The following is a 57533-nucleotide window of genomic DNA, read 5'->3' on the forward strand; positions in this document are numbered from 1 at the left end:
CAATCTTACACCGCTACAAGCGCTAAAGCAGGCAAGCGGCTGCAAGATTTTATATTCGATGAAAGCGTTGCCGTTGGCGGCATTGCTGGCGCTGATAAAAGATCAAGTCGACGGCTTTTCGGTCAGTTCCTTGTTCGAGGCGCGGTTGGCGAGAGAGGTGTTGGCAGAAGCGGGCGGTAGCATCCATTTGACCACGCCGGGCTTGCGCCCCGACGAGTTCGCAGAGTTGGGCCGGCTTTGCAGCCATATCAGTTTCAATTCCTTGCCGCAGTGTCAGCGGCTAAAGGCGTTGGCTGACGGTTATTCGCCAGGTTTGCGAGTTAATCCCAAGCTGTCTTTTGCCGATGATCAACGCTATGACCCGTGCCGGCCGCATTCGAAATTGGGGGTCGATATCGAACTGCTGCGGGATGGTTTGCCGGCTGATGTGGAAGGACTACATTTTCACACGGTGTTTGCCTGCCGGGATTTTACGCCCTTGCAACACACGCTGGAAAAGCTGCGGCCTCTTCTAAAACGCAATCGGCTTAAATGGCTGAATTTGGGCGGCGGCTATTTGTATCACACCATCACCGAACAACAGGATGTTGCCGAGTTGATTAGGAATGTGCGAGCCGAATTTGGCGTCGATGTGTATGTGGAGCCGGGTAAGGGGCTGGTCGGAAATGCCGGTTATTTACTGACCACCGTGCTGGATCGGTTTGTCAGTGACGGCAAGCAGGTGTTGATTTTGGACACCTCGGTGAATCATCATCCGGAAGTGTTCGAATATCAGATGAAACCGCGCTTGCTGGAAGAAGAGGGTGCCGGTGAACAATCGGCAATTTTGGCGGGCTCGACCTGCCTGGCCGGTGATGTGTTCGGCGAATATCGGTTTGGGCGGATTCCCGAGGTTGGCGAGCGTTTAGTGTTTGCCGACGTGGGGGCGTATTCGCTGATCAAGGCTAACCGGTTTAACGGTTATCAATTGCCGGATGTTTACAGCGTCAATCCGGCCCGCTGGGTGCTGCAAAAACGTGATAATTATGCCGATTATCGCCGGCAATGGGCGAATAGCGGCGATTAGCGTTTCGCCGCCGGTTTTACGTTTAAGGGTGGGCGTGCGGCGGCGCTTGCTCTTGGTCCAGGCCGCTCATTAGCGCTTCCATCTTCTGAATACTGGCATCGCAGCCTTCGATGCTGGCTTGTACCTTGGCTTTAAAGCGCAGGCCCATGTGTTCGCCATCGCTTTCCCGTTCCGCATATTCGTTCAACAGATGACAGGCATCGTGCATGGATTGTTCGGCATTTTCGAAGGCCTCATTATCCGGCAATTGCTCGGCTTCACTGAGCATCATCAGTCGGCTTAATAGCGCACTCTGGTGGCGGAATACCGATTCGGCGTAGTCGGCAAAGCTGTCATGCTGGCTATTGGCCGGCACGCTGGCGCAACCCATTGCACCGCATACTACCAATGTAAATAGAGTCAGAAACTTCAAACGCGGTAAAACCATCGGCATGGTGTTTAAGCCTTTTGCGCAGTAAAAATGCAATATTCGGTGAGTTTTTCGGTAAACAACTGATGTTGGGCCAGACCGACCAAATAATTGGCTGTTTGTGCCTTGGAACGCAGCCCCAGCCATTGGCTGATGGTTTGTACCGGTTTCAGGCGTTTGGCGACTTTGTACATGTGCTCGACTGATGCCCGGGTTTGGGCGGTAATGTCGTGGCAAACAATCGTTTGAAAACCTTGCTGTTCCAACAAGCCGGTAAATTCGTCGCGCGCGCACAGATTCGGTACGGCCCAGCCGTTCAAACAGGTCACGACCGCCTGCCATTGCTGTTCGTTAAATTGCCGCTGCAACACAAAGCCGTCGCAAACCACAATCCGGCCGCCAGGCTTTAATACCCGCCAGGCTTCGCGCAAAAAGTCGCCTTTTTTTAACGCATGACAAGAGCTTTCCAAAGCCCAGACGACATCAAAAGAGGCGTCGGGGAAGGGCGTGGCGCAAAAATCCGCGACTTCGAAATCGACTAATTCTGCAACGCCGTGGCGCTTGGCGTGCTGACGAGCATAGTCGGCTTGCTTGGCGCTGATGGTGATGCCGGTTACCCGATTGCCGTGTTGTTTAGCCATCCAGATCGTGCTGCCGCCGATGCCGCAACCGGCGTCCAGAACCTTATCGCTGGCTTGAATCCCGGCATTTTCATAAAGCACCTGATTTTTGTTCAGCAAGGCTTGATGTTGATCGTAAGGCTTGGCCTCTTCCCAATAGCCGTAATGCAGGGCCAGATTGTCGCGGTTACACCAAGCCACCAGATAATCGTTGTAGCAGTCATCGTAGTGTTTGGCCGCGTCGGCCTGTAGTTCGCTGCTGGATAATTCGACGTTATCGCGCAGGCTTTGGTCGCGGTAGTCTTGATCGGGTTCTAGGGTGTACATCGTAGCGGGAATTGAGGAACGGGACGACTGAGCGTAAGGCAAGGTAAACGGCCAAATTAGTTGGATTGCCGGCCATTATAATTCAGATCGGCGATTCGCTTCATGCTGGCCGACAGATTGTTGAATTGCGCGTGATTGATTTCCAGCAGCACAAATATTTGTTTTATTGCTAAGTCTTTGATTTGCTCTGGTTCCATGCCAAAGCGGATCTTGAACAAGCGCCGCTGTTTACCGGTCGGTAGTGCTGCCAGAATTTCGCTTAAACGCTGATCGATCAATTGTCTAGCCAAGGCCATTTCCGGACTCATGTTTTCGTCTTTCGCTTGAAAACTGGGTTGAGCAGGCGCGGGAGCCGGCTGATTTGCCGTGGCCGCGCGCTGCCGCATCTCCTGCAAACGCGAACTTTTGCCTGGATTGACCAGTAAGGAATCCGTTGGACGGCTGGGTAATTTATCCATGATGTTTATTGTGGTGCGAATGTACGGGATCGTGAATCAAGTTGCGGATGACTACCGAAGCGCAGACGCCGCCGAACGCCGCCGGCAAATAGGAAATCGTGCCGTAAGCGGACTTTTTATAATTGCTGCCATCGGTAAACATCAACGAATCTTTATTCACCACTTCCGGCGAAAACACCACCTTCACGCCGCGGCTGATGCCGTGTTTGCGCAAACGTGTGCGAATGAATTGCGCAAACGGGCAGTTGTAGGTTTTGGAGATGTCCACCACTTTCAAATGGGTCGGGTCCATCTTGCCACCGGCGCCCATCGAGCTGACGATTTTCATTTTGTTAGTTTTCGCGGCGCGGATTAGATGAATCTTCGGCGTCAGGCTGTCGATGGCGTCCACGATGTAATCGTAGTGCGTAGTTAACAGCTCGGCGGCTGTATCCGGGGTAATGAATTCGTGGCGGATGTGCAATTTCAAATCCGGATTGATCGCCAGCAGACGCTCACCCATGATGTCGGCTTTGGATTGGCCGTGGGTGGTCGCCAGCGCCGGCAGTTGTCGATTGCGATTGCTCGGGTCCACCACATCGCCATCGACGATGGTCATTTCGCCGACGCCGGCCCGACAGATAAATTCGGCGGCAAACGAGCCCACGCCGCCCATGCCCACCACCAATACATGGGATTGTTGCAGCTTGTCTAGTTTGGGTTTGCCGATTAATAGTTCGGTACGGGACAGCCAGCTTAAATCAGTCATGCAGAAATACTCGTTTGAAATTGCTCAGGATTTGTTGGCGCAAGGTTGCGATGTCCAAATCAAGCATTTTAGCCGCTGCGGCATATATCGCGTCAATGGATACGTTTGCGGTGTCGGTTTCCAGGAATAAGCGATCAGTTGGCGTGCATCTTAGTGCTTCGCCGGCATGGCTGCGAGGATTTAGCAAGGCGGCGCCAAAGGATAGATAAACCCCGTGTCTCAGTAATTGTTCAGCCAAGGCAGGGTTGCCGTTAAAGCCGTGAATGACCCACGGCGTCTGGATGTTTGGAGTGGATTTTTTAATCTGGATCAGCTCGTTGAAGGCGCGCACGCAATGAATGATCAACGGTTTGCCAAGTTGGTTGGCGAGCTTGATCTGGCCTATGAATGCGGGGATTTGCATAGCCAACGGCGTGGCAATAGCTTTATCCAGTCCGCATTCACCGATTGCCAATAGCTGTGGATCCTGGCTTGCCGCGCTGATTTTTATTAAAGCTGTTTCGGCGTTTTCTTTATCGAGATGCCAGGGATGTAAACCCAAGCTGTAAAAACCGTGGTGTGTTGCCGTGATGTCGAAATCTTGGGTGGCGATGCTGATCATTCCAACGGCCTGATGGCTGCCGGTTTGGTGACAATGGATGTCAATGTAGGCATCGGCCAAGCTCAGCGCCTCGTTAGCTGTTTCAATTTTCACTGAATTACCACCTGATACTCGATAAAAATTAACACCCTTAAAAAACCGTTATCGCACGGTATAATGCTATTTTATTTCTTCAGCAGAAAAACAATGGCGCAATATATTTTCTCGATGAACCGGGTCGGCAAGATCGTACCGCCCAAAAAGTACATCCTTAAAGACATTTCTTTATCGTTTTTTCCTGGCGCCAAAATCGGTGTGCTCGGTTTAAACGGCTCCGGTAAATCCACGCTGTTGCGCATCATGGCTGGCATCGACAAGGAAATCGAAGGCGAAGCGATTCCGCTGAAAGGCACCAAGATCGGCTATCTGCCGCAAGAACCGCAGCTGGATCCGAATAAAACCGTGCGCGGCAATATCGAGGAAGCGGTTGCGGAAATCAAAGATGTGCTGGCTCGATTGGACGCCGTCTATGCCGCTTACGCGGAGCCGGATGCCGATTTCGACGCGCTGGCTGCCGAACAAGCCAAGCTGGAAGACATAATTAATGCGTGTGACGGGCATAATCTGGATCGCACGCTCGAAGTGGCGGCCGATGCGTTGCGCCTGCCGGACTGGGATGCCGATGTCACCAAGTTGTCCGGCGGTGAGAAGCGCCGGGTAGCGTTGTGCCGTTTATTGCTGTCCAAACCTGATATGTTGTTGCTGGACGAGCCTACCAACCATTTGGATGCCGAATCGGTGGCCTGGCTGGAGCGCTTTCTGCACGATTATCCAGGTACCGTGGTAGCGGTAACCCATGACAGGTATTTCCTCGACAATGTTGCCGGCTGGATCTTGGAGCTGGACCGCGGAATGGGGATTCCGTGGGAAGGAAATTATTCATCCTGGTTGGAACAAAAGGAAAAACGTCTGGAGCTGGAGGAGAAACAAGAGTCTTCTCGGCAAAAAGCCATGAAAGCCGAGCTGGAGTGGGTGCGCTCAAATCCAAAAGGCCGGCACGCGAAGAGCAAGGCGCGTCTGGCGCGCTTTGAGGAGTTGTCATCGGTCGAGACGCAGAAACGTAACGAGACCCAGGAAATTTATATTCCACCCGGTCCACGGCTGGGCGATGTGGTGATCGACGTTGAGAACATCAGCAAGGGTTTTGGCGACAGGTTGTTGATCAACAATCTCAGTTTCAAATTGCCGCCGGGCGGTATCGTCGGCATCATCGGCCCGAACGGTGCCGGTAAAACCACGCTGTTCCGGATGATGGCGGGATTTGAAAAACCGGATACCGGCGAAATCAAATTTGGTCAAACCGTGCAGATGGCTTACGTCGATCAGTTGCGCGACGACATGGACAACAACAAGACGGTTTGGGAAGAAATTTCCGACGGTCTGGACATGATTACCGTCGGCAAATACGAAACGCCGTCGCGGGCGTATATCGGCCGGTTCAACTTCAAGGGTGGCGATCAGCAAAAACGCATAGGCGAATTGTCCGGCGGCGAGCGTAATCGCGTGCATTTGGCCAAGCTGCTGAAAAGCGGCGGCAACGTGTTGCTACTCGACGAGCCGACCAACGATTTGGATGTGGAAACCTTGCGGGCACTGGAAGAGGCTCTGCTGGCTTTCCCTGGTTGCGCGGTGGTGATCTCGCATGATCGTTGGTTCTTGGATCGGATCGCCACACATATGTTGGCGTTCGAAGGCGATAGCGAAGTTGTGTGGTTTGAGGGTAATTATGCGGACTACGAAGCTGACCGTCATAGACGCCTGGGCACAGACGCCGACAATCCGCGTCGTATCAAATATAAAAAAATCGGCTAAGCTGAACTTAAGCAGCCGTTGTTATTTTCGCAACGGCTTTGCTAATAAAGATTCGATTGAACTTGAAATAGCGGCGAGCAGTCCCAAAGTCACTAACAGTTTTTTATTGATCCGCAGCCCGCGTGTTGAAATTGGTGGGTCTAGCGGGTAATGTATTAATAGCGCACCGAACAATAATAAGGAGAAATAGGATGTCGAAAGCACAAAACTTGCAGGACAACTTTTTGAATGCCCTCAGAAAAGAACACACCCCCGTGTCGATTTTTTTGGTTAACGGTATCAAACTGCAAGGCCGCGTCGATTCTTTCGACCAATACGTGGTGATGCTGAAAAACACTGTGAATCAGATGGTTTACAAGCATGCCATATCCACTATCGTTCCCGGCAAAAATGTCACGATGCACCGTGATCCCGACGTTAGCGACGAAAGCTAAGAGGTTATTTTTTGTTTGAACGTCCCGATGCGGGTGAACGAGCTATTCTCGTTCACCTCAATTTGCAAGTTGGTCAAGAAGACCTCGACGAGCTGAAAGAACTAACCAAATCCGCAGGCGCCCAACCCACTCATGTAGTCACCGGTAGCCGGTATCGGCCTGATCCGAAATATTTTGTCGGCACGGGCAAGGTTGAAGAAATCAGGTCGGCGATCATCGAGCACGAAGCCAATATCGTTATCGTCAATCATCCACTCACACCCAGCCAAGAGCGTAATTTGGAGAAAGCCCTGGAAGTCAGGGTGGTGGATCGCAACGGCCTGATCCTGGATATTTTTGCGCAGCGGGCGCAAACCTTCGAAGGTAAATTACAGGTCGAACTGGCGCAACTTAAACATTTGTCGACTCGATTGATTCGCGGCTGGACGCACTTGGAACGGCAAAAGGGCGGTATCGGTTTGCGTGGTCCTGGCGAAACCCAGTTGGAAACCGATAGGCGATTATTGGCGGTGCGTATCAAGCAGATTCAGCAGCGCCTGGGTAAGGTTGAAAAGCAGCGTCATCAAGGCCGAAGTAAGCGTAAAAAGGCCGAAACTCCTACCGTATCTTTAGTTGGCTATACCAACGCCGGTAAGTCCACCTTGTTTAACACCTTAACCGGTGCCGACATTTATGCGGCCGATCAATTGTTTGCCACATTGGATCCTACCTTACGGCAATTGTCGCTCAGTAATGGCGGCGAAATCATTTTGGCGGATACCGTCGGCTTTATCCGACACTTGCCGCATGAATTGGTGGCAGCATTTCGTTCCACTTTGCAGGAGGCCAGCGAGGCGGATTTGTTGTTGCATGTGATCGATGCGGCCGCCGAAGATCGTGAAGACACGATCTATCAGGTAAACCAAGTCTTGAGCGACATCGACGCCGCTAAAATCCCCCAGTTGAAGGTATTCAACAAAATCGATTTGCTGGAGGATGTGGCGCCGCATATCGATTACGATGCTGACGGTAAGCCTGTCAGCGTCTGGATTTCCGCGCAAAACGGGGTAGGCTGTGATTTGTTGCAGCAGGCTCTGTCCGAATTATTCGCGAGCAGTAAGGTGATTCGAAAGTGCTTTTTGCCAGCCAGCCAAGCCGGATTAAAAGCAAAGTTATTCACTTTTGTGAAAATAATCGACGAGGTCAATAACGATAGCGGCGATTGCGAATTGACGATAGAAATCGACAAAAAGCATTTGGGCTTGTTGAAGGGTATTGACGTTCATGAGCAGGCTTAGCCGGGGGATTGACGTAAGAATCCCCCAGTTATTTGCTCGGAAATGGTTAAGTTACGATAGAATGGCGACTTTTCGGATAGACCAGCCAGTGCTTCGAATCATCGAACAGGCGGTCATTACGAAATAGCTTTAGAGTTTTCAAATCCAATCTTTGGAGTGTTTGGTATGTCTTGGAATGAACCCGGCGGTGGTAAAAAAGACCCCTGGAGTGGTCGTAATGATAAGAATGATCCACCCGATTTGGACGAGGTAATTCGTTCGCTACAGGACAAGCTGGGCGGTATTTTTGGTGGCGGTTCTAAAGGTGGTATCGGCAACGGCCCGTCGATGAAAGGTGTCGGTTTGCTGGCTGCCGGTGCAATCGTTCTATGGGGTTTGAGCGGGTTCTATACCGTCGACGAAGGTACGCGCGGTGTGGTGACTCGCTTTGGTGCCTACGTCAACACGACACAGCCGGGTCTGAACTGGCATATCCCGTCGCCTATAGAGCAAGTGGCCGTTATCAATGTCGAGCAACAACGCTTTATTGAAGTGGGTTACCGTTCCGGTGGCGGGCAGGGTATGGGTTCAGTGCCTAAGGAAGCGATGATGCTGACTAAAGACGAAAATATCGTCGACGTCCGTTTGGCTGTTCAATACCAAGTGAAAGATGCCAAGGACTATGCGTTCAACGTACTCGACCCTGCCTCAACGCTGAAACAAGTCACCGAAAGCGTGCAGCGTGGCGTGATCGGTCGCAGTGATATGGACTTTGTGCTGACCGAAGGCCGTAGCGATATTGTTTTGGCGGTTAAGTCAGAAATTCAAGCGGTCATGGATGCCTACAAAACCGGTATTTTGATCACCAGCGTCAACTTGCAGGACGCGCAGCCACCTGAACAAGTACAAGGTTCCTTTGAAGATGCCATCAAGGCGCGGGAAGACAAGCAGCGCTTGATCAACGAAGCTGAAGCCTATTCTAACGACGTAGTGCCCAAAGCCCGTGGTGCCGCTTCACGTATCGTGCAGGAATCTGAAGCCTACAAAGAAAAAGTGATTGCCCGAGCTAACGGTGATGTCAGCCGCTTCTCGCAATTGCTGGCCGAATACAAAAAAGCACCGGCGGTAACCAAGCAGCGGATGTATATCGAAGCAATGGAATTGGTCCTGGGCCGTTCCAACAACGTGCTGGTGGATGTGAAAGGTGGTAATAACATTATGTATCTGCCGTTGGAAAAGTTGGCGAATAAGGCTGCTGAAGATGCCGCCCCGGCCCCAGTAGTCAGCCACGAGCCGGTTTCTTTAAGCCCCCAACCTGTGAAAGAAATTAAAACCGATGTGCGCACGTCAAGCCGTGAACGCGATGTGAGAGGACGCTAAGATGGGAAATAAGATTTTAGTCGCCGTTGGCGCAGTAGTCATCTTGCTCTCGATGTCGGTATTTACCGTGGCAGAAACCGAGCGGGTAATTAAGTTTCAATTAGGCGAGATTGTCGGTGCCGATTTCCAACCGGGCATGCACTTTAAACTACCGTTTATCAATAATGTTAAAAAGTTCGAAGCGCGCATTCTGACCATGGATTCCACGCCGGAGCGCTTTTTAACGGCGGAAAAGAAAAATGTTATCGTTGATTCGTTTGTCAAATGGCGGATAGGTGATGTTAAGACCTTTTACACTACCGTTGCCGGTGATGTAAATCAGGCTAATATTCGTCTCGATCAAATCATCAAAGATTCCGCGCGCAGCGAATTCAGTAAACGCGAGATCAAACAACTGGTATCCACGGATCGCAGTGCCATTCGCGATGCTTTGATTACCAATGTCTCGCCGCATGCAGCAAAATTAGGCATCACGATCGTTGACGTTCAAGTAAAACGCATCGATTTGCCTGCGGAAGTCAGTACCTCGGTTTATCAAAGGATGGAAGCCGAACGGGCGCGGGTGGCTCGGGAGTTCCGTTCACAAGGTTCGGAAGCCGCCGAGCGGATTCGCGCCGATGCTGATAAGCAGCGGGAGATCATTTTGGCCAACGCTTACCGCGATTCTGAAGTGATGCGAGGTGAAGGTGACGCTAAAGCTGCGGATATTTTCGCTAAAGCATACAGTGAAGACAGCGATTTCTTTGCGTTTTATCGCAGCCTGATAGCGTACAAAGAAAGCCTGGGCAAATCCGGCAACATCATGGTGCTGGAGCCGAATTCCGACTTCTTCAAATATTTCAAGAATCAGAAATAACCTCCATTTGAATGACTAGTAGTCAAACGCCCCGCTATGCGGGGCGTTTGCTGTGTTTGAGACAGACAAAATGCAAAAAAAAGACACCTGGCTATTGCCGGAAGGAATTAGCGAAGTATTGCCGGAACAGGCCGCGCATCTCGAGAAGTTGCGTAGAAAGCTTTTGGATACTTTTGCCTGCTGGGGTTACCAGTTGGTCATTCCGCCGTTTGTGGACTTTCTCCACTCCTTGCTGATCGGTTCAGGACATGACCTGGATTTACAGACGTTTAAGCTGACCGATCAATTGAGTGGCGAAATGTTGGGGGTGCGCGCGGATATGACGCCGCAAGTGGCGAGAATCGATGCTCATCACTTCCAGCACGACGGTCCAACTCGCTTATGCTATGCCGGTACCGTGCTGCACACTTTGGGCGATCCTCTGGAAAAAAGCCGTAGCCCGATGCAAATTGGTGCTGAACTTTACGGGCATGCCGGCCTGGAAAGCGATTACGAAGTCATCCAGTTGATGCTGGAAATGTTGGCGATTAGCGGTTTGCAAAACGTACACCTGGATTTAGGACATGTAGCTATCTATCGAGCTTTGGCTGAACATGCCGGTCTTGATCCGCAACAGGAAGCTGAATTGTTCGATGTTCTGCAACGTAAGGCCAGAACCGAACTGGCGGAATTGCTTGCCGAGTTTAGTATAGATACTCGCTATAAAGACGTCTTCAATGCTTTGCCTAAACTGAATGGCGGCCGGGATGTAATTGATAAAGCTAAAGCCTTATTGACCGGTTTTGCCGGTGCCGATGAGATTGCCGGCGCCTTGGCGGATTTGCAGGGTATAGCCGATAAATTACGCCGAGATTTTCCGGCGTTGACGGTGAGTTTCGATTTGGCCGAGTTACGGGGTTATCACTATCATACCGGCATGGTATTCGCCGCTTTTGTGCCTGCTTTGGGCAAGGAAATTGCCCGCGGCGGCCGCTACGATAATATCGGTGAAGTATTCGGCCGAGCGCGAGCCGCTACCGGTTTTAGTGCAGATTTAAAAGTATTGGCGGGCATGTATAAAGTCGATGACGAAGCAGCGCAGTTAGTGTTTGCCCCTTTTGCGGAAGATGCTGATTTGCGGGAAGCTATTAGAGATTTACGTGCGCAAGGCGTGGCAGTGATTCAACATCTGCCGGAACAACAGGGCGGCGCTGAACAGCAGGGCTGCAATGCTATTTTAGAAAAACACAATCAACGCTGGGTTGTTAAATCAATAAGCTGTCGTTAGATCAATAAGCTGTCGTTAAACCACTAGTTTAAGGTTAGAAATATGGGAAAGAATGTTGTTGTTATCGGCACGCAATGGGGCGATGAAGGTAAAGGTAAGCTGGTCGATCTTTTAACCGAACAAGCTGCTGCGGTGGTGCGCTTTCAAGGCGGCCACAATGCCGGTCACACCTTGGTGATTAACGGCGAAAAAACCGTATTGCATCTGATTCCGTCCGGTGTATTGCGGGAAGGCGTGCAATGCATGATAGGCAATGGCGTCGTGCTGTGCCCGGAAGCGTTATTGAAGGAAATCGAGATTTTGGAAAAATCCGGCGTACCGGTCCGGCATAGGTTGCAGATCAGCGAAGCCTGCGCCTTGATTTTACCGATACATGTTGCTATCGATCAGGCTCGTGAGAAGGCTAGAGGCAGCAAGGCCATCGGCACGACTGGCCGCGGTATCGGTCCGGCTTACGAAGACAAGGTGGCTAGACGCGGCTTGCGAGCGGGCGATTTGCGTAATAGCGAGGAATTTGCATCGCGCTTAAAAGAGCTGATCGACTACCACAACTTCATGCTGATTAATTATTATCATGCCGAACCGGTCAATTACGACGAGGTATTAGCCAATACCTTGCGTTTGGGCGAGATCATCAAGCCAATGTTGACCGATGTAGGCGAGGCTATCTACAGCTATCAAAACCAAGGCGAAAACGTGCTGTTCGAAGGCGCGCAAGGCGCACTTCTTGATATAGACCACGGTACTTATCCCTACGTCACTTCATCCAATACCACGGCGGGCGGTGCGGCTACCGGTACTGGAGTAGGGCCTTTGGCGCTTGATTATGTGTTGGGTATTACTAAAGCCTATTCCACTCGCGTCGGTAACGGCCCGTTCCCCACCGAATTGCTGGATCATTACGGCGAGCATCTGGGCGTTAAAGGCCATGAGTTTGGCGCTACTACGGGCCGTAAACGCCGTTGCGGGTGGTTCGACGCGGTGTCGATGCGTAAATCGGCGCAATTAAATAGCTTGAGCGGTATCTGCTTAACCAAGCTCGACGTGCTGGATGGTCTGGATAAAATTGGTATCTGCACCGCTTACAAGATTAACGGTGAAATGACTGAGACCGCCCCGCTAGGTGCTGATCAATATGCGGCGTGTGAAGCCGTTATCGAGGAAATGCCGGGTTGGACAGGTACGACTGCTGGCGTTACTGATTTTGCACAATTGCCGGAAAATGCCAAAGCCTATATTGCTAGGCTGGAACAACTGGTCGGTGTAAAAGTCACGATCTTGTCTACGGGCCCGGACAGGAACGAAACCATAGTCTTGGAAAATCCGTTCCAGGCTTAACGCTTAAGCAATAAACCTGCCTTTAAGACGCTGAATATATTCAGCGTCTTTACAGTTTTAGTCGTTCAGAAAATACAGCACAGCTGTTTATGTTTATGCTGGGGTCAATCTCTAGCGACAGCTCTATTCCGGTTAGTAATCCAGTCGCTCCATGAGCCGGCGTAAAGTTTTGAACCAGTCAGTCCTGCAATTTCCATCGCTAACAGGTTATGGCAGGCGGTCACACCCGATCCGCACATATGTACTACTTGCTCGGTTGGATAAGGAGCTACTAGTGCGCTAAATTGCTGGCGTAGCTGATCGGCGGGTAAAAATAATCCCGATTTGTCCAGATTGGTGTGCAAGGGTCTGTTTCGCGCTTTGGGTACATGACCGGCTACTGGATCTATAGGCTCTTGTCGACCATGGAAGCGTTCAGGTGTTCTGGCATCTATCAAGGTGAATTTTCGTGTCGCCAAACCGTTTGCCACTTGATCGGCATCCAGCCATTGTTTGTTGTCCAGATAGACGCGGAATTGGCTGGCGGTAATGTTTGGAAGCACGGTAGTGACCGGAAAATCTTGCTTTTGCCAGCGTGTAAATCCGCCATCCAGCACCGCGACTTGAGTATGGCCCATCGTGCGTAGCAGCCACCACATCCGCCCGGCAAATGCGCCACCGGCATCGTCGTACACCACGATTTGACTGCGGTTGTTGACGCCCCAATCGCCCAACTTTGTACCTAATACGTTAAAGTCAGGCAATGGATGGCGGCCGGTATACGATTGCACCGGTGAAGACAAATCCTGGTTTAAATCAGCATAGCGCGCACCGGGAATATGGCCTTTTCGGTAGGATTTATGACCGGCTGTCACATCGGCAAGCGAGAAACGGCAGTCGAATATTCGCCAATCCGGATTGTCCAAGTTAGCAGCTAGAATGTCTGTGGAAACCAGTGTGGTGTAGGGCATGCTTATACCTCCAAAATTATTTTACCGATATGTTGGCCGCTTTCCATTCTTTCGTGGGCTTCAGCAGCGTTGGCCAGTGGAAAAACCGAATCGATGATGGGTTTGATTTGGCCGGATTCCAGTAGCGGCCAAACTTTTGCAAAAAGTTGTTGGGTTATTTTAGCCTTGAATTCGTCGTCGCGGGGGCGCAAGGTGGTGCCGGCGATGGTCAAGCGCTTCATCAGCACGGATGCCAGATTGATTTCGCTTTTACCGCCGTGTTGGATGGCAATCTGTTGGAGTCGGCCATCGATAGTCAGACATTTCAAGTTACGCGGCAAGTAGTCCCCGCCGATTATGTCTAAAACGACATTAACGCCTTTGCCATCTGTCTGATGCATAAGGGCTTCGACAAAGTCCTGCTGCCGATAATTGATCGCAAGGTCTGCGCCCAGTTTTTCGCAATACTGGCATTTATCCTCATTACCTGCGGTGACAATCACTTGCGCGCCAAATGCTTTGCCAAGCTGAAGGGCGGTGGTGCCGATGCCGCTGGTGCCTCCATGCACCAGTAACGTTTCGCCGACTTGCAGTTTCGCGTAGTCGAAGACGTTGCTCCAGACCGTAAAAAAGGTTTCCGGTAACGCGGAGGCCTGAATAAAACTCAGGCCTTGCGGTATTGGCAGGCAGCAACAGGCGCTTGCCAGGCAATACTCCGCATAACCGCCGCCGGTCAGTAGGGCGCAAACCGGTTCGCCAATCTTGAGGTGTTTTACTTGGCTGCCGAGTTTGGTGATAGTACCCGCTACTTCCAGGCCTAGAACTGGGGATGCTCCGGGTGGCGGGGGATACAGGCCTTTGCGCTGCATCAGGTCTGGACGGTTTACCCCGGCTGCAACCACTTTTATCAATACTTGATGTGGGGCGGGTGAGGGTAGAGCTTGATCGGCGACGATTAAATCGGTCAACTCAGCGGAGCGATAAATCTCGATGGCGCGCATGGTGTTAAGCTTTGCGGAGAGAGTGGCGTATTATATGCGCCGCAATAGATTAACAGTATTTTTTCAACGAGAGCATTCATGATACGTGCAGGCATTGTCGGCGGTACCGGGTATACCGGCGTCGAATTATTAAGAATTTTGGTATTGCATCCCCAGGTCGAAGTGAGTGTGGTGACTTCGCGCGCGGATGCCGGAATGCGAGTGGATCAGTTGTATCCGAGTCTACGGGGCTGCTGTGATGTGACATTTAGCCTGCCGGAACTCGATAATTTAAAAGACTGCGATGTGGTGTTTTTCGCAACGCCAAACGGTACCGCCATGTTGATGGCAAAGGCGCTGGTGGAACTGGGTGTCAAAGTTATCGATTTGTCTGCCGATTTTCGGATTAAAGACCGGCACGAATGGGAAAAGTGGTATGGCATGCAGCACGCCAGCCCGAATCTCATCGCCGAGGCGGTTTATGGTTTGCCGGAAGTCAATCGGGAGCAGATCAAGCAGGCGCGATTGATTGCATGCCCAGGATGTTATCCGACTGCCGTGCAATTGGGGTTTTTGCCGTTATTGGAGGTCGGAGCGATTGATCAGCAGTATTTGATCGCCGACGTGAAATCCGGCGTCAGCGGTGCGGGGCGCAAGGCGGAAATCTCGTCGTTGATGAGTGAGGCAGGTGAGAGTTTTAAGGCTTATGCAGTCGCCGGGCACAGACATTTGCCGGAAATCAGGCAGGGTTTGCAAAATGTCGCCAAACAGGCAGTTGGTTTAACTTTCGTGCCGCATCTGACGCCGATGATACGCGGTATTCACGCCACGCTGTATGGGCGTTTAAATAGGAAGTTGGATTTGCAAAGTTTGTTTGAAGAGAAGTATCGCGATGAAAGATTTGTCGATGTGTTGCCAAGCGGCAGTCATGCCGACACTCGCAACGTGCGCGGCAGTAATCGCTGTCAAATTGCCGTGCATCAACCGCAAGGCGGTGATACGGTAGTGATTTTGTCTGTGATTGATAACTTGGTGAAAGGCGCGTCGGGGCAGGCGGTGCAAAATATGAATCTGATGTTCGGGCTGCCCGAGTATCTGTCTTTAGAGACGGTTGCTTTATATCCTTAATATGTGTGGTGCATAAAAAAACCGTCTTCCAGTTAGGTCTGGAAGACGGTTTTTTATTTAGAGCTTCTGTGCGCTTATGCGGCCAAGGCTTGGCTTTTGCGATTCATTCTCCAGCCCAGCATGCCGCCAGCCAGTAACAACAGGCTGGTTGGTTCCGGCACGCTGCCTGCACCGCCGCCACCGCCTGGCGTTCCTGCTGTGCCTTCAAGCTTGGTGAGCTTGAAGTAGTCGTTGCTGTTGTCGACGTTAGAGTCTCCCAAGCCGGAACCCCATCTGCTGCTGTACGCGCTAATCAGCCAAAGACTTGAAGACAGGCTGTTTGGGTTGATGTCTTCAGCCACGTCGCCAACGGTATTGTAACTACCTACGAATTCCCAGCTGTTGCTAAGAAGACCGGAAATACTTTTTCCGGAAATATCTGCTGCGCCAGTGAGCGCACCGGTAGCCGGTACTGCGCCGGTGTACCTGAGAACCGATATATCTGAGTCGTAGGCTGTGGTATCCGGCCAACCGACAGTTAGTTTGTCTAAAATCGTGCTGCCATCAAACCGAAATAGCACCGCTTCGATTCTGCCGTTGTTATCAACCGCATGGTCTGGGTAGCTATTTGTCGTCTCCGAGCCGCTTAATACACCCAGGCCGTTAGCACTACCGTACCAAGCCAGTGTGGCTGCTGAAAAAGTTGAAGTGCTTGTAGTCCCAACTGAGTATGCAGCCATACTTTGAATGCCCGTCGGTGTCACTGAACTAGTACCGTTTATAGTCCATATGGTGGCGTTAACCGACCACGGGGCCAGCAGCAGAGTTGCTATAGCCAAGAGTTTTGGGGTCATAATGTCCTCGCAATTTTTGAAATTTTACCTTCCGGTATTGTCTTCGTCGGCCTGGAAATAACCATTGTACTATTGGTCATGAACAAAGTTTTACGGTCTGTTTATATCTGAGCACTTATTGGGCCATAGTAAAAATTATTATTCTAATACAATGCGTTAATTGTTTTTTTGTGAATAAAATAAGTCGGCGATTACGCATGGTGTAAAAAATTACGACATGTTTTGAAAAATCGACTATCTGCTCAGCTTTTCAAGCAGTGCTTTTGCTTGTTCGCGGCCATTGAAAATAGCTTCGCCTTTTAGCGCTTCTTGTAATTCTTGCTTAGCCTCTTCCTGGCGTTGCAACTGATTGAGGGCAACTGCGATATGGTAGCGTATCTCAGAATCTTGCGAGAGTAGTGAGTGTGCATTTCGTAAGTAATGAAGCCCCTGTTCTATTTGCCCCGTGTTGACGAGGATCCAGCCTAAGGTATCGTTTGTCGCCGGTTGGTCAGGGGCCAATTTATGGGCCTGTTCGGCAATCGACAAGGCTTTGCTGTTGCCGTTATTGAGATATACATAAGCAAGGTTGTTCAGGAACTGCGGTTCGTTGGGGAATTGTTTCAATAGCTCGACGTAGTACTTTTCCGCCTCTTTAAACTTTCCGCTTTTCAGTAATTCGTTTGCAAAGGCTGCCATCGGTAGCTGGTCTTGAGGATGCTTTTTGACCCACTGATCCAGTAAATTGTAAGCTTTGTCCGGCTGATCGATTTTTTTCAAATTTTCATAAAGCAGCATCAATGAAGCTGTATCCGGCTCCAGCTCGAAAGCTGCTTGGTAATGGCTGTTGGCCAAACTAAGGTTTTTGTCATGATCGGCGATGTTTCCCAATAGTCGGTGGGGAAAGGCGCGTTTGGGATATTGTTTTAACAGGCTTTCTGCGCGGCTCAATGCAAATACCGGTTTCCCATGGAGCAGTTCCATTTCCACCAAGGCAATTTGCGAAGGTATATGATTTTCGTCGACCAAAACGGCTTTTTTCAAGGTCTTTATGGCTTCAAAATAATCGCCTGCATCTATTTGATAACGAGCCGCTTTGTAAAGTTGTTTGACATTAAACCGGGCTTGGTCAGCCATGCGGATAAATACACCTAAGGCTTTGTCCTTATTGTTATTAGCCAAGTAACTTCGAGCCAGGGCGTCCATAACCTGGGGGCTGTTCTTGTCGATTACTTCCGCTGCTTGTGCGGCGGCATTAGCCTCAGCAGCTTTGCCCATCTTCAGATTCAACTCAACCAAAGCCAAAAGTGTCGGTAATGATTTTTGATCAATCATCTTCGCTTTTGCCAGCCAGTCATTGGCTAGCTCATAGCGTCCGGCACTTTGCTCGACTTTGGCCAACTCGATAAGAATATCGATGTCGCTCGGATGATTCTGCTGCAAGGTTTGCAGGCGCTGTCTGGCTTGATCAAGTTTGTTCTCGCCGACGTCCAGTTTACTTAGGTTAATTTGCGCGTCGAGAAAATTGGGGTTCAGTTCAATCGCCTTCTCGAAACTTTGCCGGGCCAGCTTGTATTGCCCGGTATTGACTTGAGCGGTCCCCAGTAAATTTAGTAGTGTAAAGTTTTTCGACGCTTTTTCATGCAGGGCTTGTGCGGTTTTCAACGCTTTTTCCGGTTCGCCACGGCTCATGTAAAGTGCCACGAGAGGAATACCGGCCTTGACCGCATCCGGATTTTTTTTGAATGCCACTTCAAGGTCTTGAACTGCTGCCTGCTCCTGGCCCATTGCTAATCGGTTAAGGCCTATTTCGGCTTGTAGGCTGCCACTGTCATTCCCTAAAGCAGCGGCTTTTCCAAACATATTATTGGCCATATCGTGTTTGCCGGCCTTCATGAAAGCACTTCCCAATAAAAATGCCAGGCGCTGATCCTGGGGATTGCGGATTTGCACCGGGCGGAGCAGATCAATAGCTTGCTCGGGTTCGTTTTTTTCTAAAAGTATGGTGGCCAACAATTTATACGTGCCTGATTGTTCCGGGTATTGCTTAACGTACAGACGCAAATACTCCGCTGCCAAGTCGTATCGTTGCAGGCTGTAGTTAACCAAGCCGGAGAGCATTAAAGTCGGACCATGTGCTGATAAATATTCCGGTTTGATGCCGGTGATGATGTCGGCCGCCACTTCCAATTCTTTAGTCGCCGCTTCTTTCTGGCTATTGCGTTCGAGTAAAACCGCATGTAGATAGGCTGCTTTCGGTTCAAATGGATAAGCTCTGCGCACATATTCCAAATCTTGCCGTGCCCGATCATCTTGCTTTAAGTCCATTAACAGGCCTGCTCTGGCAAGCCGTGTGTCTACGTGATCGGGGTTGAGCTCAATTGCTTTGTCGTAAAATTTTAAAGCTTCATCCAGTTCCATGTTGGCATGCTTGATCGAGCCTTTTGTATACCAAACGCCGGCATCGCTGGCTTGGATTTGTATGGCTTTCTCGGCAGCTTGATCGGCGCCTTTAATGTCGCCACGCTTTAACAGGGCATTCGCGCGCCCGATTGTGGCGTTCACCTGATTGGGAGCAATTTGCAAGGCAATGTCGAATTCATTCAGGGCTTCGCTGATTAGATTGAGTTGCAGGTATGCGTTACCGCGGTAAACATGCAAAACTGGACGCAAACCGCTATTGAACTGCGCCGGATCGATTTCCTTCAGCAGGTCGTTGTAACGGATTTGGTAGGTATAGAGCTTGGCCAGGTTTTCCGCTATTAAAGATGGGTCCGCGCCTAATTGTTTGGCTAGGCCAAGTTGGACTTCTGCTTCCGTCAACGATTTCTGTTGCAAGTAAATTTCGCCAAGCAGCATGTGAGCCGAAACATATCTTTCATTTTGCTGTAACGCATTCTTTAACTGGATGATCGCTTCGGCATTGTTCTGATTTCTGTAGGACTGTAACGCCTCTTCGTAAAACTTGCCGGCCTGGATGTCGTCGGCAAAGCTTATCTGTACGGGGTTGAGCGCCAGAATCAGCAGTAGTTTATTTAACGGGAAATTGGATTTCATCGGATGTTTGCGCATAGCGAAATTGGGAGTTGCTCAAGTGTGCACATAGCATAGTCGTAAAGCCAACTCGCCACCAGTCCGGAACTAACAGCCGGCTTCTTGTCGTCAAAAACTTGACTGGTCGCATTTAAGAATATGATTTTAAATGTAAATTTAAATGGTCTAAATTTTGCTTTTAGCGTCTGGACAATCAATTAGGCGACTAAATATGGGTACTTTAGAGCTGCATCAACAACAAAAAACCGAGCGCTTGACCGATGCATTCCGGATATTTAACGAACTTTCAGAAAATCTGGCGCATTCTTACCAAGGTTTGGAAGAGCAAGTGGCCAAGCTCAATCGGGAGTTACAGGCTGCCCGTAGCGAGCGTTTAAATACGCTGATTGAGAAGGAAAAGCTCGCCAGCCGCTTGCAACAAATTCTGGCAGCCTTGCCGGCGGCGGTAGTGGTGCTTAATTCGCACGGTTTAATCATCGATTGCAATGTTCATTCGGTGGACTTTTTGGGTGAACCTTTGTTGGGCCAATTGTGGTCGAGTGTGGCTGCGCGCAGTTTGCAACCGGTGTTCGAATCGCCGCATGAACGACAGCTCCGAGACGGACGTAAAGTCAATATCACTCATAGTTCATTGGGTAACGATAACGAGCAAATTATTTTGTTATCGGATGTCAGCGAATTGCGTTCCTTACAAGACACGCTGGCTCAGCATAAGCAGCTCAGCGCGATGGGCGAAATGGTGGCCGGTCTGGCGCATCAGGTGCGCACACCGCTGGCAACCGCGATTCTGTATGCCTCGCAAATGAGCAAACCCGCTATAAGCGACGAAAAACGCCAACAGTTCTCCGAGAAAATTTTAGAACGCCTGCATCACCTGGAGCGCCAAGTGAACGACATGCTGATTTTTGCTAAACAGGGCCGAATGGCCATGCAAAGCTTTTCATTGCGGCGGCTACTGGCGCATCTTGCCGAAGCGGCTGATAGTTTTGCCTGCGAATTTAGCATTGAAAATCGCATCAGCACCGATCAGTTACTTGGCAATGAGGATGCGCTGCGAGGAGCGCTACTGAATTTAATCAATAACGCGGCCGAGGCGGGTGCGCGCAACATTGCATTAACGGTCCGGCGTAGCGATTTAGGCTGCATCGACATCAAGGTGACGGATGATGGGCCCGGTATAGCCCAAGCCCAGCAAACTAAATTATTCGAACCGTTCTACACCACCAAATCCAATGGCACCGGCTTGGGGTTGGCGGTGGTGGACAGTGTGGCACGCGCCCATGGCGGCAGTGTCATATGCCGTTCGACGCCGGGGCTGGGGACGAGTTTTAGTTTGAGTCTGCCCTGTGTCAGTCAATACACCCTCGGCTTATCCGTCGGTCATGCCAAAATGGAGCAAAATGATGAAACAGTATGATGTACTTATCGTCGAAGACGACATGGCTTTATGCGAGGCCCTATGCGATACCTTGGAAATTGAAGGCTATCGGGTCATCTCCGCTAAACACGGTATCGAGGCTTTGAGCCAATTAGCCAAGCATCCGGTCCGGCTGGTGGTCAGCGATGTGCAAATGCCGGTGATGGACGGTTTTCAGCTGTTACAGAATATTCAGCAAAAGTTCGAACAGTTACCGGTGTTGCTGATGACGGCTTACGGCACCATTCCCAAAGCGGTGGAAGCTATGCAGTCCGGTGCGGCCGACTATCTGATCAAACCGTTCGAAGCCGGGATGTTGGTCGATAAGGTGGCGTCGTTGATTACGCGGCAAGCTCCAGTGGTTAACGAGCGGGTGGTGGCTGACGAGAGCATGAAAAAGCTTTATGCCTTGGCCAGTAAAGTTGCCAAAACCGACGTGACCATGTTGCTGGAAGGCGAGAGCGGTACCGGTAAGGAAGTGCTGGCCCGTTACGTTCATCGCAACTCGCATTATCATGCCGGCCCGTTCGAGGCTATTAATTGCGCGGCGATTCCGGAAAACATGCTGGAAGCGATGTTGTTCGGTTATGAAAAAGGCGCATTTACCGGTGCGATTCAATCGGCGCCCGGCAAGTTCGAGCTGGCGCAGGGCGGCACCTTATTACTGGACGAGATTTCCGAGATGGATATTTCGCTGCAAGCCAAATTGCTGCGGGTGTTGCAGGAAAAAGAGGTTGAACGCCTGGGTAGCCATCGCAAAATCGCGCTGAACGTCAGAATTTTGGCGACTACCAATCGCAAATTAAAAGAGTATGTGCAGGACGGCCGGTTTCGCGAAGATCTATATTTCCGCTTGAGCGTATTTCCACTCAAAATTCCGCCACTCCGGGAACGGACGGGCGATATTTTGCCGCTGGCGCTGGAGTTGTTGCACAAGCATAGTCCGGCTGGGAAAGCGGTCGGCGGCTTTGACGAGGCGGCCATGATCAAGTTGTCTGAATACAGTTGGCCGGGTAATGTCAGAGAGTTGGAAAACGTGGTGCAGCGGGCCTTGATCCTGCAAAGCCGGCATCAAATTGGCGCCGACGACCTGATTTTTGAGGAAGATATGTTGGTTTTGCCGAGTTTGCCCGCTGCTGTGCAAAGTCTTGCCGTAGAATCGCGGCAAACCGATGGCGAGAGCAGCCCTTTCGAGCTCGGCAGCTTGGGCGACGGCGTGCGTTCGGCTGAGGAAAAAATCATTTTGCAAATGTTACGCGACGTCAGCGGCAGCCGGAAAACCACAGCCGCCAAGCTGGGTATCAGTCCGCGCACTCTGCGTTATAAAATTGCGCGGATGAAAGAGGCGGGAGTGATGGTACCAGGTTAAATCTTGGCTTGAAAAATGCTTATGCTAAGCAAGGCAACCTAAAAGAGTCATTATCATGTCAGATATGAATGTTAACCAAGTGCTCGCCCAGATGCGGGCCATGTCCATAGAGGCCGGTGCCAAGCCACAGCCTAGCGACACCTCCGGCGATTTTGCCGCCATGTTGAAACAATCCATCGACGCAGTGAATAACACTCAGCAAACCGCCAGCGGTTTGGCTAAATCCTTTGAGATGGGTCAGAGTGACGTCAGTTTGGCGGAAGTGATGATTGCCTCGCAAAAAGCCAGCGTTTCTTTTCAGGCCATGCTCCAGGTGCGTAACAAACTGGTGGATGCTTATAAGGACGTGATGGGCATGTCAATGTAGGCAGCGGAAGATAAGCCATGAGCGAACTAGACAGAAATCTACCGATGGAGGCCCATACCCAATCAAGTATGGCAAACGCCGACAAAATGCACCCTGCATTGAAAAGCCTGAGCAAAATGCCGATGGCACGTCAGGTCGGCTTGATGTTGGGTTTGGCTCTTAGTGTGGCTATAGGCGTAGCGGTGGTGTTGTGGTCGCAGGCCCCGTCTTACGATTTACTGTTTTCCGGTGTGGCGGAAAAAGATTCTGCGGAAATTCTCGATGCGCTGAGCAAGTTAAATGTCGATTACAAGGTCGAAACCGGCTCCGGCGCGATCATGGTGCCGGCCGATAGTGTGCGGGAACTGAAATTAAAATTGGCCGCACAAGGCTTGCCGCGCAGTGCCAGCTTGGGCTATGAATTGCTGGAAAAAGACAATGGCTTCGGCGCCAGCAAAAATGTTGAACAAATGCGCTTTCAGCGCGCGTTGGAAGGCGAAATCGCCCTGACGATTCAAACCATTCAAAACGTCAAATCCGCAAAAGTGCTGCTGGCTATTCCGGTGCAATCGGTATTTGTCCGGGAACGCAAAAAGCCCAGCGCCTCGGTGGTCGTCGAGCTCTATCAAGGCCGCACCCTGGAAAAAGAGCAAATCGAATCTATTGTGCATTTGGTCGCTTCCAGCGTGCCATTGATGGAAGCCAGTCAGGTGACGGTCGTGGATCAGAAAGGCCGCTTGTTGAACAGCAAGGAAGGCGGCGAAGATATGTCCTTGTCCAGCAAGCAGTTCGAATACAAGAAAAATATAGAAGAGCATCTACGTGGCCGAATCGAAAACATCCTGACGCCACTGGTAGGCGGCGACGGCATGCGGGCGCAAATTTCCGCGGACGTCGATTTCACCGTCACCGAAAAAACCCAGGAAATGTTTAACCCGGATTTGCCTGCTCTGCGTAGCGAGCAAACTCAGGAAGAAAATAACTCCTTATCCAAAGTGCAAGGTGTGCCCGGCGCTTTATCCAATCAACCCCCACCCACGGGTACCGCGCCTGAAGTCGCTAGTGGCCAGGAAAAACAAGCTGCCGCAGAATCCGGTTCCGGCTCGTCCAACAAAACCGCGACCCGTAATTACGAACTGGATAAAACCATTACTCATACTAGACTGGCCACAGGTGCCTTAAGACGCCTGTCGGTGGCGGTAGTGGTGGACGATAAAAAAGTTGTGCAAGCCGACGGTAAAGCGACCTTAGTGGCTTACTCGCAAGAAGATCTGAATCAACTTCGCGACTTGGTCAAACAGGCAGTGGGTTATGATAACAGCCGCGGCGATCAGGTAACGGTCACCAATGTCGCGTTTAGATTGCCCGATGCGCTGGAAGAAGTCCCTTCCGAACCCATCTGGCAACAACCCTGGTTTGCCAGCGCGCTGAAACAATTGGCCGCCGTTGCAGTGGTGGTGTTGCTGATCATGGGGGTATTGCGTCCCGGCCTGCGCACTTTGGTGGCGAAGGAAGAACAGTTAGAAGCCCTTGAGCAAGCCAAAGCAATCGCGGAAGCGACGGGTGGTGTGGTGCGTTTCGACGAGACCGGCAAGCCGGTGGCTGTGGCGGTGTCGGTGGATGAAGAAACCGGCGAAGTGCGCACCATCACCACTGGCGTGGAGGATTTATTGTTACTCGAAGCGCCGCAAAGCTATGAAAAACGTTTGGAATATGTGCAAAAACTCATAGACGAAGATCCTAAATTGGTCGCGCAAGTGATCAAAACCTGGTTGAAAGACGATGGCTGAGCAAGAGAAATTAACGCATGCGCAACGGGCTTCGCTGCTGTTATTGGCGGTGGGGCAGGATAGAGCAGCCTCGGTATTGCGGCATATGGGACCGAAAGAAGTGCAATTGATCGGTTCGAACATGGCGCAGCTTGGACCGATTAGCTCGGGCATGGTTGATGAAGTGCTGGAAGAATTCATCATCGAAATCAAAAACGAAACGGGTCTGGGGCTGGACTCCGACGAATACATTCGTAATATGCTGACCAACGCGCTGGGTGCGGATAAAGCCGGCAGCATCATCGACCGGATTTTGTTGGGCGCCAACAGCAAGGGTATCGAACAGCTGAAATGGATGGATACTCGGTCCATCGCCGATTTGATTCGTCTGGAACATCCGCAAATCATTTCCATAATTTTGTCGTTGCTGGATGCCGATCAGGCCGCCGACGTACTGACCTTATTGCCGCAAAACATGCGTTCGGATATTTTGATGCGCATCGCTACTTTAGAAGGTGTGCAGCCCGCCGCTTTGCGCGAGTTGGACGACATCATGGAGAAACAGTTGACCGGCAGCGACGGCGTCAAATCCTCGCAAATCGGCGGTATCGACGCGGCGGCCAATATCCTTAACTTTATCGAAAGCGGTATCAGCGATCCGATGATGCAAGACATCAACGAAGCCAACGCCGATTTGGGCCAACGCATCCAGGATAAAATGTTTGTGTTCGGCGATTTGATCAATGTCGATGATCGCGGTATTCAAACCCTGTTGCGCGAAGTGTCCACCGATCAGCTGCTGTTGGCTCTGCGCGGCGTGGAAACCGGTTTACGCGACAAAGTGTTTGCCAATATGTCCAGACGCGCGGCGGAAATGTTGCGTGACGACTTGGAAGCTGCACCGCCTGCACGCTTAAGCGAAGTGGAGGCCGCGCAAAAAGATATTCTGGCGATAGCCAAACGCTTGTCCGATGCGGGTGAAATAGCTTTGGGTGGCGGTGGCGGTGGCGATGAGTTCGTCTAAGGGCAATAAGTTTTCCGAGTCTGAATTACAGGCTCTGGATCGCTGGACCAATCTGCAGGATTTCAGCAACCCGCGTTCCGAAGCCGTCGAATTGGAGGAAGTAACCCAGGTTTTGACCGCGGAACAGATTGAAGAAATTCAAAAGCAGGCCTACGCAGAAGCCTTCGAACAAGGTAAGCAGCAAGGTTATGCGGACGGGCAAAAGGAAGGTTTTGAAGCAGGGCGCAAACAAGGCTATGAAGAAAGCGTGCATTTGCTGCAAAAGCAGGCGGCCGAGTTCGCCAATTTACTGGAGGCGCTCAGCGAGCCCTTCAAACAACTCGACGAGTCGGTCGAGCAGGAGTTGGTGAAATTAACCATCGCGATTGCCAGTCAATTGATTCGCCGGGAGTTGAAGTTAGAACCCGGCGAGATCGTCGGCGTAGTCAGGGAGGCGATCAATGCTTTGCCGCTGGCATCTCAGAAGGTCACCGTCAACTTGCACCCCGAAGATGCGGCCTTGGTGCGTACTGCGTTAAAACTCGATGAAAATATGCCGCCTTGGCGCTTACAGGAAAATCCCTTGTTGAGCCGTGGCGGCTGCACCGTTGAAACCGAAATGTCCAGAATCGATGCCAGCGTCGAAAGCCGGGTAGCCGCCGTGATCGCCACCGTATTGGGCGGCGAGCGGCGTGAGGATTTTGGGCGATGATTCCCAGTGCCGACCGTTCCGACTTGTGGCTGGCGCGCTTGCAGCCGTATCGGGAAAGATTGGCTGCGGACCCGCTGGAATTGGTGGTCGAAGGCAAATTGTCGCGGATGGTGGGCTTAACCCTGGAAGCGGAAGGTTGCCGGGCGGCAATCGGTTCATTGTGTCAAGTAATTACCAAATCCGGCAAGATCATCACGGCTGAGGTCGTCGGTTTTGGCGGATCCCGCTTATTTTTGATGCCGACCGGCGATACGCACGGCCTGGAACCGGGCTGCCGTGTCATTCCCATGGGCAAGAACAGTCTGGCCAGCGTCGGTTTTGGTTTATTGGGCCGGGTGCTAGACGGTGCCGGCAAGCCCTTGGATAGTAAGGGGCCGCTGGATACCGATGCCAAGGTCTCTTTATCCGGCGTTACCATCAATCCACTCAGCCGCAAACCGATCCGCGAGGCGTTGGATGTTGGTGTGCGGGCGATCAACGCCATTCTCAGCGTCGGCCGTGGACAGCGCATGGGCTTGTTTGCCGGCACCGGCGTGGGTAAAAGCGTGTTGTTGGGGATGATGACCAAGTTTACCAATGCCGATGTGGTCGTGGTGGGATTGGTCGGCGAGCGGGGCAGGGAGGTCAACGAATTTGTGTTGAAAATTCTTGGCGAAGAAGGTTTGCGCAGAGCCGTGGTGGTCGCCTCGCCGGCTGACGACTCGCCGCTGATGCGGGTGCACGGCGCCTTGCTGGCGACCAGTATTGCCGAGTATTTTCGTGACCAGGGCCTGGACGTGTTGTTGCTGATGGACTCTTTGACTCGTTACGCCCAGGCTTATCGGGAAATCGCTTTGGCGATAGACGAGCCGCCGGCGACCAAGGGCTATCCACCCTCGGTGTTTGCGAAATTACCGCAGTTGGTGGAGCGTGCCGGAAACGGCGACGAAGGCGGCGGTTCGATTACCGCGTTTTATACGGTATTGGCGGAAGGCGACGATACCAACGATCCGATTGCCGATGCGGCGCGGGGGGTGCTGGACGGCCATGTGGTGCTGTCGCGCTCGTTGGCGGAGTCGGGGCACTATCCGGCAATCGATATTGAAGCCTCGATCAGCCGGGTGATGCCGGACATCATAGAACCGGAACATCTGCAAATGGCGCGCGATTTGCGGCGTTTGTATTCCATCTATCAACAGAACAAGGATTTGATTAGCGTCGGTGCTTATCGGCCGGGAGCCGATCCGCGCATCGATAAAGCGATAGAAAAAAATCCGGCGATCATGGATTTTCTACAACAAAGCATGGACGAATCGGTGGACTTGAGCCGGAGTCTGAGCGAGTTGGCGCAATTGTTGGCTAGCTGATGAAAAAGTCGCAACGACTGAAAGTCATTATCGACTTGCATGCGCGTCAGGAACATGACGCTTTGCAGGCTTTGGGTATCTGTCAGCAAAAACTGCAAGAGCAGCAGGCCCAGCTGGAAAATTTACAAAGTTACCGTTTGGATTATTCAGGTAAGTTCGCCGTCAGACAGCAGGCGGGGATCAACATCAGTCAGTTGATGGAATTCAGGGCTTTTGCCGATAAGCTCGATCAGGCTATTGAAAGCCAGCAGCAGACGGTAAGCAACCATGAGCGCGAGGTGCAGCGGGCCCGTAAGCGCTGGGAAGAGGCGCATCAACGTACCAAAAGTTTGCAAAAAGTCAGTGAGCTGGCTTTGATTGAAGAAATGAAAGTCGAACAAAAGCGCGAGCAGGCCGAGCAAGACGACCGGGCGGCGCGATCAGGACGCAAGGATGGCACGGGAAGTGCTTGATTAAATAAAAATGTCAGGAGAAATGCCATGAATATCCAAGGTTTAAATCCGCTGTCTCTATTAGCCTCTGCCGATAGCGCCGGTGCTGCGACGACAGCTCTATTGGGCGAAGGTGGTGGTGCTGGCGTGTTTTCGGCGACGCTGCTTGAGCAGCTGGCACAATTGCAAAACAGTTTATTGAGTAAAGGGGCGGCCGGTGACGCCGGCTTGGCGAATTTACAGCAGCTGGGCGGATTGGGGACGGATGCTCTGAACAGTCAAAGCTTGCAGGATTTTACCGCTCTATTCGGCAAGAGTTTGCCGACGGCAACCAAACTTGATCAGGATATTAATCTCGACGATACCATGCAAGCCTTAGCGGATGTTTTGCAATACTTGCAAGGCTTGGAGGCCACCGGTGCCGCGCCGCAAGCTCCGGTTTTACCGGTTGCATCGGCCGATCAAGAGAATCTTGCCGATATAGTGACGGAAAATATCGAGGCTGCACATGATGAGCAGGCGGTGAATGCTGCGATCTACGTAAGCACGCAAGCTCAGCCCTTGCCGGTGGCGGATAGCGTGAGTGTTGTTAACGACGCGCTGAAATCAGCGGTAGTAACCAGCGAGGCGATGTCTGCCATCAAAAACAATCCGGAGCTGTTGGGTATGGATGCCAAAAAAGAGGCGTTGACGGCATTGAGTGGCGCTGATGAAGGGCGGAAGACGATGGTAGCGGAGAGCGGTTTTGCCAAAACCCTGGCCGCCGAAGACGGCGCGTCCCCGCAATTTGCGCAAGACAGCGCGGCTGATACTTTTCAAACCGAGCAGCGCGATGTGCCGAAACAGCAAATTGGCGGTAGCGAGGCTGATATGGGGTTATCGAGAATGACGGCCGACATCAACCAGCTGAATAAATCGGTAAATAGCGTCGGGCAAACGTCAGCGCCGACGATAGAAAAACATTTGACTCATCCGGAATGGAACACCGAGCTGGGCGAAAAATTGTTGTGGATGCATAAACAAGCGGTGCCTTCCGCTGAAATTCGCCTGAATCCTGAGCATCTCGGCCCTATTTCCATCAAGATCGATGTCAATCAAGATCAAGCCAATGTGGTCTTCACCGCCCAGCACGCGGCGGTCAGGGACGCCATTGAAGCGGCAATCCCCAAGTTGCGGGAAATGTTGGGTGGGCAAAACTTGAATTTGGCGGATGTTAATGTTTCCCAGCAACAATCAGAACAACGGTCTGGACGCGAGTCCTTCCAAATGGCCGGCGAGCAAAATCGCGGTGGCAATAGTCAAAGCCAAGGCCATTCCGATAGTGCGGCAACCGAGCCCTCCAACACTATGCTCGAAGAAATTGAAGCAGGCCGTGCCATCGCCAGTAATGGCTTATTGAGTCTGTTTGCCTAGTCAACTTTAGGCGCTGTTGAAAAATTGCTTTGCAAAAACAGCGCCTATTTCTATAATGCCCAGCTTTTTGGGGAATTTATCCCCACCCCTTGCCTCACTGTTCAAGCGGATGGGAGGCTTTTAAACCCGTAAGGAGAAATCATGCGACATTATGAAATTGTCTTCTTAGTCCACCCTGACCAAAGTGCTCAGGTGCCGGCTATGATAGAGCGTTATAAATCCACCGTTGAAGAAGCCGCAGGCAAAATTCACCGTTTGGAAGATTGGGGCCGTAGACATTTGGCTTACCCTATCAAAAAAATTCATAAAGCACACTACGTGTTGATGAACATCGAATGCGATCAAGCCACTCTTGAAGAACTGGAAAGCGGTTTTCGTTTCAACGACGCCATTCTGCGTAGCCAAACTCTGGCGCAAAAAGCGGCCGTAACCGAGCCTTCCGCGATTGCTGTCAGCGGTAACGACGGTCAAAAAGCCGGTAGCCGAGTTAAGGAAGAAGTCGAAGAAGAAACCGAAGAAGCTGAAGTAGAAGTCGTTGAGACTGAAGTCGCAGCGGATTCCGAATAATCAACATTGAACCAAGAGAATTGTGATGGCACGTAACAACATTAGACGCAAAAAAGGTTGCCGTTTTAGCGGCGAAGACGCGATCAAAATCGATTATAAAGATCTGGATTTATTGAGCGAGTACGTTACCGAAACCGGCAAAATCATTCCTAGCCGCATTACCGGTACCAGTGCGAAATATCAAAGACAGCTGACTTCCGCTATTAAACAAGCGCGTTTCCTGGCTTTGTTGCCGTTCTGCGACGCACACAAGTGATTTAGCACGGGGGGCGTAGCGCGTGCAATTTCTGGCCACTTTCATTATGAAAGGACGGATGCAGGCCATGACGGTCGCATCCAGTCTGGCCTTGCTATCGCTGCTGTTTCCTCCTGTCAGTATCGTAAGTTCAGCCGCTGTCTCATTGGTAACATTGAGGCGTGGGGCTAGCGAAGGCTTGTATGTGCTCATGTGCTCATGTCTGGCTGCCGCCGTATTAAGCACCTTATTGATCGGTAATTACCAGTACGCATTGCTTTACGGTCTGGCCTTTTGGCTACCGGTTTGGCTGATTTCGATAGTACTGCGCGAAGGCCGTTATCTGACACTGGCAATTGAAATTGCCGTGTTGCTGGGTGTGGCGGTGGTACTGGGTATTTACATGATTCAGGACCAACCGGTACAGCTTTGGCGCGAAGTGTTGAGCTTTATGCTGCAGCCCATGCTTGAAGGCAAAACCGATGTGCCGCTTGAGCAAATTAGGCAGTCTGCAGAATTGTTGGCGCATTTCATGTCCGGAGTTGCCGCGGCAGGCAGCGTTTACGGCTTGCTGTTCGGTTTGTTTTTGGCCAGATGGTGGCAAGCAGCGCTATACAACCCGGGCGGTTTCAGAGCCGAGTTTTTGGCGTTGAAAGGGCATGTGCATCTGACATTAGGCACCTTGTTGGTGGCCGGAGTAGCCATGCTGACTTCCGGTAAAACCGCGGAACTTTGTTGGAACGTGCTACTGGTGCTGCTGGTGACCTACACAATGATAGGCACCGCAGTGTTGCACGCGGCGTTCTCGGTGATGAAGGGTAGTCGTTTCATGGTGCCTTTTTTATATGTCACATTGATGTTGATCCCGCATGTGATGGTGGTGATCGTGTTATGCGGACTGACTGACACCTGGCTGGACTTACGAAATAAACTAAAACCAAATGGAGCGTAAGCTCCCGATTTTTCGACAATCAAGTCGATCTAAGAGGTAGAAAACGATGGAAGTCATTCTTCTGGAAAAAACCGCCAATCTGGGTAACCTGGGCGATAAAGTAACCATCAAAGCGGGTTACGGCAGAAACTATTTGATCCCGCAAGGCAAAGCAGTGCCTGCTACGCCCAAGAAAATCAGAGAGTTTGAAGAGCGTCGCGCCGAGCTGGAAAAACAAGCGGCTGAAAAATTGGCTGCTGCAACTGCTCGCGGCGAAGCAATCAGCAAATTGAACGTATCCATTGCCCACAAAACCGGCGACGAAGGCCGTTTGTTCGGTTCTGTTGGTACACAAAACGTTGCTGATGCCATTACCGCTGCCGGCGTAAAAGTTGAGAAGCACGAAATCCGTATGCCAAACGGCGTCATCCGTAACATCGGCGAATACGACATTGCTATCAATCTGCATACCGACGTCGTTATTACGCTGCCGGTAAAAGTGGTAGCCGAGTAAAACCGTGATCATCGTAACCGGTGGCGCTGGCTTCATCGGCAGCAATCTGGTATTGGGCCTGAATGCCCGCGGTTATGATGATATTTTGGTCGTCGACCATTTGACCAACGGTATCAAATACCGGAATTTGGTCGAGTGCAAGATAGCGGATTATCTGGACAGAAGCACCTTTTTGGAACGACTGCAACAAGGTGCTTTCCATGCCGAAGCGATAGAAGCCATATTTCATCAGGGCGCCTGTTCCAGCACGACAGAGTGGGACGGCCGTTACATGATGGACAATAATTATGAATACAGCAAAACGCTGTTTCATTATTGCCAAAGCCATAAAATCCCGTTTATTTACGCCTCCAGCGCCGCTACTTACGGTGCCGATTTAACCTTCAAGGAAGAACTGGCTTATGAAGGTCCGCTGAATGTCTACGGTTATTCCAAGTTTCAGTTCGACCAATATTTGCGCAGACAGCAAAAATTGACCGCGCAAGTGGTGGGTTTACGCTACTTCAATGTCTACGGTCCGCGCGAAGCCCACAAAGGCAGTATGGCCAGCGTAGCCTTTCATTTGAATAACCAGATCAAAGATTCCGACGAATTACGCTTATTCGAAGGTTGCGACGGTTACGGCAACGGCGAGCAGCGCCGAGATTTTGTTTATGTCGGCGATGTGGTAGATATTAATCTTTGGTTTCTGGATAACCCGCAAGTGTCCGGCATCTACAACTGTGGCACGGGTCGTAGCCAGACCTTTAATGACGTAGCCAATGCGGTGATCAAATTTCACCAGCGCGGCCATATCAAATATATTCCCTTCCCCGAGCACCTGAAAGGCTGCTACCAAAGCTTCACCGAAGCCAATCTGGATAAATTACGCGCCGCTGGTTGCAAACATTCGTTCCAAACCGTCGAGCAAGGCGTACAACTTTATATGGAATGGTTGAACGGCTAGTCAGGTTAATTTCTGTCATCGATCCAGATGATTTTTATAAGCAAATAACGACAAATCTCGATTTTTCTACAGCATGGTCTGGAGCCCGGTTGTAGAATATTTCCCTAATTCGTCAACAGTAACTGCCGAGAACGCAGATGAGTCCCCGCAAGGCAATTCGCATTGCCCATTCCTGTTTAGCTGACCCCCAGCGGGCGGTCGAAGAGCTTGCTTTAGGTTTGCAGCACGCCGACACCACCTTGGTCATTTTCTTTTGTTCGAATAGTTATGACCGAACTGTGCTGGCTTCCGAAATAAGGCGTCGATTTCAAGGTATCCAAGTGCTTGGCTGTACGACTTCCGGCGAAATTGGCGGTGCAGGATTACGTCAACAAAGCCTGGTAGGTGTCGGCTTTTCCGCACCGGATTTTATGGCGACCAGTGGCCTAATCCCTAATTTGCAACAGTTTCGCATCGCCGAAGGGCACGCGCTTGCCAACGTGCTTTTGTATGGCTTGCAAGATAGAGTGACGCATCTTAATGCCGAAAATTGCTTCGGTTTTTTGTTGATCGACGGCTTATCGGTCCGTGAAGAGCAGGTCACCCATGCGATACAAGACGCATTAGGCAATATCGCCATGATTGGCGGCTCGGCGGCCGACGACTTGCAGTTCCATAAAACATACGTTTATTGCGAGGGCGACTTTCATACCGACAGTGCCGTGTTGTTGCTGGTGCATACCTCGTTACCGTTCAAAATATTCAAAGCCCAGCATTTTGAGCCGACCGCGGAAAGATTGGTGGTCACTCTCGCCGATGCCAGACGCCGCGTCGTATATGAAATCAACGGCCTACCAGCCGCGCCGGAATACGCCAGACTCATTGGGGTTTCGACAGACGCTTTAAGCCCTGCGCACTTTGCCGCGGCGCCGGTCGTGGTATCTATCGACGGAAACTATTATGTGCGGGCGATTCGTAGCGCCAACCAAGATCAAAGCCTGACTTTTTACTGCGCGATTGAGGAAGGCTTGGTATTGAGAGTGGCGCTGGGCGTCGATCCTATCGAAAGTCTGCAACAGGTGTTTGCCGAAGTTCGGGCCGAGATAGGCCAACCTCAGGTTGTTGTCGCTTGCGATTGCATCCTTAGAAAGCTTGAGCTGGTACAGCGCGGGTTGACGGCGCAGGCAGAACAAATCCTGAGTGATAACAAGGTGATAGGTTTCAATACTTATGGCGAACAGTTTCGCGGCGTGCATGTGAATCAGACCTTCGCCGCGGTTGCCATCGGGGCAGTAGATAGGTGTGACGAGGATGATTGATATAGATGCACTCGATATAGAGAGCGAATTAAGGGCGGAAATCGTTCGCCTGAATAAGGTGGTGGAAGCCTTAATGAATCGAGTAGAGCATAGCGCCACTCAACACTACTCGGATTTTGATCAGTTTCAAACCACCATTATGCTGGAAAATTTGGTGCGGGCGCGGACAAAGGAACTGGATGCGGCATTGCGGGAAAACGAGAAGATCAATCGGGCCCTGCAGGAAGCCGAGGAGAAATTTCACCGGGTGCTGGATCAATCCTTGGTCGGTATCACCATGATTATCGAAGACCGCTTTCATTATGTGAATCCCAAGTTCGCGGCAATCTTCGATTACCCAGTCGATGAACTCATGACGATGGACATCATGGAACTCGTCAGCGATGCCGATGAACCTACCGTGCGCGCAGCGATGCAGAAAGCGCTGAACCAAGAGCTTGCCAAAATTAATTTTGTCGCCAACGCCGTGCGTAGGAATGGCCAAATGATCACGGTGGAGGTATCGGTGAGTCCGGCCATAGATATTGGTGGCAAGCCTGCATTGATAGCGGTCTTGGCGGATATTAGCGAACGATTGCGCTCCGAGCGGCAAGTCCAAGCGCTACACGAGCAACTCCAATATCAGGCGATTCATGATCCGTTGACCGGACTGTATAACCGCCTGTTCCTTAACGAGAATTTGGAACGTGAATTGCTGTTGGCAGAGCGACAAGGCTACGAGGTGAGCGTGGTGATGAGCGATCTGGATCATTTTAAAATGATCAATGATTGTTATGGACACCAGGCCGGTGATGCAGTTTTGAAAGCATTTGCCGACATCCTGAAGCGTCATGCCCGCGCCAGCGATTTGGATTGCCGTTATGGCGGCGAAGAGTTTTTTCTGGTGTTGCCGGATACTTCGCTGCAAACCGCTAGTGAACGCGCCGAATCGATACGTTTGGCCCTGATTGCGCAGCCCATTGTCGTTGCCGAAATCAGTATCCATGTCACCGCATCATTTGGTGTAGCCACCTACCCGGCAAACGGTCTATCCCCGGTGGCCTTGATCGGGGCGGCGGACAAAGCGCTCTATCTAGCCAAGGACGCTGGCCGCAATCAGGTCGTCGCAGCTGCCCCGCCATTGTCGTAGATATTTTTAGCCCACTTTCCGGATAGCCCGATTCGGTTTGTTTCTGCTGCGAAGTGCTGCCGCTGCTGAGGTTGACCGCTTCTAGCTGCAGCCTGGCCGCGCTTTATTCGATACGGTAGATGCCGATGTTCTGGCGGATTCGGCTCAACGCGCTCAGCATGCGTGCGATTTGGTGCGCCCGGCACCATTGCCCGCTGATTTACAAAAACACATTCTCGATACTTTCGCACGGGTCGTAACCAAACCTAGATTGTCGCTGCCAATCAGGGTTTTGCCGCAAACCGCTGCGGCATATCACGTATTTTCTCCACCCGTCATTCCCGGTATGTGCCGGCAAAAAAGCTTAATTGCCTGATTTCTATTTGCTTGTGCGATTGGGCGCGTATCGTGCTGGTAACATCCGGACAATAACGCAGCGATGGCACATGTCCGACCAAGTATTTTCCGCAAAACCTTCCGACAGCGGCGAGCAAGCCGAACTCAGCGCAGAACAAATTGCGGCATTCATCGATAAACATCGCGATGAGCTCAGTCGTTTTATCGTGCGTAAACTGGGTTCGGAGGACCTGTCCGCAGACATACTGCAAGATGCTTATTTGCGGCTAAGCCGCCAGCAAACCCAGGAAACTATCGAGAATCCGCGGGCTTTCGTGTTTCGGGTTGTCGGCAATCTGGTGATCGATTACCAACGGCTTAGCGTCAATCGGCTCAAGCAGGATGTCGACGACGACACCTACAACGCCGTTCTCGAACAGTCGCCTGGCCCCGAGCAGCGTTATCAGCAGAACCAGCGCTTGCAAGCCATTCATCAAGCCTTGGCAGAATTGCCCGAAGACTGCCGTCTGGCTTTTTACTGGATCCGGGTCGAAGGCCTTAGCCATACCGAAGTTGCGGCCCGCCTGCGCATTTCGGAAAGCATGGTTGCCAAGCATCTGGCGCGGGCCATGCGGCATTGCCGGGACAGACTCAAGCAACATTGAAGCACATGCCGACCGCCCGGAAAATATCAGCAAGAACGGCCGCGTGATCCGTCATAATAGTTTCAATCGTCCAAACCTTATGCCGATGAGTAACGCACCCGTTTCCGAAATCACCACTTTGTCCGATCAGGCCATTGATTGGGTGATACGGCTGCGCGCCGGAAACGCCGGCGAGCAGGAGCGGCGTGCGGCCGCCGAATGGCAAAATCGCAGCCCCTCGCACCGTCGCGCCTTTGCCGAGGCCGAACAACTGTGGCTGGACATGGGCGAGGTCTGGGCGGTAAGGGATTTGCCGATACCGGCGCAAGCCATGGGCCACCGATTTAGCTGGCCCGTCTGGCGCGGCTTGGCTGCGGCCGCAGTTGCCTTGGCGCTGGTGTTGCCGTTTTCCGGCCTTGGCGACCGCTGGTTCAGCGACTATTACACCGCTGTCGGCGAACAGAAAACCGTGACGTTGGCCGACGGCAGCCAGGTACTGTTGAATACCGATACCGCATTGACGGTTACCTATTCGGATACCGGCCGCAAACTGATATTGAAACACGGCCAGGCCTTGTTCAAGGTCGCCGCCGACCGTAAACGGCCGTTTGAGGTAGCCACCGATACTGTAGTGGTCAAAGCCTTAGGCACGGTCTTTGAAGTGCTGCAGCAAGACCACGCCGCCCGCATCACTGTGCAGGAACACGCGGTGGGCGTCAAAGGTCTGCAGGCCCCGGATTACCCGCCCGACGCCCGCATTCAAGAAGGGCAACAAGCGGTTTACAGTGCCGCCGACGGCCTGCAAGCTGCAGTGGCGGCCGATCCGCAGCAAAATGCCGCTTGGCAGCGCGGTAAACTGGTCTTTAAAAATCAAGCCCTGACCGATGTGGTTGCGGAACTGGACCGCTATTTCCCTGGAAAGATCGTCATTAGCGACGCCAAACTGGCGGCGCTAAGGGTCAGCGGCGTCTTTCCGTTGGCGGACCGCGCCGCCACGCTGGCGATGCTGCAACAAATCCTCGCGGTAAAAATCAGTCAAATCACGCCGTGGTTGACCGTGTTGCACGGCTAGCGCAAAAAAAATCCCGCCGCCATTACAAGATTTTTCCAGTCGTCCGTCTTAACCGGTACGCGGCAATGGTGCCGCCGCCACGTTAAGGATTACAGATGAAAAAATCACGCGATACCGGCAGCGTCCATCCCGGCCAGACCCGTATGTTTAAACCCAAGCCTATTGCCGCATTATTCCTGCTCGGCACGGTCAGCCTGACCGCGATGGCCGGCGACGCCGCGCAAGCCTTCAACATCCCGGCGCAAGCCCTGGACAGCGCGCTGACCGAGCTTGCCTACCAGACCAACCTGCGCCTGCTCTATCCGGCGGACCTGGTCGGCAAACTCCGCTCCAGCCCGGTGTCCGGCCAATACACCCCGGAGCAAGCCATGCAGCGGATGTTGCAGGATTCGGGCTTGACGGTGCGGAAAACGGCGGATGATACGTTTACGGTGGAACCAGCCGCGAACGCCGAACCGCGCACGGCTACGACGATGCCGGCGGTAACGGTGGTGGGGAAGGCGGTTTATGACTCGACTGATCCTTATAATCAAGATTACAACTTGACCCACACTAAAACTGCAACCAAAACGGATACCCCTATTATGGAGACGCCGTTTTCGGTGCAAGTGGTTTCCAAACAGGTTATCGAAGATCAGCAAGTAATACGTTTGAAAGACGCACTGAAAAATATCAGTGGTGTAGTGCAAGGTGGAGATGCGACGGGTTCCGACCATTTTAATATCCGTGGTTTCGATTCGACGATGGTATATCGGGACGGATCGCCCTTTCCGATCGCAGCTGGCATACCGACCAACCGTCGTGAAACCGCCAATGTCGAGAACATAGACGTGTTAAAAGGCCCGGCCTCGCTATTGTATGGACGTACCGAACCTGGCGGAATCGTCAACGTTACGACGAAACAGCCATTGTCCCATGCCTATTACTCGTTGCAGCAGCAATTCGGTTCTTACGACTTATACCGCACCACCGTAGACGCCACCGGGCCGATAACATCGGATAACTCACTACTCTATCGATTCAATTTGGCTTACCAAGATAACAATAGTTTTCGAGACTATGTCGGTAATGAACGTGTGTTTGTAGCGCCTGTTCTGACCTGGAATATCGATGCCAGAACCAAAGCAACATTTGAATTGGAATATCTTCATGACGAAAGCATCAATGATCCAGGTGTTCCGGGATTAGGTAATCGTCCAGCACCCGCGCCCCGAAAGTCGTTTTTGAGCGAGCCCAATGCCAAAATCACTACGGATAAGGTACTGGTCGGATTAAACTGGTCTCACCAGTTCAATGACAATTGGGAAATCTCACAGAGGTTCAATGCGGAATTCACCCAATACGACCAAATAGGCAGCTTTTTTTTCGGTCAGGCGTCTGCGTCTGGAAATGTCGACAGAGGCTTTTTTAAAACCGAATCTCCCTGGGAAAAATACTACACCAATGTCAATTTGACCGGTAAATTCAATACCGGTGTGGTAAAACACAAATTATTAATGGGCGGGGATTACTTTCGAGAGGATCTTAATGTTAAGGAAGGTTGCTGCCCAAGTCCCAGCACACCTATTAACGTTTTCAATCCGGTTCCCACCGGTTTACCGAATTTCGACGTAGCACCGGTTGTAAAAACCAGTTCGGATTGGTTTGGCCTATACCTACAGGATCAAATGGAGTTACCGCATAATTTCTTTGCGCTTGGCGGCATGCGTTATGACAATGCCCGTGGTAATGACGAATTAAACGGCGGAGCCGTCACTATAGACGAGGATAGGGTGAGTCCGAGAGGCGGTTTATTGTGGCGGCCGATTCCGGAGTTGTCGGTCTATGGCAGTTACACAGAGAATTTCGGCGCGAATAACGGCGTAAATCGAAACGGGCAATTGCTCAAACCTGAAACGGCTCAACAATGGGAAACCGGCATAAAAACCGAATTGTGGGATGGCCGTTTTTCCGCTTCCTTGGCTTATTTCGAATTGACCAAACAAAATATTCGGGTGACCGACCCGACCAACTTCACCTTGTCGAAATCAATAGGCGAAGCGATGAGCCAAGGGATTGAAATGGACGCAAAAGGCGAAGTTATGCCCGGATGGAATATTATCGGCTCTTATGCGCATATTCCGGTGGCCAATATCACCAAGGATTTTGACTCCAGCGGCGGAATCGGTAACCAAGGGAATAGGCTATACAACTCGGCACGTAATTCAGGCAGTCTTTGGAATGTTTACGAATTCCAGGATGGCGATATGCAAGGCTTAAAGTTTGGTGCCGGAGCGGTAGTCGTTGGCAAGCGGCAAGCGGATAACGAAAATCTTGTGCAAATGCCAGGTTACGTTACGCTGAATCTAATGACGAGTTATCAACAGAGAATAGGGAATTCAAAGTTTACCGTCCAATTCAACGTCGATAATTTGTTGGATAAATCCTATTTCGCGTCGGCCAATGGTTTTAACCAACATTTCTTTGGTACGCCTAGAACCTTTTTGGGTTCGGTTCGGTTGGAGTATTAAATCGCGTACATTACTCGTTCCCACGCGCTGCGCGGGAATTCTAAACTCCGCCGCGCTGCGGCACGAAATTACCTTACTCGCACGATTGAGTTTTAGTCCCTGAGCGCAAAGGATCGGCTTCCGGTCCGATGGTTTAAAACCCGTTCCAAACCCCGTCCGAAACCTTACGGGCGGGGTTTAGGCCAGTGAGATTGACGCTTGGCTCATACTGTCCGGAACCGGCTCGGCGTGGCTAAATGTGCGACAGCCAAGCAGGTTTCGAATTGATTAAACTCGACAGGCTGAAGCCCACGCATTCTGCTTGCCTGATGTGTAAAATATCTGTATAAAAAACACATCATTTAACCAAGAGGAACTGCCCATGTCTGTACGTTTCAATGTTGTGTTGTCCGATGATCTGAATCGCGAACTGGACAAGGCTGCTGAGGAAGGAGAAACCAATAAAAGCGAAATTTTGCGCAAAGCGATCACCCTGTATTTGGCGGCCAAGGATGGGCGTCGGCGCGGCCTGAAAATCGGTTTGGTCGAACCCGAAACCCAAAAGCTGGAAACCGAAATTATCGGCTTATGAGCCATATCGATCTCAATAATCCACCGCCCAATCATACGTTCAGCGTTTCGGTTGACCGGCAGGAAACCGACGCCGAACGGACTCTCCGCTTATTCAAGGATTTAGCGCTATTCGTTGTTGCGCTCGGTTTTGTGGTTTTAATCGTCTGGTTGTGCTACGCCACCTTGGTGGCAACTACCACCAGTGCGGAAGAGAAAAAGTGGGCGATGTCGGTCTTATCTGCGGCGACAGGCGGGATAATCGGTTATCTGTTGCGTAAATAATTCACCGTTTCTTGGTGGGTCGGGGGGCTAACCCCGACCTTAACAATTAATCCGCTTTAAAATTCCGCTAAAACCTTGCGTGCCGTAAATACTCCCGCCCCAACCGACAGCTCCAAACCCTTGCCGATTACCGCCAACGGCGTATGCTTATCAGGACAAGCATAACAACAGCCAAGGAGCGCAACATGTCCACGCACAATCAATACATCCGCTGGTTTGCAGAACTTACCATTAACGATATTCCGCTGGTCGGCGGTAAAAATGCCTCGCTCGGCGAGATGTATCGCGAGTTGGCCGCTGATGGGGTGATGGTCCCCAATGGTTTTGCGATTACCGCCGAAGCCTACCGTTATATGCTGGATCAGGCCGATGCTTGGCCGCGTTTGCACGCCTTACTCGACGACATTAATGCTGACGATGTTGCAGACTTGGCGTACCGTGCGCAACAGGCGCGCGATTTGGTGTATGCAGCCCCCTTGCCGGCCGATTTGCAGCAGCAAATTCTGGATGCTTTTGGGCAATTACAACAGCAATATCAAGACGATTTAACCGTCGCGGTGCGCAGTTCCGCAACCGCGGAGGATTTGCCGACCGCCAGCTTTGCCGGGCAGCAAGATACCTATCTGAATATTCGCGGCGGCCAAGCTTTGCTGGATGCTTGCAAGCGTTGTTTTGCCAGTCTGTTTACCGACCGGGCGATTCATTATCGGCTGGATCAGGGCTTTGATCATTTCAAAATCGGTTTGTCGATTGGCGTGATGAAAATGGTGCGCTCCGATTTGGCGGCCAGCGGCGTGATGTTCTCGCTGGATACCGAGTCAGGCTTCAGCGATGCCGTGTTTATCACCGGGGCTTATGGCTTGGGTGAAAACGTGGTGCAAGGCGCGGTCGATCCGGACGAATTTTACGTGCATAAACCCACGTTTGCACAAGGCTATCGGGCGGTATTGCGGCGCACGCTGGGCGCTAAAAAAATCAAGATGATCTATAGCGACGGCCGCACCCGCGAACCGATTCGCAACGTCGCCACCTCAAATCACGAGCGCCGACAATTTTGTATCGACGATGCGGAAGTGCTGCAATTGGCCGATTACGCGCTGAAAATTGAACGCCACTACGGCCGGCCTATGGATATGGAATGGGCCAAGGATGGTTTGGACGGCAAGCTGTATATCGTGCAGGCCCGCCCGGAAACCGTGGCCTCACAAAAGGTTGGCAATGTCTTGGAACAATATCAACTCAAACAATCTGGCGACACCATCGTCAAAGGCCATGCCGTAGGCAGCAAGATTGCAGTCGGGCAGGCGCGGGTGATAGACAACGTCGCCAAACTCGGCAGTTTCAAACCCGGCGAAGTGTTGGTGGCCGATATGACCACGCCGGATTGGGAGCCGGTGATGAAAACTGCCGCCGCCATCGTCACCAATCGCGGCGGGCGCACTTGTCACGCGGCTATCATTGCCCGCGAATTGGGTGTGCCGGCCGTGATAGGTTGCGAGAACGCGACGGCTGCGATAGCGAGCGGCAGTCTGGTCACGGTATCGTGCGCGGAAGGCGATGTCGGCAAAGTCTATGCCGGCCGGCTGGATTTTGACGTGACGCAGACGGATTTGTCGCAACTGCAGCGGCCAAAAACCAAGATCATGCTCAATCTGGGTAATCCGGAGCTGGCTTTTAAACTCAGCTTTCTGCCCAACGACGGCGTCGGTCTGGCGCGGATGGAGTTCATCATCACCGAGTACATCAAGGCGCATCCAATGGCGTTGATTCATCCCGAAAAAGTCGCGGATGCCGGCGAGCTGGAACAACTGCAGCAGCTGACCGAAGGCTATGCCCGACCGGAAGAGTTCTTTATTCAACGTCTGGCGGAAGGTGTCGGCACCATCGGCGCGGCGTTTTATCCGAAGCCGGTGGTGGTGCGGATGTCGGATTTTAAAACCAACGAATACGCTACCTTGCTGGGTGGGCGGTGGTTTGAGCGTGACGAGGCCAATCCGATGATCGGTTTTCGCGGTGCTTCGCGCTATGTGCACCCGGCTTATGCCGAGGGGTTTGCGCTGGAATGCGCGGCCATGAAGCGGGTGCGCGAGCAAATGGGCCTGAAAAATGTGGTGTTGATGATCCCATTCTGTCGGCGCATAGACGAGGCCGAGAGAGTATTGGCTTACATGGCAGAGCTGGGTTTAAAGCGCGGGGATGACGGCCTGGAAATTTACGTGATGTGCGAGATACCGAATAACGTCATCTTGATCGATGAATTCGCCAAATTATTCGATGGCTTTTCGATAGGCTCCAACGATTTGACCCAATTGACCTTGGGTGTGGACCGGGATTCGGAAATCGTTGCCAACGACTTCGACGAGCGAGATGCCGGCGTGAAGACGATGATTCGCCTGGCCGTGGAAGGTGCTCGCCGCAACGGCAGGCATTCAGGTCTTTGCGGGCAAGCGCCGTCGGATTACCCGGAAATGGCCGAATATTTAGTCGAAATCGGCATTGATTCGATGAGCTTGAATCCGGATACGGTGTTGCAGACTACCCAGCGTCTGCTGGATTTGGAACGTAGGTTGAGACGATAGCTACTCTGGGCGTTTGATGGCTCTATGACTTGCCGCTGATGTTTTCAATACCGTGTTACACCTAAATTTGTGTTGCTCTCGAACTTTGGTCGGAAACGGTTGCTCGAGTAAGGGAAAAATCTAAATTATGTTATTTCACCTGTTTTTTGTGAGCTAAATCACGGAATTTGATTAGGGGTTGAGAATAAGTAAATTCTAATTGTTTGTAATTAATACGTTTTATAGGTGGCATAAGGATTGCGTTAGGGAGACAGGCGCCTGTCAGTGATGGCTTACAAGATTGTTAAGTCCTGGGCTTAAGGTGCTTTCTCCCCAAAACTTAAGATTTAAGGTAAAAAACGTATGATCAAAACAAAATTGGCTAAAGCTGTTTCCATGGCGGTCGCGGGTGTTGCGCTTTCAGCGGGTGCATCTACCGCATCGGCGCACGTCATGTACAACACCTTCACGACAACGGCGGCCAGTGCAACCGATGGTTGGAATTACACTTATGACGGTCCTGATGTCGATACCATTGCTACCGGCCCTGAAAGCGGCGGTTATCAAGGTACCCAAGTGCCTTGGCTTGGTACAGCAGGCGGTGCGTTGCCGTTCGGATATACCGGTCGCGCGCATTTGAACTGGGCTGCGGCGATTCACGGACCAGGAACCTTGGAGGTGTCTGCCGCCGACGCACTCGCTGATTATGGCGTGGCAGCGGAAATTGATACGGGCGCCGGTGCTTGGAAAGATAATGGTCTCGATGCTAATGGCGTACCTACCGCAACAGGTCCAACCGGTTGGAAACACCAAATTGACATGGGTTTGATTAAATCCGACATCTCTACTGTACTGAGGCTGAACCTGACCTCGTTGGGCACCATTAACGGTAATTTTGGCGTTACCGTGTTTAAAGGTATGGATACTACCAACTCGGTAGCTTATAGCCACCACGGTAGTTGGAATAACACCGGCAAGCCGGAAAATACCAGCAACCCTTTCTACAACACGGGGGTTGGTTCCGGTATGGAGTACCTGACTCATGACGCTACCGTCGATGCCGTGAATTATCTTGAGTTTTTCGCAGAGGCAGGCCAAGTTTATACGATTGCGCTGGGTGGTAACGGCGTCGGCAGATGGAATGCAAACGTCTCCGGCTATGAGTTATCCATTGCCGCTGTGCCAGTTCCTGGCGCCGTTTGGTTATTCGGCAGTGCGATGGCCGGTATGATCGGTTTTGGCGGTCGCCGTAAAGCTGCTGTCGCGGCGTAAGGATGAAAGCATGCTGCAAGTCTGACGGTTTGTAGCGCAAGGAAATGTGGTTTTAGGAATAATCAGGAAGATTCGCCAGGGATGGCGTCTTTGTTACGGGGCGGCTAAGGATGTGGTCGACCGTTCCTCCCAATAGATTCGTCGCTATTGTGTGCCGAGTTCTAATCATAGTCGGTAGTTAAATTTTAGATTTACCCTTTGATATACTCCCTGGTATTTTTGAGGGTGTGCTAATGTCCAATGACGCAACGCTAGCTTTAAAACGCTTTGTTTCGCAGCTGGCTTACGGGTTTTAAAAGCCGATGCGTCGTCTCTATACATTGGTTTTCGGTTTAATTTTACCCGCCGTATTGTTCCGGCTTTACTGGCGCGGCATCAAAGCGCCGGCCTACCGGCAGCGTTGGCGCGAACGCTTAGGCATCTATTCCACCCCATCAAAGTGCGATGTCATTTGGTTACACGCGGTTTCGGTGGGCGAAGCAGAAGCGGCTTTTCCATTGCTGAAGCTATTGCAGGCTGAATATCCGGAAGTACCGGTTTTGGTCACCACCACCACGCCCACAGGGTCGGCGCGCGTTCAAGCTGTGCTGGCTGATCAAGTCGAACATGTCTATCTGCCTTACGATTTGCCATTTATAGTCGAGCGCTTTCTTAAGCATTTTCGGCCAAGGCTGGCGGTGATTATGGAAAAAGAGATCTGGCCGAATTTGTTTGCCGCCTGTGCGATGCAGGCGATTCCACTATTTGTGATTAACGCGCGATTGTCCGAGCGATCTGCGCGTTCTTATCAAAAAATCCCGCGGTTGGTTAAACCGGCTTTAGCTTGCGTGCACACGATTGCAGCGCAAACCGAGGAAGATCGCTCGCGGTTTATCGAGATTGGCGCCGAATCGACGCAAGTACAGGTGCTAGGGAATATCAAGTTTGATGTGACCATAGATGCGGCCACGGTTGCGGCTGGGCAGGCTTTGAAACAACAATTGTTTGCCCGGCGCTGGGTTTGGATTGTCGCCAGCACTCATCAGGGCGAAGAAGAGATATTTCTGGTGCTTTACCCGCTCCTTAAAGCATCGATACCCGAATTGCTATTGTTGATAGTGCCGCGTCATCCTGAGCGCTTTCAAGCAGTTAAAAGGCTCTGCGAACAGCAGGGTTTGGTGGTGGCGATGCGTAGCGAGCAAAAGCAGCATCACGAGCAAACCGATGTTTATATCGCGGACAGCATGGGCGAGTTAAAAATGTTGTACGCCGCTGCCGATCTGGCTTTTGTCGGCGGTAGTCTGGTGCCGGTCGGTGGTCACAACGTATTGGAACCGGCTGCCATTGGCGTACCCGTGTTATTTGGCCCGGAAATGTTTAATTTTCAGGAAATTGCTGAGCGCATTTTAGCCTTGGAGGGAGCGATACAGTGTCGTGATAGCCAAAGCCTAAGCGATGCAGTGTTGCGTCTCTATCGTGATGTGGCGTTTAGAAATAGGTTGATCGATAACGGCAGGTTGTTTGTAGAAAATAACCAAGGCGCGACAAAGCGGGTGGTGGGTTTGTTGGCGCAGTGCCTGTAGTTTTACGTATGGGTTAGGGTGGTTAGCGGGCAACTCGTTGAGGTTTTCCGTTATAATTCGCCCGTTTTTTAATTTGTAAAAGGTGTGAAGCGCATTATGTCGGATATTAAAAAAGTGGTGTTGGCCTATTCCGGTGGTTTGGATACCTCGGTTATTTTGAAATGGCTGCAAGATGTCTACGACTGCGAAGTGGTGACATTTACCGCCGACATCGGCCAGGGTGAAGAACTGGAACCGGCTCGCGCTAAAGCAACTGCTGCCGGCATCAAGGAAATTTATATCGACGATTTGCGCGAAGAATTTGCTCGTGACTTCGTATTTCCGATGTTCCGCGCCAATACCATTTACGAAGGCGAGTATCTGCTCGGCACTTCGATTGCCCGTCCCTTGATTGCCAAACGCTTGATCGAAATCGCCAACGAAACCGGTGCTGACGCGGTCTCTCACGGCGCGACCGGCAAGGGCAACGACCAAGTGCGCTTTGAATTGGGCGCTTACGCCTTGCGTCCGGATATTAAAATCATCGCCCCTTGGCGCGAATGGGATTTGAATTCGCGGCAAAAATTGCTGGATTATGCCGAACAGCACGGCATTTCCGTGGAAATGAAAAAGGGTAAAACCTCGCCTTATTCCATGGATGCCAACTCGTTGCATATTTCGTACGAAGGCCGGATTTTGGAAAATCCCTGGACCGAACCGGAAGAAGATATGTGGCGCTGGACCGTATCGCCTGAAAACGCCCCGGATCAAGCGACCTACGTCGAGCTGACTTATCAAAATGGTGACATCGTTGCTATCGACGATGTGCCGCATACGCCGCATCAGGTGATGGAAAAATTGAACAAAGTTGCCGGTGCTAACGGAGTTGGTCGTCTGGACATCGTCGAGAATCGCTATGTCGGTATGAAGTCCAGAGGCTGCTACGAAACGCCTGCCGGCACTGTGATGTTGAAAGCGCATCGAGCCATCGAATCGCTGACCCTGGACCGCGAAGTGGCGCACTTAAAAGACGAGTTGATGCCGCGTTATGCGTCCTTGATTTACAACGGTTACTGGTGGAGTCCGGAGCGGGCGCTGTTACAAACCATGATCGATGCCTCACAGGTCAACGTCAACGGCAAGGTCCGGGTGAAGTTGTATAAAGGCAATGTGGTTGTGGTCGGTCGCGCCTCGGAAACCAATAGTCTGTTCGATGAAAATATCGCCACTTTTGAAGAAGATGGTGGTGCTTACAACCAAAAAGACGCCGAAGGCTTTATTAAACTGAACGCCCTGAGAATGCGGATTGCCGCCAAAAAAGGTCGTTGATCGCGGTTTGTATAAAACAGGACATTTTTGATTTAGCTTGTATAATGCGCCGATGTATTTCCGGCGGGCATGGGGTGCCGTTTAGGCATCGCGTGCTCTAGGAAATCAATAGAGCTTCCCGATTAGCAACACTAAAAGAATAATGAGCGATATGCCTGAGATTAATCTGGATGATGTCAATACCGATAAGCATGAGATAGTCTATCTGCGCGCCCATCAGCATCAGGCGCTGATGAAGGCTAATCGCTTTTTGTTAATGCTGGTTCTGGCGTTGATGGCGGCGGTTTTTTTGTTGGGTTTTGTCTTACTGCCTAAACAAAATCTGTTGACCGAAATACAAAAGCATCAGGCTATCTCGGCAGTGTATGCCACGCAGAATCCGGCGCTATCCGCCGAAATCAGCGCCTTGAAAGGCCAGTTGTTCGGCTTGTTAAGCGGGTCTATCGACAGCAAGCTAAGAGCTCTGGAAGAGAATATCAAAAAGGGTAGCGTGGCCGATTCCCTGGAGACCATTCAGGATCTGAAAGGCGATGTCAAAATACTCACTACCTATTCCGTTGATTCGCCGGCAAAAGTGGAAGGTGCGGCTGCCAATCAGGCCCTGATTAAGGAATTGAACGACATTAAGGATTTGGTTTATCTGACCTTTGTGTCTTGCGGATTGATGATTGCGGCGATTGCCGGAGTTTGGCTACGCAACCGTTACCGCTTAACCCATCAACGCAGCCAACAGGCGTATCTCGGCCGTCAAGACTAACTTGTAGTATAACGACCATAAAAAAGCCGCTGTCCCGTGAGGGGCAGCGGCTTTTTGTTTGCTTGTAAGGCTACGATTATTTTTTCAGATATTCGTAAACTGCATCGATAGCTTGGTCTTCGGTGTAACCTGCTTTTTTCACAGGACCGACTTCCATGATAGCTGCAACAGCTTTAGGCATACCGTTTTTGCCTTCTTTCAGAACTTTAGCGAACTGGTCTTTAGGCAGTTTGCCGGCGCTGATCAAGGCCGATAATTGTGGGTTGGAAGCGATGTCATGGCAAGCGCCGCAGCCACGACCGAAAGCACGCTCATAAATTTTCGCGCCGATTTCTTCCGCTTCGTTAGCTGCAACTTGTCCGCTGATAGCGATCAAAGTTGCGCCTACTAATAAACCGAATGATTTTTTCATATGATTCTCTCGTTGTGTTTAAAAAAAGAACTGCATATTGTTATTTGCATAGGCAGTTCATTGGGAAATTAAGCGGGTAAAGGATAGGGAACTTTAGCGAAAAATTCAATCGATTTTCTCTGTCGTTCGCGCCTTTACCGGGTTTGCGGGCTGATTTTTCCAAGTAAAACTTAACATCGTCTGAAATAAGGAAAAATTCACACTTGCTTAGTTTTGGCCGGGTTGAAACCATTCCAACTGTTTGCGCAGGCGCACTACGGTGCCCACTATGATCAAGGTCGGTGGTTTAATGTCCGCGTTTTCGACACGTTTAGGCATATCGCCCAGGGTGCCGGTAATGACTCGCTGATGGCGGGTAGTGCCTTGTTGAATCAATGCAATCGGTTGATCGACCGGGCAGCCGTGATCGATCAACGATTGGCAGATAGTCTCCAGACCGACCAGACCCATATAAATCACGACGGTCTGGTTGGGAGAGGCTAACTGGCTCCAGTTCAGGTTGATATTGCCGTCCTTCAAATGCCCGGTAACGAAGGTGCACGACTGTGCATGGTCGCGATGGGTCAGCGGAATTCCCGCATAGCTGGCGCAGCCGGCGGCAGCGGTAATGCCTGGTACGACTTGAAACTGAATGCCTTGCTGCATCAGGGTTTCGATTTCCTCGCCACCTCGGCCGAAAATAAACGGATCGCCGCCTTTCAGGCGTGCGACGCGCTTGCCCGACAAAGCCAGATTCGCCAGCAACTCGTTGATCGATTCCTGCGGTAGACTGTGATTGCTGCGTTGCTTGCCCACGTAGATTTTCTCCGCGTCGCGGCGAGCCATTTCTAATATTTCCTGGGAGACGAGCCTGTCGTAGACGATCACATCCGCTTGCTGCATCAAGCGCAGGGCTCGAAAAGTCAATAAATCCGGATCGCCGGGGCCGGCACCGATCAAATACACCTCGCCGCGATTTTGTGTCTGCTCAGCCGCATCAAGTTTGGCTTGTAATTCTATTGCAGCTTGCTCGCGGCGGCCGGAAAACACCAATTCGGCGATGTGGCCTTGCAAGGCGTCTTCCCAGAATACCCGGCGGCGGTTGGGTTCTTTGAGTCGTTCCTTAACCAATGCTCGAAAATCCTCGGCAAACTGCGCCAGCAGCCCGAACGCACCGGGAATGGCGCTTTCCACCTTGGAACGCAGTAAGCGCGCGAGAACCGGTGACACGCCGCCGGAAGACACCGCTACGATTAATGGCGAGCGATCAACAATCGCCGGAAAGATAAAACTGCATAAATCGGGATTATCCACCACGTTCACCGGAATATTCTGAGCCGTCGCAGCTTGCGCAACCGTTTCGTTGACCGTGCGCTGGTTGGTGGCCGATATGACCACGCGCATGCCTTTCACATCGTCCGCAGCAAAGGCCTTTTGTTGGATTACTACTTGATTATTGCGCCCCATTTCCGCGACGCTGGCGCCAATTTCCAGCGCCACCACGGTAATACGCGCGCCGGTTTTTGCCAGGAGCTCGATTTTACGCGAGGCGATTTCGCCGGCGCCGACAACCAGGCATGGCTGGTCTTTTAGTTTTAAGAAAAGCGGGAAGTAATCCATGGTGCTTGATTTTCGTGGTCTGGGGTTGGTGTTATTATAAGCGTTGTCTAAAGAACAGTTGAGTGAACACCACTATGATCGAATTTGATTTGGAAGTCGATGCCAGCGGATTGCAATGTCCGTTACCGTTGCTGCGTTTGAAAAAGGCGATTATGGAAGTGGAAAGCGGCAGGGTAGTCAAAGTGATTGCTACCGATCCGGCGGCCCATTTGGACTTTGGCGTCTATATCGATCAGGCGGGACATATTCCGCTGAAGATATTCAAGGAAGCCGATAAACAAGTATTCTTTATACAGAAAAAATAGAAGCGATTCAATATTATAAAGGGTCAAAAGGGCGCTTCTTTTGACCCTTGTCCTCAGCTTTTATTTCCTCAAGCTAATAATCGGCCAGTTTGCTTGCCGAGCAACTTCCCGTAGTTTTTCGTCGGGATCGACAGCAACCGGTTGATCGACCAAGCTCAATAGCGGCAAATCGTTATGCGAATCGCTGTAGAACCAACTGCCTGCCAGCGTTTCCGTGGAATTGGCCAGCCAGTTGTTCAGCTGCACTACTTTTCCTTGCTGAAAGCAGGGTGTGCCGTTGAATTTACCGGTGTAGCGACCATCGACAAATTCCGGTGTGGTAGCCAGCAGGTTGTCGATACCGTATAGCTTGACGATAGGCTCGGTGACGAAGCGATTGGTGGCGGTAATCACCAGCAAGGTGTCGCCGGCCGCGCGATGCTTTTCCACCAAAGCCTGGGCAGCCTCCAGCATGATCGGCTCGATCAGCGTTTCGACGAATTCAGCGCGCCAGCGATACAGTTGCTCTGCGTCGTGTTGGGCTAGTGGCGCCAGTGAGAAATGCAAAAACTCAACAATATCCAGCGTGCCGTGTTTGTAATCCTCGTAGAATTTTTTATTAGCCTGTTCATACTGGTCTTTGTCGACAATGCCACGGTCGACTAAAAATTGGCCCCATAAAAAATCGCTGTCATCGGCGATCAGCGTGTTATCCAGATCAAAAATCGCTAAGCTCACGGCAAATCCGTCGTCATAAAGAAAAAAGTAGCGGCCTGTGGCGTCCGCCGGTTATTTGTGGAACAATTGCGCCATTCATTTTAATGGCCGTGCCGTTGTTAATTTTAACATCCAGGCATTAGCAACAGGGCGGCAAATAATACAGGTTTTTACATGATAGACTCGAAAGGATACCGGCCTAATGTCGGCATTATCCTTTGCAATGACGAGGGTCGTGTGTTTTGGGCAAAGCGCAAAGGCGCTAACTCGTGGCAGTTTCCGCAGGGCGGGATCGATGGCGACGAGGACCCGGAAACCGCGATGTATCGGGAGTTGTGGGAGGAAACCGGCTTGTGTGCAGAGCATGTGCAGTTGCTGGGGCGCACCCGTTATTGGTTGCGCTATAAACTGCCGGATCGGTATATCCGCAAAAATTCCACGCCCTTGTGCATCGGGCAGAAACAGATTTGGTTTATTTTGCGCTTGATGACAGATGAATCGAATGTCAGGTTCGATTGCGGGCACAAGCAGGAGTTCGATAACTGGAAGTGGGTGGAGTACTGGTATCCGCTGAAAGATGTGGTTTACTTCAAACGCCGGGTGTACCGCAAAGCGATGGACGAATTAGGAGCTTTTTTGATTGCCAATGACGTGGGAGTCAACGCCGAGAGTTATTTATCCGGAAGATTGGCGTTTGGTTAGTAACTGTGCTGGTTGGTTTGTAAGCCGCTCATGCTGATGGGCAGGTGATAGCATCTGGATCGCAAGTCGCCGTCATCCCCCAATTCGAAGATCCTGTAGCCGGGTGCTAGCGTGTCCAGTTCAAACTCGGTGGCAAACGGTTTGAACTGAAAACAGCTGGCCGGCGTGGCGTATATCGCTATTTGTCTATGACTAGTTTGCATTTCCTGATGTAAATGACCGCAGGTGATGGCTTTAACTTGTGGGAAGTGTTCCGCTATTGCTAGCAATTCCTCACCGTTCTCAATTTGCATCGTATCCATCCAGCTACTTTGGCTCGCAACGCAATGATGGTGTATCGCCAGCAGGGCGGGCGCGTCATTTGTGCTTAGTGTTTGCTGCAAAAATGCCAGTTCTTCCTGTGATACAAGCCCGCCAGGGCACCCGGTTTTTTGGCTGTTTAAGGCAATAATCTGCCAATTATTCAGCAGCAGGTGTTTGCGACAACTGACGAAGTCGGCGTTCAGTTCTGTCGTCATCAGTTCCCAGTCGTCGTGATTTCCTGGCAAACACAGGCAAGGTGTTTGATAAGTTTGCAGATGCCGGCAAATTCGCCGGTAGCTATCGGCGCAAGGGTCTTGGCCTAAATCGCCGGTCAATAAAATCAAATCGAACGGGCCGAGAGTAGCATGCGCGTGGGCCAGGGTTTGCTGGAAATACTGTTCGGTATCGATACCTAGCATACTGTCGCCGACATGGGGCAATATATGCAGGTCGGTTAGCTGCAAGACTTTTAAAGCGGGCATTGTTCAACGCAGATAGGGATAGTAGGCTTGGCTATTAGGGTGAACCTCGCTCAAGTCTTCGTTTTTGCCAATCCAGCGGTAAGTAGCGTGTTGTTGCGCCGGTAGCTGATTAATATCGATATCCAGCTGCAATTGATAACCTAAAACTACGTAATGAGTGCTTATATCCGGCTCTTTGGCAAAATTAGTCTCGTAGAGATGAGTGAAAGCCCCGAGTAGTTGGGCGCTGTCAATTTCGAAAGCTGTGCCCAGTTCAGTTGCGGTGATTCTGCGAAACGCTGCTTCCAAAGTTTCTGATTTGTAGATTCTGCCGCCGGGCACGAACCAATAGCCGGCCGCCGGTTCATTCACGCGCAAGCCCATCAATATTTCATCCCTGCTGGAGCGCACAATTAAGTCAATAGCGACTAGGGGGGTGTTTTTTACGACTGTCAGAAAATCCTGTTTATCGAGCATCCTATATTCCGTGAGCTGAGTGGGTGGAAGGTGATGTTAAACGTCTTTATACAATACCTTGGCATTGCGCTGATAGTTGTAAGCGCTTTTCATAGGTTCGGGCAAATCGTCGATTTCGCACGGCGCAAAACCGCGCTCGACAAACCAATGCACGGTTTGCGTGGAACGTACGAACAAGCGGCGAATAGTTTCGGATTTGGCTTTGTTGCTTAGATAGTCCAACAAGCTGTTGCCGCGCGCGCCTTTTTGATAATCGGCATGCACTGCCAGACAAGCAATCTCCGCACTGTTGCCGTCGGCCATCACATGAAACGCCGTGCAACCGATGATCAAGCCATCACGCTCGATGACTATATAGTCGCCAATTTCCATCTCTAGCTTTTCCCGCGAACGCTTGACCAGGATGCCTTGCTGCTCCAAGGGTTTGATCAACTCCATAATGCCGCCGATGTCGTCCAATGTCGCTGCCCGTATGGTTTCGAAGGCGTTAGAGCTAATCAGTGTACCGATACCGTCGCGGGTAAACAGTTCCAGGAGTAAGGCGCCGTCCACATGCCGATTGATCAAGTGCGCGCGCTGAACGCCTTTTTCGCAGCTTTGCATCGCGGCGCGCAAGGAGCGAGCGACTTCATCCGGAACAGTTGGTGTCTCTTGCAATAGTGCTGAAACCTGAGCCGTGGTGAGCTGTTGGATGGGGTGATTATCGCCAGGCGATACGCAATTTTGTTCGGTCAACAAAATCAACTTTTCGGCTTGCAAGGCGATGGCGACTTCGGTTGCCACTTCCTCGGCCGACAGATTAAAGATTTCGCCGCTGGGCGAATAACCGATAGGTGAAATCAGCACCACATTGTGTTGATCTAATTGTTGATGGATGGCTTGGGCGTCTATGCGCCGCACCTTGCCGGTGTGGCAATAGTCGATGCCATCCAGTACGCCCAAGGGTTTGGCCGTAACGAAATTGCCGGACGCGACACGTATTTTGGCGCCGGCCATCGGCGAGCCGGACACACCCATCGATAACAGGGCCTCAATTTCCACCCGTACCAGACCTGCGGCCTGCTTGACGTATTGCAGCGTGGTGGCATCGGTAATCCGCAAATGGTGGTGAAACTGCGGTGTGTTGCCATGCCCGGTGACTTGTTCGTCGATCTGCGGGCGAATGCCGTGCACCAGCACCAGCCTGACACCCAGGCTTCTCAGCAACGCGAAGTCGTGAATCAGATTGTCGAAATCCGGCTCCGTTACCGCATTGCCGCCGAAAAAAATCACAAAGGTGCGGTTGCGATGGGCGTGGATGTAGGGCGATGAATTTCTGAACCAATTAACGAAAGTTGATTGATGTTCCATGGAGTGTTTACGAATCGGTTGCGGGGTTGCTGGCTGCTTAGTGTAACTTTGCCAGCGTTAAAACCCAATCAGGGCTGGTTATTTGGTTTTTTTCCAACGGCTGGCCACATAATCCAGCGCTTCTTGAATGTTCAGGTCCCGAGTGCCGCCGCCGGTTCGCACGAAGAATTTGGGGGTGTTGCTCTGCGTCAGAAACACGGGTCGGTGTGAGGGGGAGACAATAACCCGGCAGACATCACGGTCGGCCAATTTATGAAAAAGCACGTGGATCAGCGGGCACAAGTCGGCCCCCAGATTGCTGGAGATCGCAGTCATCAAGGTTTGCTCGAAACCGTCTTGGTCGGGTTTTTTTAGGGTCTGAAAATCGGCCTCAAGGCCAATTATCTCACCGTTGTCGGCCACGCCGATCAGCAAGGTCCCGCCAACCGGACTGTTAAAGAAACCGGCCAGCGTTTTCATAATCACGCCTTCCAGGGCCCTATTGACCCGCTGCTCCTGAATATCCCAGCGCAGCGATGATTTAAACTCCAGCAACGGTCCTTCGCCTTGGCGGATGATGGTTGGTAAATCTTTTTCCAGCTCGACTTTCAACGCATCCAAAGCGACCAACCGCTTGTGCAGTATCTGATAAAAACCCAGCGACAGCAGACCCAGTATTGCGCCGATTTCGGCATAGAACAGAATCAGGTTGTTCTGATTAATTTGGCCGGTCATTACCTCTTTGAACTGGCTCAATACGAATTCGATAGAGGACAGCGGGTCAGAGTTGCGCTCGCGCGAGCTGATGTAATCGTAACTGGGCGCCAATAAAAATATTCCCATGCCGGCGCCTATCCAGCCGGCTATGAAATAGATTTTCAGCTTTTGTTTCCAGATATAGAGCAGTTGGAAGAGGAAGCGTTTCATTCCTGGGATAATGCTAAAAACATAGCATTGAGGCGGAAGTAAGAAAAATTAATTTGAACTTTGCCATTCTGTGTAGACCCTGGTTAATTTCTCCATATCCCTGTCACAGGCTAGCAATTCAAGTTGGTAATGTTGGGCTGTTATAAAGTGCAGAAAATCCATGGCAGCACATTTTCCTTTTAAGCTGATTCCTTTCGATTGGCTATATCTAGAAAGTTGGATGGCTTTGTCGTAGATTTCTTGCGTAATATCTAAAATCCCAAAGCTTTCGAAGATGGTTTTAAGTTGTTGAAAATTTTTACTGTTAGTCAGCTTAACAGTCCGCAATGTTTCCAAATAAACCAGTCGGTTAACGAATATTTCGCTTTCTTCGTCTTCAAGTATCGGTTTCAGTTTTTCGATTGCATCGGGTTTCTTTTTTTCGTAGGCATCGATAATCAAGTTGGTGTCGATGAAATACTTCATTAGCCTTCCTCTTGTAAATTATTTACAAGATCCAACAGCGCTGTTTTGGCCTTTTTTTGTTTCTCTTTATCGACATGATTGATTTTTTCTTTGTTAAGATCGACATTGAAGAATTCTTTCACAATGTCGGTTAAAAAATAGCTTTCAATATTGGCTACTGCTTTGGTTTTGACGAAATTTCCATCTCGAATCATCTCGTAGCCTTCGCCGTTTTTTAAGCCTGACAATACTAAAGGCGAGTGAGTGGAAATGAAGAAAGTGGTGTTCGGAAAAAACTCGCGTAGAACGCCGATAATTTTAGTTTGCCAACTGATATGCAAATGGGGTTCGATTTCGTCAATAAAAACGATGCCGTCTACTTCATTAAGATTGGCTTGGTCTGTCCAACCGCTAAAGCCTGCAACAATTTCCTGAAAGATTTTAATTATCGAAATAAAACCGGTAGAGAGCTTATCGAGTGGAGTATCGTTAATCAACAATTGCCCTTCGTAAAACATCAGTTTTAAAGATGAGCCGCCATCTTCGCGCCGATTGACTAAATCGAGTCCGGGCTCCAATCTATCCATAAGTTGAAGAACAGTCACGGCTTCCTGTTCCTTGTTTTGGTTTTTTACAACGAAATTTGGGTTAATGATCAGACGGGAAGCAAACCAATCGGCGATTTCCTGTTGTTCCAAACCATCACCATTCAGATAACTTAGCGTGCGTTCAAAGCTATCGGTAAAGCGGTGCTGCTTGTCCGGCAGAATTTTTATATTGCTACTGTCGATATTTTTCGAAAAGCCGCGATTCTTCGCGCCTATGAATACAATCGGTTTGTCGCAAACGAACGGAGTGTGGCCGTTGATATTGGGAATGCGTCCGAAACTAGTAAATCCCCAGTTTTGATGGGTCTTGTCTTTGATTTTAAAATTGTTTACTTCGAGTTCGAGAGGAAGTTTTAGATCGTATTCTTTTAATTTGTTGTATATGTGATTTTGACCGAAAAAATTCGCATACTTATAGCTTTTGTTTTTGGAAAACATGGCGTGCGAATAAATAAGAGATTTCGCCATGTTTTCCAGAAGCTGAGTTTTACCTATGCCGTTTTTCCCGATAAAACAGTAAATCTGTTTGTTTGCTTCCAGGGCTATATCAAAATCGAATCCTACGCCTAATCCTTCGGTTTTAAATGAGGTGATCATGATCTTCTTCCTAAAGCCCGATTAGAACAATTATGCCTGAATATAGATTAAGTATGCCGGGATAAGCTCAGTTTCTAGTCTGGAGAATTCATTCAATTCGCTTATTGTTCTTCCAGTTTAGCTAAATCCCGCACCGCACCCTTGTCGGCGGATGTGGCAAAAAAAGCATAGGCTTTCAGCGCCACTGACACTTTGCGTGGACGTGGCTTGGCTGGTTTCCAGCCTATTTGGTCTTGTTCGGCACGGCGCTGGGCCAGTTCCTCGTCAGATAACAAGACATTGATCGAGCGATTCGGAATATCGATACGAATACGGTCGCCATTTTTTACCAAACCAATCGCGCCACCAGCTGCCGCTTCCGGTGAGCAGTGGCCAATCGACAAGCCGGAGGTGCCGCCGGAAAAACGGCCGTCGGTCAATAGCGCGCAAGCCTTGCCCAAGCCTTTGGACTTGATGTAACTGGTTGGGTAGAGCATTTCCTGCATGCCAGGGCCGCCTTTGGGGCCTTCGTAACGCACCACCACCACATCGCCGGCTTTGACTTTGTTATTGAGGATGTTTTCTACGGCTTCGTCTTGCGATTCGACCACATGGGCGTTGCCTTCAAAGACCAGCAGGCTGTCATCGACACCTGCTGTTTTGATCACGCAACCATCCACTGCGATATTGCCGTGCAATACCGCCAACCCGCCTTCCTGGCTGAAGGCATGGTCAATGGAGCGGATACAGCCTTCGGCGCGATCAGTGTCCAGGCTGGGCCAACGGGTGTTCTGACTAAACGCTACCTGAGTCGGAATACCGGCGGGGCCAGCCATATAAAAAGTTTTTACGGCATCGTCGGGGTTGGCGGTAATGTCCCATTGTGTCAGGGCATCGCCGAGAGTTTTGGCGTGCACGGTGG

At 51.1% G+C, this 57533-nt stretch carries 56 protein-coding genes (2 of these 56 cut by a window edge); 37 read left to right on the plus strand and 19 right to left on the minus strand.

What is annotated here, in order from left to right:
* Positions 1 to 1066, plus strand: partial view of a type III PLP-dependent enzyme domain-containing protein gene (locus JL719_RS07785; protein WP_033157316.1) — the 3' portion only. The gene continues 74 nt to the left of window position 1, outside the view; only the last 1066 of its 1140 coding nucleotides appear in the window; the start codon falls outside the window, past its left edge; the stop codon is at positions 1064 to 1066.
* 22 nt (positions 1067 to 1088) lie between these two features.
* On the opposite strand, the gene JL719_RS07790 is transcribed toward JL719_RS07785, so the two are convergent.
* From JL719_RS07790 to JL719_RS07810, 5 genes are read right to left on the minus strand one after another with little or no spacing between them, the layout of a single operon-like run.
* Positions 1089 to 1499 carry a hypothetical protein gene (locus JL719_RS07790; protein WP_033157317.1) on the minus strand — a complete coding sequence of 137 codons (411 nt, stop codon included), beginning with the start codon at positions 1497 to 1499 and terminating at the stop codon, positions 1089 to 1091.
* Between the two features lie 5 nt (positions 1500 to 1504).
* Positions 1505 to 2422 carry a class I SAM-dependent methyltransferase gene (locus tag JL719_RS07795; RefSeq protein WP_033157318.1) on the minus strand — a complete coding sequence of 306 codons (918 nt, stop codon included), beginning with the start codon at positions 2420 to 2422 and terminating at the stop codon, positions 1505 to 1507.
* Positions 2423 to 2478: 56 nt separating this feature from the next.
* On the minus strand, positions 2479 to 2880 hold the full coding sequence (locus JL719_RS07800; protein WP_033157319.1) for a hypothetical protein: 402 nt from the start codon (positions 2878 to 2880) through the stop codon (positions 2479 to 2481).
* Entirely contained in the window at positions 2873 to 3628 is a 756-nt protein-coding gene (locus tag JL719_RS07805) for a tRNA threonylcarbamoyladenosine dehydratase (protein ID WP_033157320.1), read from the minus strand. The genes JL719_RS07800 and JL719_RS07805 overlap by 8 nt, the downstream gene beginning before the upstream one ends.
* On the minus strand, positions 3621 to 4322 hold the full coding sequence (locus JL719_RS07810; protein ID WP_033157321.1) for a TatD family hydrolase: 702 nt from the start codon (positions 4320 to 4322) through the stop codon (positions 3621 to 3623). Before JL719_RS07810 ends, JL719_RS07805 begins: the two co-directional genes overlap by 8 nt.
* Before the next feature lie 93 nt (positions 4323 to 4415).
* On the opposite strand from JL719_RS07810, the gene ettA reads away from it, so the two are divergent.
* The 7 genes from ettA (at position 4416) to JL719_RS07845 (ending at position 12611) form a co-directional block, all read left to right on the plus strand.
* Complete coding sequence (ettA, locus tag JL719_RS07815) at positions 4416 to 6080, plus strand: energy-dependent translational throttle protein EttA (RefSeq protein WP_033157322.1); 1665 nt, start codon at positions 4416 to 4418, stop codon at positions 6078 to 6080.
* A gap of 191 nt (positions 6081 to 6271) precedes the next feature.
* Entirely contained in the window at positions 6272 to 6514 is a 243-nt protein-coding gene (gene hfq / locus JL719_RS07820) for an RNA chaperone Hfq (RefSeq protein WP_020482487.1), read from the plus strand.
* A gap of 11 nt (positions 6515 to 6525) precedes the next feature.
* Complete coding sequence (gene hflX, locus JL719_RS07825; protein WP_033157323.1) at positions 6526 to 7791, plus strand: ribosome rescue GTPase HflX; 1266 nt, start codon at positions 6526 to 6528, stop codon at positions 7789 to 7791.
* A gap of 165 nt (positions 7792 to 7956) precedes the next feature.
* Complete coding sequence (gene hflK / locus JL719_RS07830) at positions 7957 to 9150, plus strand: FtsH protease activity modulator HflK (RefSeq protein ID WP_033157324.1); 1194 nt, start codon at positions 7957 to 7959, stop codon at positions 9148 to 9150.
* 1 nt (position 9151) lies between these two features.
* Positions 9152 to 10006, plus strand: a complete 855-nt coding sequence (hflC, locus tag JL719_RS07835; protein WP_033157325.1) for a protease modulator HflC — start codon at positions 9152 to 9154, stop codon at positions 10004 to 10006.
* A gap of 70 nt (positions 10007 to 10076) precedes the next feature.
* Entirely contained in the window at positions 10077 to 11273 is a 1197-nt protein-coding gene (locus JL719_RS07840) for an ATP phosphoribosyltransferase regulatory subunit (protein WP_033157326.1), read from the plus strand.
* 42 nt (positions 11274 to 11315) lie between these two features.
* A complete protein-coding gene (locus tag JL719_RS07845; protein ID WP_033157327.1) occupies positions 11316 to 12611 on the plus strand; it encodes an adenylosuccinate synthase in 1296 nt (431 codons plus the stop codon).
* A 104-nt stretch (positions 12612 to 12715) separates the two neighbouring features.
* Here the strand turns inward: JL719_RS07845 and JL719_RS07850 are convergent, their stop codons facing one another.
* A complete protein-coding gene (locus JL719_RS07850) occupies positions 12716 to 13561 on the minus strand; it encodes a sulfurtransferase (RefSeq protein ID WP_033157328.1) in 846 nt (281 codons plus the stop codon).
* A gap of 2 nt (positions 13562 to 13563) precedes the next feature.
* On the minus strand, positions 13564 to 14541 hold the full coding sequence (locus tag JL719_RS07855) for an NAD(P)H-quinone oxidoreductase (protein WP_033157329.1): 978 nt from the start codon (positions 14539 to 14541) through the stop codon (positions 13564 to 13566).
* A 78-nt stretch (positions 14542 to 14619) separates the two neighbouring features.
* Here JL719_RS07855 and argC point away from each other — a divergent pair, with 78 nt between their 5' ends.
* The gene (argC, locus tag JL719_RS07860) at positions 14620 to 15648 is read left to right on the plus strand and encodes an N-acetyl-gamma-glutamyl-phosphate reductase (protein ID WP_033157330.1); all 1029 of its coding nucleotides are present in this window, start codon (positions 14620 to 14622) and stop codon (positions 15646 to 15648) included.
* Positions 15649 to 15722: 74 nt separating this feature from the next.
* On the opposite strand, the gene xdp1 is transcribed toward argC, so the two are convergent.
* The gene (gene xdp1 / locus JL719_RS07865; protein WP_084153326.1) at positions 15723 to 16481 is read right to left on the minus strand and encodes an exosortase-dependent surface protein XDP1; all 759 of its coding nucleotides are present in this window, start codon (positions 16479 to 16481) and stop codon (positions 15723 to 15725) included.
* 234 nt (positions 16482 to 16715) lie between these two features.
* Positions 16716 to 19517: an XrtA/PEP-CTERM system TPR-repeat protein PrsT gene (gene prsT, locus JL719_RS07870; RefSeq protein WP_033157332.1), complete on the minus strand. Its 2802-nt coding sequence runs from the start codon at positions 19515 to 19517 to the stop codon at positions 16716 to 16718.
* Positions 19518 to 19725: 208 nt separating this feature from the next.
* On the opposite strand from prsT, the gene JL719_RS07875 reads away from it, so the two are divergent.
* From JL719_RS07875 to JL719_RS08000, 26 genes are all read left to right on the plus strand, one after another.
* Positions 19726 to 20931, plus strand: coding sequence for a sensor histidine kinase (locus tag JL719_RS07875; protein ID WP_033157333.1), 1206 nt, complete (start codon positions 19726 to 19728; stop codon positions 20929 to 20931).
* Positions 20915 to 22300: a sigma-54-dependent transcriptional regulator gene (locus tag JL719_RS07880; protein WP_269468523.1), complete on the plus strand. Its 1386-nt coding sequence runs from the start codon at positions 20915 to 20917 to the stop codon at positions 22298 to 22300. The genes JL719_RS07875 and JL719_RS07880 overlap by 17 nt, the downstream gene beginning before the upstream one ends.
* Positions 22301 to 22355: 55 nt before the next feature.
* Positions 22356 to 22667, plus strand: a complete 312-nt coding sequence (gene fliE, locus JL719_RS07885) for a flagellar hook-basal body complex protein FliE (protein ID WP_033157335.1) — start codon at positions 22356 to 22358, stop codon at positions 22665 to 22667.
* Positions 22668 to 22684: 17 nt separating this feature from the next.
* Entirely contained in the window at positions 22685 to 24436 is a 1752-nt protein-coding gene (gene fliF, locus JL719_RS07890) for a flagellar basal-body MS-ring/collar protein FliF (RefSeq protein WP_084153327.1), read from the plus strand.
* On the plus strand, positions 24429 to 25439 hold the full coding sequence (fliG, locus tag JL719_RS07895) for a flagellar motor switch protein FliG (RefSeq protein WP_033157336.1): 1011 nt from the start codon (positions 24429 to 24431) through the stop codon (positions 25437 to 25439). The genes fliF and fliG overlap by 8 nt, the downstream gene beginning before the upstream one ends.
* Positions 25426 to 26130, plus strand: a complete 705-nt coding sequence (locus tag JL719_RS07900; RefSeq protein ID WP_033157337.1) for a flagellar assembly protein FliH — start codon at positions 25426 to 25428, stop codon at positions 26128 to 26130. Before fliG ends, JL719_RS07900 begins: the two co-directional genes overlap by 14 nt.
* On the plus strand, positions 26127 to 27476 hold the full coding sequence (gene fliI / locus JL719_RS07905; protein WP_033157338.1) for a flagellar protein export ATPase FliI: 1350 nt from the start codon (positions 26127 to 26129) through the stop codon (positions 27474 to 27476). Before JL719_RS07900 ends, fliI begins: the two co-directional genes overlap by 4 nt.
* Positions 27476 to 27928 (plus strand): flagellar export protein FliJ, encoded by a 453-nt coding sequence (fliJ, locus tag JL719_RS07910; RefSeq protein ID WP_033157339.1) that lies wholly within the window; start codon positions 27476 to 27478, stop codon positions 27926 to 27928. Before fliI ends, fliJ begins: the two co-directional genes overlap by 1 nt.
* Positions 27929 to 27955: 27 nt before the next feature.
* The gene (locus JL719_RS07915) at positions 27956 to 29320 is read left to right on the plus strand and encodes a flagellar hook-length control protein FliK (protein WP_033157340.1); all 1365 of its coding nucleotides are present in this window, start codon (positions 27956 to 27958) and stop codon (positions 29318 to 29320) included.
* Between the two features lie 141 nt (positions 29321 to 29461).
* The gene (rpsF, locus tag JL719_RS07920) at positions 29462 to 29887 is read left to right on the plus strand and encodes a 30S ribosomal protein S6 (protein ID WP_033157341.1); all 426 of its coding nucleotides are present in this window, start codon (positions 29462 to 29464) and stop codon (positions 29885 to 29887) included.
* Positions 29888 to 29912: 25 nt separating this feature from the next.
* Positions 29913 to 30143 (plus strand): 30S ribosomal protein S18, encoded by a 231-nt coding sequence (rpsR, locus tag JL719_RS07925; RefSeq protein WP_020482464.1) that lies wholly within the window; start codon positions 29913 to 29915, stop codon positions 30141 to 30143.
* A 67-nt stretch (positions 30144 to 30210) separates the two neighbouring features.
* The gene (locus tag JL719_RS07930) at positions 30211 to 31074 is read left to right on the plus strand and encodes a hypothetical protein (RefSeq protein ID WP_225893057.1); all 864 of its coding nucleotides are present in this window, start codon (positions 30211 to 30213) and stop codon (positions 31072 to 31074) included.
* A 46-nt stretch (positions 31075 to 31120) separates the two neighbouring features.
* Positions 31121 to 31567, plus strand: coding sequence for a 50S ribosomal protein L9 (gene rplI / locus JL719_RS07935; protein WP_033157343.1), 447 nt, complete (start codon positions 31121 to 31123; stop codon positions 31565 to 31567).
* A 4-nt stretch (positions 31568 to 31571) separates the two neighbouring features.
* On the plus strand, positions 31572 to 32513 hold the full coding sequence (rfaD, locus tag JL719_RS07940; protein ID WP_033157344.1) for an ADP-glyceromanno-heptose 6-epimerase: 942 nt from the start codon (positions 31572 to 31574) through the stop codon (positions 32511 to 32513).
* A 137-nt stretch (positions 32514 to 32650) separates the two neighbouring features.
* Positions 32651 to 33811: a nitric oxide-sensing protein NosP gene (nosP, locus tag JL719_RS07945; RefSeq protein ID WP_033157345.1), complete on the plus strand. Its 1161-nt coding sequence runs from the start codon at positions 32651 to 32653 to the stop codon at positions 33809 to 33811.
* Entirely contained in the window at positions 33804 to 34940 is a 1137-nt protein-coding gene (locus tag JL719_RS07950) for a GGDEF domain-containing protein (RefSeq protein ID WP_051670091.1), read from the plus strand. The genes nosP and JL719_RS07950 overlap by 8 nt, the downstream gene beginning before the upstream one ends.
* Before the next feature lie 425 nt (positions 34941 to 35365).
* Positions 35366 to 35920 (plus strand): sigma-70 family RNA polymerase sigma factor, encoded by a 555-nt coding sequence (locus tag JL719_RS07955; RefSeq protein WP_033157346.1) that lies wholly within the window; start codon positions 35366 to 35368, stop codon positions 35918 to 35920.
* Between the two features lie 85 nt (positions 35921 to 36005).
* Complete coding sequence (locus JL719_RS07960; protein ID WP_033157467.1) at positions 36006 to 36971, plus strand: FecR family protein; 966 nt, start codon at positions 36006 to 36008, stop codon at positions 36969 to 36971.
* Positions 36972 to 37066: 95 nt separating this feature from the next.
* A complete protein-coding gene (locus JL719_RS07965) occupies positions 37067 to 39481 on the plus strand; it encodes a TonB-dependent siderophore receptor (protein ID WP_051670093.1) in 2415 nt (804 codons plus the stop codon).
* Between the two features lie 361 nt (positions 39482 to 39842).
* The gene (locus JL719_RS07970; RefSeq protein WP_020482455.1) at positions 39843 to 40052 is read left to right on the plus strand and encodes a ribbon-helix-helix domain-containing protein; all 210 of its coding nucleotides are present in this window, start codon (positions 39843 to 39845) and stop codon (positions 40050 to 40052) included.
* Positions 40049 to 40315: a hypothetical protein gene (locus JL719_RS07975; protein WP_033157347.1), complete on the plus strand. Its 267-nt coding sequence runs from the start codon at positions 40049 to 40051 to the stop codon at positions 40313 to 40315. The genes JL719_RS07970 and JL719_RS07975 overlap by 4 nt, the downstream gene beginning before the upstream one ends.
* Positions 40316 to 40500: 185 nt before the next feature.
* On the plus strand, positions 40501 to 42894 hold the full coding sequence (ppsA, locus tag JL719_RS07980) for a phosphoenolpyruvate synthase (RefSeq protein ID WP_033157348.1): 2394 nt from the start codon (positions 40501 to 40503) through the stop codon (positions 42892 to 42894).
* Between the two features lie 342 nt (positions 42895 to 43236).
* Complete coding sequence (locus tag JL719_RS07985; protein WP_033157349.1) at positions 43237 to 44145, plus strand: hypothetical protein; 909 nt, start codon at positions 43237 to 43239, stop codon at positions 44143 to 44145.
* A 302-nt stretch (positions 44146 to 44447) separates the two neighbouring features.
* Complete coding sequence (gene waaA / locus JL719_RS07990) at positions 44448 to 45707, plus strand: lipid IV(A) 3-deoxy-D-manno-octulosonic acid transferase (protein ID WP_033157350.1); 1260 nt, start codon at positions 44448 to 44450, stop codon at positions 45705 to 45707.
* A gap of 96 nt (positions 45708 to 45803) precedes the next feature.
* Positions 45804 to 47015, plus strand: coding sequence for an argininosuccinate synthase (locus JL719_RS07995; RefSeq protein ID WP_033157351.1), 1212 nt, complete (start codon positions 45804 to 45806; stop codon positions 47013 to 47015).
* A gap of 142 nt (positions 47016 to 47157) precedes the next feature.
* Complete coding sequence (locus JL719_RS08000; protein WP_033157352.1) at positions 47158 to 47772, plus strand: hypothetical protein; 615 nt, start codon at positions 47158 to 47160, stop codon at positions 47770 to 47772.
* Between the two features lie 76 nt (positions 47773 to 47848).
* Here the strand turns inward: JL719_RS08000 and JL719_RS08005 are convergent, their stop codons facing one another.
* The gene (locus tag JL719_RS08005) at positions 47849 to 48184 is read right to left on the minus strand and encodes a c-type cytochrome (protein ID WP_033157353.1); all 336 of its coding nucleotides are present in this window, start codon (positions 48182 to 48184) and stop codon (positions 47849 to 47851) included.
* Positions 48185 to 48391: 207 nt separating this feature from the next.
* Positions 48392 to 49783 (minus strand): siroheme synthase CysG, encoded by a 1392-nt coding sequence (cysG, locus tag JL719_RS08010; protein ID WP_033157354.1) that lies wholly within the window; start codon positions 49781 to 49783, stop codon positions 48392 to 48394.
* 74 nt (positions 49784 to 49857) lie between these two features.
* Here cysG and JL719_RS08015 point away from each other — a divergent pair, with 74 nt between their 5' ends.
* The gene (locus JL719_RS08015; protein WP_020482444.1) at positions 49858 to 50088 is read left to right on the plus strand and encodes a sulfurtransferase TusA family protein; all 231 of its coding nucleotides are present in this window, start codon (positions 49858 to 49860) and stop codon (positions 50086 to 50088) included.
* A 60-nt stretch (positions 50089 to 50148) separates the two neighbouring features.
* Here JL719_RS08015 and JL719_RS08020 read toward each other — a convergent pair whose 3' ends face one another.
* Positions 50149 to 50805, minus strand: coding sequence for a histidinol-phosphatase (locus JL719_RS08020; RefSeq protein WP_033157355.1), 657 nt, complete (start codon positions 50803 to 50805; stop codon positions 50149 to 50151).
* A 153-nt stretch (positions 50806 to 50958) separates the two neighbouring features.
* Between JL719_RS08020 and JL719_RS08025 the strand changes: the two genes are divergently transcribed.
* A complete protein-coding gene (locus JL719_RS08025; protein ID WP_033157356.1) occupies positions 50959 to 51486 on the plus strand; it encodes an RNA pyrophosphohydrolase in 528 nt (175 codons plus the stop codon).
* Here JL719_RS08025 and cpdA read toward each other — a convergent pair.
* The 7 genes from cpdA to ilvD form a co-directional block, all read right to left on the minus strand.
* Positions 51483 to 52271 carry a 3',5'-cyclic-AMP phosphodiesterase gene (gene cpdA / locus JL719_RS08030; RefSeq protein ID WP_033157357.1) on the minus strand — a complete coding sequence of 263 codons (789 nt, stop codon included), beginning with the start codon at positions 52269 to 52271 and terminating at the stop codon, positions 51483 to 51485. The two genes, JL719_RS08025 and cpdA, sit on opposite strands and share 4 nt — an antisense overlap.
* Positions 52272 to 52274: 3 nt before the next feature.
* A complete protein-coding gene (locus JL719_RS08035; RefSeq protein ID WP_033157358.1) occupies positions 52275 to 52727 on the minus strand; it encodes a GDP-mannose mannosyl hydrolase in 453 nt (150 codons plus the stop codon).
* 36 nt (positions 52728 to 52763) lie between these two features.
* Positions 52764 to 54077 (minus strand): amino-acid N-acetyltransferase, encoded by a 1314-nt coding sequence (gene argA / locus JL719_RS08040; protein WP_033157359.1) that lies wholly within the window; start codon positions 54075 to 54077, stop codon positions 52764 to 52766.
* A 78-nt stretch (positions 54078 to 54155) separates the two neighbouring features.
* On the minus strand, positions 54156 to 54983 hold the full coding sequence (locus JL719_RS08045; RefSeq protein ID WP_033157360.1) for an AlbA family DNA-binding domain-containing protein: 828 nt from the start codon (positions 54981 to 54983) through the stop codon (positions 54156 to 54158).
* Positions 54984 to 55031: 48 nt separating this feature from the next.
* Complete coding sequence (locus tag JL719_RS08050; RefSeq protein ID WP_033157361.1) at positions 55032 to 55448, minus strand: PIN domain-containing protein; 417 nt, start codon at positions 55446 to 55448, stop codon at positions 55032 to 55034.
* Positions 55448 to 56632 carry an AAA family ATPase gene (locus JL719_RS08055; RefSeq protein WP_033157362.1) on the minus strand — a complete coding sequence of 395 codons (1185 nt, stop codon included), beginning with the start codon at positions 56630 to 56632 and terminating at the stop codon, positions 55448 to 55450. Before JL719_RS08055 ends, JL719_RS08050 begins: the two co-directional genes overlap by 1 nt.
* A gap of 101 nt (positions 56633 to 56733) precedes the next feature.
* Positions 56734 to 57533, minus strand: the final stretch of a protein-coding gene (gene ilvD, locus JL719_RS08060) for a dihydroxy-acid dehydratase (protein WP_033157363.1). 1051 nt of this gene lie beyond the right edge of the window; 800 of the gene's 1851 nt are visible here — the last part of the coding sequence; its start codon lies beyond the right edge, outside the window — the gene reads right to left on this strand; its stop codon occupies positions 56734 to 56736.

The sequence above is a fragment of the Methylomonas sp. LW13 genome, assembly GCF_016865255.1.
Lineage (GTDB): Bacteria > Pseudomonadota > Gammaproteobacteria > Methylococcales > Methylomonadaceae > Methylomonas.

Coding starts and splice junctions, on each gene's coding strand:
- JL719_RS07995 (WP_033157351.1), top strand. CDS start 45,804: ATGTCGGATATTAAAAAAGTGGTGTTGGCCTATTCCGGTGGTTTGGAT.
- JL719_RS08035 (WP_033157358.1), bottom strand. CDS start 52,727: ATGCTCGATAAACAGGATTTTCTGACAGTCGTAAAAAACACCCCCCTA.
- hflK (WP_033157324.1), top strand. CDS start 7,957: ATGTCTTGGAATGAACCCGGCGGTGGTAAAAAAGACCCCTGGAGTGGT.
- JL719_RS07800 (WP_033157319.1), bottom strand. CDS start 2,880: ATGGATAAATTACCCAGCCGTCCAACGGATTCCTTACTGGTCAATCCA.
- JL719_RS07975 (WP_033157347.1), top strand. CDS start 40,049: ATGAGCCATATCGATCTCAATAATCCACCGCCCAATCATACGTTCAGC.
- JL719_RS08005 (WP_033157353.1), bottom strand. CDS start 48,184: ATGAAAAAATCATTCGGTTTATTAGTAGGCGCAACTTTGATCGCTATC.
- argC (WP_033157330.1), top strand. CDS start 14,620: ATGATACGTGCAGGCATTGTCGGCGGTACCGGGTATACCGGCGTCGAA.
- ppsA (WP_033157348.1), top strand. CDS start 40,501: ATGTCCACGCACAATCAATACATCCGCTGGTTTGCAGAACTTACCATT.
- rplI (WP_033157343.1), top strand. CDS start 31,121: ATGGAAGTCATTCTTCTGGAAAAAACCGCCAATCTGGGTAACCTGGGC.
- hflC (WP_033157325.1), top strand. CDS start 9,152: ATGGGAAATAAGATTTTAGTCGCCGTTGGCGCAGTAGTCATCTTGCTC.
- JL719_RS07805 (WP_033157320.1), bottom strand. CDS start 3,628: ATGACTGATTTAAGCTGGCTGTCCCGTACCGAACTATTAATCGGCAAA.
- JL719_RS07790 (WP_033157317.1), bottom strand. CDS start 1,499: ATGCCGATGGTTTTACCGCGTTTGAAGTTTCTGACTCTATTTACATTG.
- fliJ (WP_033157339.1), top strand. CDS start 27,476: ATGAAAAAGTCGCAACGACTGAAAGTCATTATCGACTTGCATGCGCGT.
- cysG (WP_033157354.1), bottom strand. CDS start 49,783: ATGGATTACTTCCCGCTTTTCTTAAAACTAAAAGACCAGCCATGCCTG.
- rpsR (WP_020482464.1), top strand. CDS start 29,913: ATGGCACGTAACAACATTAGACGCAAAAAAGGTTGCCGTTTTAGCGGC.
- JL719_RS08025 (WP_033157356.1), top strand. CDS start 50,959: ATGATAGACTCGAAAGGATACCGGCCTAATGTCGGCATTATCCTTTGC.
- fliE (WP_033157335.1), top strand. CDS start 22,356: ATGTCAGATATGAATGTTAACCAAGTGCTCGCCCAGATGCGGGCCATG.
- JL719_RS08000 (WP_033157352.1), top strand. CDS start 47,158: ATGAGCGATATGCCTGAGATTAATCTGGATGATGTCAATACCGATAAG.
- JL719_RS08045 (WP_033157360.1), bottom strand. CDS start 54,983: ATGAAACGCTTCCTCTTCCAACTGCTCTATATCTGGAAACAAAAGCTG.
- ettA (WP_033157322.1), top strand. CDS start 4,416: ATGGCGCAATATATTTTCTCGATGAACCGGGTCGGCAAGATCGTACCG.
- xdp1 (WP_084153326.1), bottom strand. CDS start 16,481: ATGACCCCAAAACTCTTGGCTATAGCAACTCTGCTGCTGGCCCCGTGG.
- JL719_RS07845 (WP_033157327.1), top strand. CDS start 11,316: ATGGGAAAGAATGTTGTTGTTATCGGCACGCAATGGGGCGATGAAGGT.
- waaA (WP_033157350.1), top strand. CDS start 44,448: ATGCGTCGTCTCTATACATTGGTTTTCGGTTTAATTTTACCCGCCGTA.
- JL719_RS07850 (WP_033157328.1), bottom strand. CDS start 13,561: ATGCCCTACACCACACTGGTTTCCACAGACATTCTAGCTGCTAACTTG.
- JL719_RS07965 (WP_051670093.1), top strand. CDS start 37,067: ATGAAAAAATCACGCGATACCGGCAGCGTCCATCCCGGCCAGACCCGT.
- JL719_RS07960 (WP_033157467.1), top strand. CDS start 36,006: ATGAGTAACGCACCCGTTTCCGAAATCACCACTTTGTCCGATCAGGCC.
- JL719_RS08055 (WP_033157362.1), bottom strand. CDS start 56,632: ATGATCACCTCATTTAAAACCGAAGGATTAGGCGTAGGATTCGATTTT.
- hfq (WP_020482487.1), top strand. CDS start 6,272: ATGTCGAAAGCACAAAACTTGCAGGACAACTTTTTGAATGCCCTCAGA.
- JL719_RS07930 (WP_225893057.1), top strand. CDS start 30,211: ATGACGGTCGCATCCAGTCTGGCCTTGCTATCGCTGCTGTTTCCTCCT.
- JL719_RS08015 (WP_020482444.1), top strand. CDS start 49,858: ATGATCGAATTTGATTTGGAAGTCGATGCCAGCGGATTGCAATGTCCG.
- fliG (WP_033157336.1), top strand. CDS start 24,429: ATGGCTGAGCAAGAGAAATTAACGCATGCGCAACGGGCTTCGCTGCTG.
- prsT (WP_033157332.1), bottom strand. CDS start 19,517: ATGAAATCCAATTTCCCGTTAAATAAACTACTGCTGATTCTGGCGCTC.
- JL719_RS07880 (WP_269468523.1), top strand. CDS start 20,915: ATGATGAAACAGTATGATGTACTTATCGTCGAAGACGACATGGCTTTA.
- fliF (WP_084153327.1), top strand. CDS start 22,685: ATGAGCGAACTAGACAGAAATCTACCGATGGAGGCCCATACCCAATCA.
- JL719_RS07970 (WP_020482455.1), top strand. CDS start 39,843: ATGTCTGTACGTTTCAATGTTGTGTTGTCCGATGATCTGAATCGCGAA.
- JL719_RS07875 (WP_033157333.1), top strand. CDS start 19,726: ATGGGTACTTTAGAGCTGCATCAACAACAAAAAACCGAGCGCTTGACC.
- JL719_RS07915 (WP_033157340.1), top strand. CDS start 27,956: ATGAATATCCAAGGTTTAAATCCGCTGTCTCTATTAGCCTCTGCCGAT.
- JL719_RS07900 (WP_033157337.1), top strand. CDS start 25,426: ATGAGTTCGTCTAAGGGCAATAAGTTTTCCGAGTCTGAATTACAGGCT.
- JL719_RS07950 (WP_051670091.1), top strand. CDS start 33,804: ATGATTGATATAGATGCACTCGATATAGAGAGCGAATTAAGGGCGGAA.
- JL719_RS07840 (WP_033157326.1), top strand. CDS start 10,077: ATGCAAAAAAAAGACACCTGGCTATTGCCGGAAGGAATTAGCGAAGTA.
- cpdA (WP_033157357.1), bottom strand. CDS start 52,271: ATGCCCGCTTTAAAAGTCTTGCAGCTAACCGACCTGCATATATTGCCC.
- rpsF (WP_033157341.1), top strand. CDS start 29,462: ATGCGACATTATGAAATTGTCTTCTTAGTCCACCCTGACCAAAGTGCT.
- JL719_RS07955 (WP_033157346.1), top strand. CDS start 35,366: ATGTCCGACCAAGTATTTTCCGCAAAACCTTCCGACAGCGGCGAGCAA.
- argA (WP_033157359.1), bottom strand. CDS start 54,077: ATGGAACATCAATCAACTTTCGTTAATTGGTTCAGAAATTCATCGCCC.
- JL719_RS07855 (WP_033157329.1), bottom strand. CDS start 14,541: ATGCGCGCCATCGAGATTTATCGCTCCGCTGAGTTGACCGATTTAATC.
- JL719_RS07985 (WP_033157349.1), top strand. CDS start 43,237: ATGATCAAAACAAAATTGGCTAAAGCTGTTTCCATGGCGGTCGCGGGT.
- nosP (WP_033157345.1), top strand. CDS start 32,651: ATGAGTCCCCGCAAGGCAATTCGCATTGCCCATTCCTGTTTAGCTGAC.
- JL719_RS07795 (WP_033157318.1), bottom strand. CDS start 2,422: ATGTACACCCTAGAACCCGATCAAGACTACCGCGACCAAAGCCTGCGC.
- JL719_RS08050 (WP_033157361.1), bottom strand. CDS start 55,448: ATGAAGTATTTCATCGACACCAACTTGATTATCGATGCCTACGAAAAA.
- fliI (WP_033157338.1), top strand. CDS start 26,127: ATGATTCCCAGTGCCGACCGTTCCGACTTGTGGCTGGCGCGCTTGCAG.